Raw genomic sequence first — 57548 nt, forward strand, 5'->3', positions numbered from 1 at the left:
CAGCCGGCTGTTGTAGGCAAGCCCGGTCACGCCCAGGCTGACCGCGGCGGCCTTGTCCTTGATCAGGGCTTTTTCCGGCAACTGGGCCAGCGTCGGGTTGGGCTTGAGCGTGCTGCACAGGCCCATGCCGATGGCGCGGTACATGATGCCGTCGTCCAGCACCATCACGTGCACCGACGGCTTGCCCGGCGTGGCCTGGACCTTGGCCAGGATGTCCGCCGAGGTGCCGGGAACGATCACCACCTTGACCCCGTTGGCCTGCTCGAACCTGGGCAGGATGCTGTCGCTGAACAGCCGCTCCATGGTGCCGCCGTTCATGCCCAGATACAACGTGGGTTGGGCCATGGCGGGCAGGCAGGCGAACAGGCCGGGCACGGTGCTGAACAGGGCTAACAGACGTTGCTTGTGCGTCATGACAGGTGTTCCTTGTAGTGGTGGTTGGGCTGGAAACGCTGGATGGAAAAGGCCGCCAGGCTGATGGCCGGCGCGCCGAGCAGGATGCATTGCGCCAGTGCTTCGCCGGCCGCCGGGCCTATCTGGAAACCTGCGCCGGCAAAGCCGAAGCCGTGCAACAGGCCGGGCTGGCGCAAGCTGGGGCCGAGCACCGGTTCGTCATCGGGCAGGTAGCCTTCGGTGCCGCTCCAGGTGCGAATGGCCTGGGCACCGGCCAGCGCCGGGTACAGCTCGGTGGCGTTGCGCAGGATATCGAGCAGCGCCGCCTGGCCCGGGCGTGAGGTGGTCGGGGTCAAGGCAAAGCCGCGACCGCCGCCCAGCACACAGTTGCCCCGGGCCACCTGGCGCGCATAGATTCCGCCACCTTCGACCCCGGTGCTGGCGGTCATGAACAGTGGTAACGGCTCGGTGACCAGCATGGCCGGGTGGGCCGCGCTCAGCGGCACCGGTTCGCCGAACTGCTCGGCCAGGCGTGCCGACCAGGCACCGGCGCAGTTCAGCAGCCAGGGTGCCTTGAAGCCCTGGCCGGTGCTGGTGCGCACATGGAAGCGCTGGCCGTCGTGGTCCACCGCCAGCACCTCGCACTGCTCGTGCAACCGGGCGCCGCTGTCTCGGGCTGCCTGGGCGAAGGCCGGCGACACCAGGCGTGGGTTGGCATGGCCGTCCTCGGGGCAGTACGAGGCACCGACGGCGATGTCGCCCACCCAGGGGAAACGCCGACGCAGTTCCTGGCGTTCCATCAGTTGCAGGCGCAGGTCGAAGGCCTGGGTGCGCCGGGCATAGGCTTTCAAAGCATTGAAGTCGGTTTCGCTGCGCGCCAGTTTCAGGTGGCCGCTGCGGGTGTACTCGCCATCGATACCGATCCATTCGCGCAGGTGCGCCCAGATGGCGTGGGCGCGCATCGCCAAAGGCAGCTGGGCCAGCGAGCGGCCCTGGCGACGCACACCGCCGTAGTTCACCCCGCTGGAATGCGAACCGCAGAAGTCCCGTTCGAGCAACGCCACCCGCTGGCCACCACGGGCCAGGTTGAGTGCCGCGCTGCTGCCGACAATGCCGGCGCCGACGACGATGGCGTCCACTTCGATCAGCGTCATGGCTTTATCTCCAGGCCAAACGGCAGTGGCTTGACCGGCGCCTGGTCGCGCAAGCGCCCGATCTGGTCGAGCGGGCGGCCGCTTTCGCAGGCGATCAGTTCGGCCGCAGCGGCACCACACACACGGCCCTGGCAGCGACCCATGCCGACCCGGCACATGGCCTTGACCCGGTTGATGTCCCAATGCCCGGCGCGCACGCTGGCGCGGATTTCCCCGGCGCTGATCTGCTCGCAGCGGCACACGGTGAGCTGGTCCGGGGCCTGCCGGGCCCACTGCTCGGGGAATGGGAAGGCCTGCTCCAGGCCCTGGCGGAAGCGCTGCAAAGTGGCCAGGCGCTTTTCCAGCTGCTGCTGGCGTTGCGGGTTGCCGGGCTGGCCAAGGTCGGCCAGCAGGCTGAGGGCAGCCAGCTCACCGGATAGCTCGGCGCCGTCGGCACCGAGAATGCCGGCACCGTCGCCCGCCAGATAGACGCCGGGACGCGACGCCCGACCCTGGGCGTCGCGCACGGGTAGCCAGGCGCGATTGAGGGCGTTCCAGGCGAACTGGCAACCCAGCAGGTCGGCCAGCTGGGTTTCACTGCGCAGAGCGTGGGCGAATGCCACGGCGTCGCAAGGCAGTTGGTAGTGTTGGCCGTTGCGTGACCAACGCACGCCGCTGGCGCGTTGCTCGCCGTCGATGCCCAGCAGGGTCACGCCCTGATGCACCGGCACACCGTGGGCCGCTAGCCAGGCACGGTAATACAGGCCTTTGGCGAACGTGCCCGGCTGCAGCAACAGGCGTGGCAGGGCGCGCGCCTGGGCGCTGAATGGCGACGTATCGAGCACGGCGCTGACCGTGGCGCCGGCCTTGGCGTACTGGTAGGCCACCAGGTACAGCAGTGGCCCGCTGCCGGCCAGCACCACCTGGTCGCCGATGGCGCAGCCCTGGAACTTCAGGGCGATCTGCGCCGCGCCCAGGGTATAGACCCCGGGCAGGGTCCAGCCCGGTACCGGCAACACCCGGTCGGTGGCCCCGGTGGCGACGATCACCTGGTCGAATGCCAGGCGGTCGGCCAGTAGGCCCTGTTGCAGGGTGTCGAGCACCTGCCGTTCGGCATTCCACACCAGGGTTTCCGGGCGGTAGTCGATCTGTTCACGTAACTGCTCGAGTGTGCTGTGCAGGGCCTGGGCCTTGCCCGCCTCGAAGCCATACAAGGTTTTGCCCGGGCGCTGGAAGTTGGCCGGTTGCTGGCGGTAGATCTGCCCGCCGCCGCGGCTGGCTTCGTCGAGCAGCACCGGGCGCAGGCCATGCGCTACCAGGGTCTGGGCGGCGCGGATGCCCGCCGGGCCGGCACCGATGATCACGATCGCACTCATGCCTGGCGCCCCGGCTCGCGGGTCACGCACTGGCCAGGCTCGAGAAAGGTCGAGCAGGCCCGCACCCGGCGGCCATCCTGCAGGCGCACCCAGCAATCCTGGCAGGCCCCCATCAGGCAGAAGCCGGCGCGTGGCTCGGCGCTGAAGTCACTGCCGCGCAGGTGCCCGGCATTGGTCAGGATGGCGGTCAGCAGGGTATCGCCACGCAGGCCGCTGGCCGGTTGGCCGTCGAGCAGGAACGGCAGTGGCTCGCGGTCGTGTTCGGCCACGCGCTTGAACAGCGGCATAGGGGCACTCCTTGTCATTGCTTGCCCACCAGCACGCGGTCCAGGCCGTACACCCGGTCCAGGGCGACCATGGTCAGCGCGGTGACGGCGATGACCAGTGCCGAAACGGCGGCCATCATCGGGTCGATGGATTCGGTGGCGTACACATACATGCGCACTGGCAGGGTCTGGGTGGCGGGCGAGGTGACGAAGATCGACAGCGTGACTTCGTCGAAACTGTTGATGAATGCCAACAGCCAGCCGCCGGCCACGCCGGGCAGGATCATCGGCAGGGTGACCTTGCAGAACAGCGTGGCGCGACCGGCCCCCAGGCTTTGCGCGGCCTGTTCGGCACTGCGGTCGATACCGATGGCGGCGGCCAGTACCAGGCGCAGCACGTAGGGCGTGATCACTACCACATGGGCGAATACCAGCCAGGCGAAGCTGCCATTGACCCCCAGCAGGGCGAACAGCCGCAGCAGGGCCACACCCAGCACCAGGTGCGGGATGATGATCGGCGACAGCAGCAGGCCATTGAGCCAACCCTGGCCGGGGAAGCTGTAGCGGGTGAGCGCCAGGCCCGCCGGTACGGCGATAAGGGTGGCCAGCGAAGCCGCCAGCGCCGCCAGCTTCAGGCTGTTGTAGAACGCATCGAGGAAATCGGCACGTTCGAAAACGGCGCGGAACCAGCGCAGCGAAAAACCGGCTGTAGGCAGGCTCAGGGTGTTTTCCGGGGTGAAGGCCACCAGGCACACCACCACCAGCGGGGCCAGCATGAACAGCATCACCAAGGTGTGAAAGGACAGGGCCAGCGGGCCGTTGCGGGTCATGGCTTCAGACTCCAAGTGCACGTTTGTAGCGGCGTTCGACCAGCCGGTTCCAGCTGAGCATCACCAGCAGGTTTATCAGCAGCAGGGCCACGGCGAGGGTGGCCCCCATCGGCCAGTTCAGTTCGGCCAGGTACTGGTCGTAGATCATGGTCGCGACCATCTTCAGCCGGCGCCCGCCGAGCAGGCCGGGGATGGCAAACGAACTGGCGGCCAGGCCGAACACGATCAGCGTGCCCGACAGCACGCCGGGCATGATCTGTGGCAGCACGATGCGACGGAACACCGTCCACTGGCTGGCGCCCAGCGACAGCGCGGCTTGCTCGGCAGCCGGGTCGAGCTTCTGCAGCGAGGTCCACACCGGGATGATCATGAACGGCAGCATCACGTGGACCAGGCCGATGATCACCGCGAACGGGGTGTACAACAGCTTCACCGGCTGCCCGCCCAAGGCGCTGAGGCCCTGGTTGACCAGGCCATCGGCACCCAGCAGCAGGCTCCAGCCAAAGGCCCGCACCACGACCGAAATCAGCAGCGGCGTCAGCACCAGAATGAGGAAGATCGAGCGCCACGGCGGGCCCATGCGGCTGAGCACCAGCGCCTCGGGAATGCCGATCAGTACGCACAACAGGGTGACCAGGGCGCTGATCCACAACGTGCGGAAGAAGATCTGGTAGTAGTAGGTGTCAGTTACCAGGCTCAGGTAGTGGCCCAGGGTGTACTGGCCGGCCTGGATGCCGCTGGTGTAGTCGAAGGCATTGAACGACAGCAGTACGGTCAGCCCCAGTGGCACCACCAGCAAGGCCAGGAACAACAGCAGGGCCGGGCTGCTCAAGCCGTAGCCCCAGGCGCTGCTGCGCAGCTTGGCCGCGCTCATGCTGCCACCTCGTCGCAGTGCAGCACGCGCAGCAGGGCGTCGTTCCAGTCCAGGCCGACCTGGGTCCCTTCAGCCAGTGGCATGCTGCCATCGTTGGCACGCACCACGGCCAGGTTGCCCAGGGCGGTGTCGACGCGGTACAGCCACTGGCTGCCGAGGAAGTAGCGGCAACTGATGCAGCCGGCGAGCTTGCCGCTGCCGAGCAGGCCGAGGCTGATCTTTTCCGGGCGCAGGCTGAGGGTCAATGGGCCCTGGGCCTGCGCCTGCGGTTGCCCGCCAGGGCCGGTCACGCCACGCAGGCGGTTGGCCTTGCCGACAAAATCGGAGATGAATGGCGTGCCAGGGTGCTCGTAAAGGCGGTAAGGCTCGTCCACCTGGGTGATGCGCCCGGCCTCCATCACCACCACCCGGTCGCTGATCGACAAGGCCTCGGCCTGGTCGTGGGTGACCATCAAGGTGGTGATGCCGACCTCGTTCTGGATGCGGCAGATCTCGAACTGCATTTCTTCGCGCAGGTGCGCGTCCAGGTTGGACAGCGGTTCGTCCAGCAGCAGCACTGGCGGCTCGATCACCAATGCGCGGGCCAGGGCGACGCGCTGACGCTGGCCGCCAGAGAGTTCGCGTGGGTAACGCCCGGCCTGCTGCTGCAAGCGTACCAGCGCCAGGGCCTGGTCGACGCGACGGGCGATGTCGGCATTGGCCACCTTGCGCATGCGCAGGCCGAAGGCGACGTTGTCACGCACGGTCATGTGCGGGAACAGCGCGTAGCTCTGGAATACCACCCCGAGGCCGCGGCTGGCCGGCTTGGCATGGGTGATGTCGCGGCCATCGAGTACGATGCGGCCGCTGGTGACCTCGACGAAGCCGGCAATCATTTGCAGGGTGGTGGTCTTGCCGCAGCCTGAAGGGCCAAGCAGGGAAACGAACTCGCCTTTGTCGATGGCCAGTGACGAACTGGCCACTGCCTCCGTGGCGCCATAGCGCTTGCAAAGCTTGTCGATCAACAGAAAGGTCATGGCTGTGCTCCATCGCAAACGGAACCGGGGTCAACCGGCAGTTTCAGGGTGGGCAGAGCGCCAGCGGCGAAAAGCAAGGCTTTTACGGACGTTGGCGCTCGCGGCAGTGGCGGCGGCCGATGTTGTGATATCGCCCTATGGACCGGAGAGTAGGGCACTGATTAGGATGGCGACAAAGGGTAATTTCACTGAGTGACAGCTATTTTGAAATTATTCCACTGAATGAAATTGCCTAGGGGTTTAAGGGAAAATGGATTCCGATAAGCGAAATACGCAAGGCAAGGAAGTTGGCGTCAGTGCGGTCTCCCGTTTGTTCGCCGTGCTGCGCGCGCTGGGTGACTGTGGCGGCGAGGGCGAGAAGGTCAGCCAACTCGCGCAGCGGCTCGGCCTGGCACAGCCGACCACGCACCGCTTGCTGCGCAGCCTGATCGAAGAGGGCATGGTCGACCAGTGCGCAACCAGCAAGCGCTACCGTCTGAGCCTGGAATTCTTCGCCCTGGCGGCCAAGGCCGGGCAGGCCGGCAACCTGCGCGACGTAGTGCGCCCCAGCCTGTTGCGGCTGTCGGCCTCGCTGGGCGACTCGCTGTTCCTGCTGGCGCGTTCGGGGTTCGATGCGGTGTGCCTGGACCGCAGCGAGGGGCCGTACCCGATTCGGACTTTCACCGGGGATATCGGCGGCCGTGTGGCGTTAGGGGTGGGGCAGGGTAGCCTGGCGATCCTGGCCTTCCTGCCGGAGGAGGAGCGTGACGAGGTGATCCGTTACAACCTGCCGCGGCTGAAGGATTTCCACCATTACGACGAAGTCATGCTGCGTGCCGAAATCGACAACGTGCGCAGCCTTGGTTATGCCGGGCGCAATACCGGCGTACTGGATGGCATGGCCGGCCTGGCGGTGCCGATTCTCGACCGCAATGGCCATGCCGTGGCGGCCCTGAGCGTGGCGACCATCAGTGACCGCCTGGGCCCCAACCGCATGCCGACCGTGGTGGCACTGCTCAAGCGCGAGGCGGCAGCCATAGGCGAGCGGGTCAACCCGTTCGACCCGGTGCTGCGCCGGCCTTCGCATGTGTTTGGTTAGGCTGCGGTTCCAGCATAGGGTGCCATACAGCGCGTCGCCTGCTTCGCGGATAAATCCGCTCCTACAGGCGCCGTACCTTTAGGGGCGGCGCCACCGGCACAGCCGGTGCCATGTGCTATTCCACCGCCTCGGCCACGCCCTGGTCCTCGCCCAGGAACCCGCCGCTCTGGTGCTGCCACAACCGTGCATACGTGCCGTTCTTCGCCAGCAACTGCGCATGGGTACCTTGCTCGATGATGCGCCCTTCATCCATGACGATCAGCCGGTCCATGGCAGCAATGGTCGACAAGCGGTGGGCAATGGCAATGACGGTCTTGCCCTGCATCATTTCGTCCAGGCTTTCCTGGATGGCCACTTCCACTTCCGAGTCCAGCGCGCTGGTGGCTTCGTCCAGCAGCAGGATCGGCGCGTTCTTCAGCATCACCCGGGCAATTGCGATGCGCTGGCGCTGGCCGCCGGACAGCTTGATGCCGCGCTCGCCCACCAGCGTGTCGTAACCGCTGTTGCCCTGGCGGTCGCTGAGCTGGCTGATGAAACCATCGGCCTGCGCATTCACCGCGGCAGCGCGGATCTGCGCTTCGCTCGCATCGGGGCGGCCATAGGCGATGTTGTCGCGAATCGAGCGGTGCAGCAGCGAGGTGTCCTGGGTGACCATGCCGATGGCGCTGCGCAGGCTGTCCTGGGTGACCCGCGCGATGTTCTGCCCGTCGATGCGAATTTCGCCACTGTCCACGTCATAGAAGCGCAGCAGCAGGTTGATCAGCGTGGATTTGCCCGCGCCGGAGCGGCCGACCAGGCCGACCTTCTCACCCGGGTGGATGTGCAGGCTCAGGTCGTTGAGTACCTGGCGCTCGCCGTTGTAGTTGAAGCTGACCTTGTCGAAGGTCACCGCGCCGCCGCGGGTCACTAGCTCGCCGGCATCCGGCGCGTCCTGCACCTTGGGGCCGCGGGTCAGGGTGGCCATGCCGTCCTGCACGGTGCCGATGTTCTCGAACAGCGAGGTCATCTGCCACATGATCCAGTGCGACATGCCGTTGATGCGCAAGGCCATGGCGGTGATGGCCGCCACCGCGCCGGTGCCGACCTGGTCCTGGTGCCAGAGCCACAGGGCATAGCCGCCGGCCCCCAGGATCAGCCCCACCACCAGCGCCTGGTTGACGATTTCGAACTGGCTGACCAGGCGCATCTGGCGAAAGCCGGTGTGCTTGAAATCTTCCATGGCGGCACGCGCGAAGTGCGCTTCCCGTTTGGAATGCGAGAACAGCTTGACCGTGGTGATGTTGGTGTAGGCGTCCGACACCCGCCCGGTCATCGACGACCGCGCATGGGCCTGCTCCTGCCCGACCTTGCCCAGGCGCGGCACGAAATACAGCATGGCCAGCCCGAACAGCAGCACCCAGGCAATGAACGGCAGCATCAGCTTCAGGGCAAAGCCACCGGCCAGGGCGATGATCGCGATGAAGTACACGCCGATGCCGGGCAGGATCTCGATGACGGTAAACAGCACTTCACGCACCGCCAGCGCCGTCTGCATCACCTTGGTGGTGACCCGGCCGGAGAACTCGTCGGAAAAGAACGACAGGCTCTGGCGCAGCATCAGCCGGTGGAAATCCCAGCGCAGGCGCAACGGCAAGTTGATCGCCAGTACCTGGTGCTGGACCATTGTGCGCAGTGCCACCAGCCCGACGCTGGTCAGCAGGACGATGCCGATCCCCCACAATACGTGGCTTTCCTGCGGGCTTGCGGCATCGCCGGCCTGCCAGGCCGCAAGCAGGTCGACCACCTGGCCGAGGAAGGCGAACAGCCAGGCTTCGTAGATCGACACTGCGGCACTGAGCAAGGCAAGTGCCAGAATGTAGCCGCGCGCGCCGCGGGTGCAGGCCCACATGAAGCGCAGCAGGCCCACCGGTGGCGGTGGTACCTCGTCGGGGGGGAAGGGGTCGAGCCATCGCTCAAAAATACGCAGCATGCTTGTCTCCGGAAATCAGCTTTGCCCTGGCCGCTAACCATACAGAACACGTAGTGCTTCGGGGGTTCGAGTTGCCAGGCCGGCTCCTTGTGGCGCGGAGCCGGCGAACCTGCCGGTTGACAGAGCCAGCCTATCAGCCCCTAACAGTCACTCTATTAGATCTCTGTCCAGGCTCGGCTAGTCTTTTCTCTGGCTTGGCCAATTGCGCGAGCGGGCGCTGTGTCAGCACTTGCGTGCAAGACCGCCGGCGCTTGCCGTGGCAGTTTCGCAGGCCCTCGTACAGACCTGATGAGGGGTAGCACGGGCGCACGCGCTCGGCTGAACGAACACCTGGCACAGACCGGAATCTGGATAAACGACCCGAAGGTACACGCAGATGTCGAACGCATCGAAATGCCCGTTCCATCAAACCGCAGGTGGCGGCACCACCAACCGTGACTGGTGGCCTGACCAGCTCAACCTGAGAATTCTTCACCAGCATTCCTCCAAGTCCGACCCGATGGACCCGGGTTTCGATTATGCCAAGGCGTTCAAAAGCCTCGACTTCCAGGCCCTGAAGCAAGACCTGACCGCTCTGATGACCGATTCCCAGGACTGGTGGCCCGCCGACTTCGGCCATTATGGGCCGCTGTTCATCCGCATGGCCTGGCACAGCGCGGGTACCTACCGCATCGGCGATGGCCGGGGTGGTGCTGGTTCGGGTCAGCAGCGCTTCGCCCCGCTCAACAGCTGGCCGGACAACGTCAGCCTGGACAAGGCCCGGCGCCTGCTGTGGCCGATCAAGCAAAAGTACGGCAACAAGATTTCCTGGGCTGACCTGATCGTGCTCACCGGTAACGTCGCCCTTGAATCCATGGGCTTCAAGACCTTCGGCTTTTCCGGCGGCCGCGCTGATGTGTGGGAGCCGGACGAGGATGTGTACTGGGGTTCGGAAAAAGTCTGGCTGGGCGGCGACATTCGTTATGGTAATGAACAGGTCAAGGCCCAGGCGCCGGGCCAGGGTGACCTGGTCGCCGAGCCAGCGAAGCACCCGGAGGAGCAAAGCCGTGCGCTGGGTGGCGAACGCAACCTGGAAAACCCGTTGGCGGCGGTGCAGATGGGCCTGATCTACGTGAACCCGGAGGGCCCGGACGGTAACCCCGACCCGGTCGCCTCAGGCCGGGATATTCGCGAAACCTTCGGCCGCATGGCCATGAACGATGAAGAAACCGTGGCCCTGATCGCCGGCGGGCATGCCTTCGGCAAGACCCATGGCGCCGGCCCTGCCGACAATGTCGGTGCCGAGCCGGAAGCGGCCGGCCTGGAACTGCAAGGCCTGGGCTGGGCCAACCGCTTCGGTACGGGTAAAGGCGCAGATACCATCACCAGCGGTCTGGAAGTTACCTGGACCTCGACCCCCACCCGCTGGAGCAACGAGTACCTCAACAACCTGTTCAACTTCGAATGGGAACTGACCAAGAGCCCGGCAGGCGCACACCAGTGGCGGCCGAAAGACGGCAAAGGGGCAGGCACCGTTCCGGATGCCCACGACCCGGGCAAGCGCCACGCGCCGTCCATGCTCACCTCCGACCTGGCGCTGCGCTTCGACCCGATCTACGAGCCGATCGCCCGCCGCTTCAAGGACAACCCCGAACAGCTGGCGGACGCTTTCGCCCGCGCCTGGTACAAACTGATTCACCGCGACATGGGGCCGCTGGCGCGCTACCTGGGCCCGGAAATGCCCGACGAAGAGCTGCTGTGGCAAGACCCGATTCCCAAAGTCGACCAGCCGTTGGTGGGCGAGCAGGACATTGCGGCGCTCAAGACCCAGGTGCTGGCCGCCGGCCTGAGCGTTGGCGAGTTGGTGGCCACCGCCTGGGCGGCGGCGTCGACCTTCCGCGGCTCGGACAAGCGTGGCGGGGCCAACGGGGGGCGCCTGCGCCTGGCACCGCAGAAGGACTGGCCGGCGAACCAGGGCACGGGCAAGGTGCTGGCAGCGCTGGAAAAGATCCAGGCCGAGTTCAACGCCGGCGGCAAGCAAATCTCCCTGGCCGACCTGATCGTCCTCGCCGGCACGGCTGCAGTGGAAAAGGCTGCCAGGGATGCCGGGCATGACGTGAGCGTGGCCTTCCGCCCGGGACGTGCCGATGCCTCGCAAGCGCAGACCGACGTCGAGTCGTTCGCTGTGCTGGAGCCGCTGGCCGATGGCTTCCGTAACTTCACCAAGGCCCGCTACAGCGTCAAGGCCGAGAAGCTGCTGCTGGACAAGGCCCAGCTGCTGACCCTCACCGCCCCTGAACTGACCGTGCTGATCGGCGGCCTGCGTGTGCTCGGTGCCAACCATGGCGGCAACCAGCAGGGCGTATTCACCGACAAGGTCGGCACCCTGAGCAACGATTTCTTCCGCAACCTGCTCGACATGGGCGTGGAATGGAAGGCGACCTCGGCCGACAACGAGGCATTCGAAGGCCGTGACCGCAAGACCGGGCAGGTGAAATGGAGCGCCAGCCGTGTCGACCTGGTATTCGGCTCGCATGCTCAGTTGCGGGCTTTGAGCGAGGTGTATGGCAGCAGTGATGGCGGTGACAAGTTCGTCAGGGACTTTGTGGCAGCCTGGGAGAAGGTCATGGAGCTGGACCGGTTCGACCTGAAGTAACGGTGGTGCAGCGCAGGGGCGCCTGGCGCCCCTTTCGCGCAGCGCTGGACCATTGCGCCGTTCCTGTGCAAGCTGATGCATGACAGTGATTGCACAGAGAAGGTAACCGTCAGTGACCCCCGAAACCCTGTTGGCAGGTTTGCCAGGCTACGCCCTGGCGCCTGAGTCGATCCAGGTATTGGCCGATGCCAAGGCCTATCACGCTTGCCTGCTCGAGCAGATCCGCACCGCGACCCGACGCATCGTCATCGTCGCGCTGTACCTGCAGCAAGACGAGGCAGGCCAGGAAGTGCTGGATGCGTTGTACCAGGCCAAGGCGGCACGGCCAGGCCTGGATATCACCATCGTGGTCGACTGGTTCCGCGCCCGGCGCGGCCTGCTGGGGGCAGGCCGCCAGCCGGGTAACGCCGCCTGGTACCAGGCCCAGCGCCAGCAGCACGGGCTGGATATCGTGATCCATGGCGTGCCGGTGCAGACCCGCGAGCTGTTCGGGGTGCTGCACCTGAAGGGCAGCATCATCGACGACTGCGTGATCTACACCGGCGCCAGCCTGAACAACGTCTACCTGCACCGCTTCGACCGCTACCGCCTGGACCGCTACCACCTGTTCCACTCGCCAGCCCTGGCCGACGCCATGGTCGACCTGGTCCGGCGCCTGTTGCACCACACCGCCACGCCGCGCCTGGACCTGCCGGCCCAGCCTTCCACCCGCAGCCTGCGCAGCGATATCCGGCGCTTGCGCGCGCGGTTGCGGCGCATGGCTTATGCAGCACCGGCCAGTGTGCCGGGGCAAGGACTGCGCGTGATCCCGCTACTGGGCGTGGGCCGTGGCAACCCGCTGAACCGGGCAGTGTGTGCCTTGCTGGCAGCGGCGCGTACCCAGGTCATCATCAGCACGCCGTATTTCAACCCGCCTCGGGTCTTGATGCGTGAACTCGATCATGCGCTGGAGCGAGGCGTGCGGGTGGAACTGATCGTCGGCGACCGTACGGCCAACGACTTCTATATCGCCCCCGGTGAACCGTTCAGTGCCAGCGGTGCCTTGCCCTATCTCTATGAAGACAACCTGCGTGCCTTCGCCCGGCGTCGCCACGCCGCGATTGCCGGCGGCCAGTTGCAGGTGCGAGTGTGGAACGACCCCGGGCATACCTTCCATGCCAAGGGGGTGTGGGTCGACCAACGCTATTCGTTGTTGACCGGCAATAACCTCAACCCCCGCGGCTTCAACCTGGACCTGGAGAACGGCCTGCTCATCGATGACCCGCACGGCGAATGGCGGGAGTCCCGGGAGGCCGAGCTGGTCGCGCTGCGCCGGCATGCGCCGCGGATCGACCCAGCGCAAGCGCTGGGGAGCAAGGCCGAGCATCCGAAGGAAGTACGCAAGCTCTTGCGTCGGCTACGCTTCAGCCGGTTGGAGCCGTTGATCAAACGGGTCCTTTGAGGTTTCGTTCGTATCTGCTGACTTCCCGGAGAACTGGCGTCCGGTCGTCGACCGGATCGATCGGCAGCCAACTGCTGACAGTCCATTCTTTGGAACACGGTAAAAGGCGCCCACTGAATGGATGCAACCTTCGGCAGTAATTCGTCACGCAGTCAGGTGGTTCGGCAGTTGACGCTGGTCTTTTCCAGCCTGCTGTTGTTGATTTTGCTGCTGGGCCTGGTTTCCTTGTACCGCATCGCCGAGTCACTGGATGCGCGCGAACGAACGCAGAGCCGGTTTCACGCCGAGTCGGCACTGGCTCAATTGCAGAAGAACGAACGCAACTACCTGGTCTCCTATGCCGTGTGGCAAGCCGCATTCGATCACTTGGCTGGCCGCGTGGACCGGCACTGGGCCTACGACGAGGATAACCTGGGCGAGACGCTCTACAGCACTGACGGCTATGAAGGGGTGTTCATCCTGGGTGACGATGGCACCCACTACGCGATGCTGGACGGGCATCTCAGCGAACAACCCTTCGAACGCTACAGCGGCAGCCGCGCCCAGGTTCTGCAACGGGCCCGGCAGGCGACGACGCAGGCGCAACAGGCGGCCTCCGGCTACCTGGTGTTCGATGGCCAGCCGGCGCTGTTCACCGCAGCGGTCATCCGCCCGTCCTCGGCCGGGCAGCCGCTGCCGGCCTCCGGCGCAGTGCTGGTCTTCGTGCGGGTGCTCAGCCCGAAGGTGCTCGGTCAACTGGGGCGCTCTGCCGGGTTGGCCGGCTTTGCCGTGGTTGCCGCAAGCCAGGTGCAGGCAGACCAGGGGCGCGTGCCGCTGGAGGACAGTGGCTACGCCCTGACCTGGCATATCGAGCAGCCGGGGACGGACCTGCTCGAGACGGTCCTGTTGCCCCTGGCCCTGGCGTTGCTGATCATCGCCCTGGTCATGCTGCTGTTCGCCCGCTATGCCATGCGTGCCACCGCCAGCATGGACCGTAGCCACCACGCGCTGGCGGCCTCGAAAGCCGCCCTGGAGTCCAGTGAAGCGCGCTTCAAGGCAGTGGCCGAGGCCGCATCGGACTGGATCTGGGAAACCGATGCGCAGCAGCGCCTGACCTATCTTTCACCGCGCTTTACCGAGCTGACCGGGCATACCCTGGAGCGCTGGCTGCAACGCCCCATCAGCGACCTGTTCGATTGTGACACCGGCCAGGTCGAGACCTGGCTGCACAGCCTCGCCGGCAGCGATTCGACCGGCAGCCTGCGTTGCCAGTACCGGGATCATCAGGAGCAACGCCGGGAGTGCCGGATCGCTGCCAAGGCCATCATCGAACACAAGACCTGCCGGGGTTTCCGCGGTACCTGCACGGACATCACCGACGAAGTGGCGGCCCATGCGCAGGTCCAGCACCTGTCGCTGCACGATGCGCTCACCGGCCTGCCCAACCGCAACAAGCTGTTCCGCTTCCTGGATGATGCCAGGGGCGGGGAGCAGGCGTTGCTGATGCTCGACCTGGACAATTTCAAGCCGATCAACGACAGCCTCGGCCACCCGGCCGGGGACGCCGTGCTGATCGAAGTGGCCCGCAGGCTGGGCCAGGTGACCCGCGACACCGACCTGGTGGCTCGCCTGGGCGGCGACGAGTTCGTCATCGTGCTGGCCCGGCCGGGCAGACACGATGAAGTGGACCGCTTTTGCGCGCGGGTCATCGAAACCCTCAAGCGCCCGATCACCTTCGAGCAACACAAGGTCCAGGTCGGGGTCAGCCTCGGAGTGGTGTTGTCCGCAGAATATCCCGGCTCCGCCAGTGACCTGATCCGTTATGCCGATGTCGCCTTGTACAGCGCGAAGCAGGCCGGCAAGCATACCTGGCGCTACTTCTCGGCACAGTTGAACTCGGCATTGCTGGAAAAGCGCGAGCTGGAGCGTGAATTGCGCGAAGGCATCGCCCGGGGTGAACTGCGCTTGCATTTCCAGCCGCGCTACAAGGTGGACGGTGTGACGGTGGCGTCTGCCGAGGCGCTGGTGCGCTGGCAACACCCGCGGCTTGGTTTGCTGCGGCCTGATCGCTTCATTGCCCTGGCCGAAGAGTCCGACCTGATCGTGCAACTGGGCAACTGGGTGCTTCAGGAAGCTTGCACCCTGGCGCGTGGCTGGCCGCTGGAGATCCTGGTCTCGGTCAACATGTCGCCGGCACAGTTCAGCCGCAGCGACGTGGTGCGGGACGTGGCCGACGCACTGCGGCACACCGGCCTGCCTGCCCACCGCCTGGAGCTGGAGATTACCGAGAACGTCATGCTCAATGACATAGAGGGAGCCCTGCAGACCATGAACGCGTTGAAGGAGCTGGGGGTGCGTCTGAACATGGACGACTTCGGCACGGGCTATTCTTCCCTGGGCTATCTGCGCACCTACCCGTTCGACAGCATCAAGATCGACAAGCGTTTCGTCCAGTCGCTGGGCACCAGCAGCAGTGATCGCAGCGTGGTGCAGGCTATCATCAACCTGGGCAATGCGATGGGCATGACGGTCACCGCCGAAGGCGTGGAGACCGCAGAACAGCTGGCCTTGCTTTGCGATGACCAGTGCCATGAGGTGCAGGGTTACCTGCTTAGCCGGCCGGTGGAAAACCGCGCGTTGATGCAACTGATGGGTGCCGCCGAAGGGGTAGATCGTGGCGTGTCCTGACGGCTGCGCTCGGATGACCTGGCGTGCAGGTCAGCGTCGGTCAGTGTGATATATCCGTGCCATCATCTTTGTCGTACACTCCGGCCACCGCGTTCACAAGGAGTGTGCACCATGCGTCCTGCCATCTGCCTGGCCCTGGTCTTGGTTGTGTTGCAGTTGCCGCTGGCGGTTGCCAGTGAAGCAGCAGGCGACCCATTGCTGGACGCGCCATCCCGCAGCGATGCAGGCACCGGGCAGAATGCCCGCGGTGTGCTGCGCGCTCGCGATCACGCGGTCCTGGCCAGTGAACTGGCCGGGCGCATCGTCGAGATGCCCTATGCAGAAGGTGAAGACTTCAAGAAGGGCAGTACCCTGGCGCGCTTCGATTGCGCTGCTTACCAGGCCCAGCTCAACGCCGCCCAGGCGGCGGTACGCGCTTCCCGGGAGGAACTCGACCACAATCGGCAACTGGCCGCCCTCAAGTCGGTCGGCCGCTACGAGGTTTCCCTGGCCGAGGCCAGGCAGGCCCAAGCCCAGGCCGAAGCGCAGGTGTACCAGGTGCAGGTCAGGCGCTGCGTGGTCAATGCACCGTTCGATGGCCGTGTGGTGCAACGCCGTGCCCAGCCACACGAAAGCGTACCCAGCGGGGCGCCGCTGCTGGAAGTGGTGGACAACCGCTCGCTGGAGATTCAGCTGCTGGTACCATCGAACTGGCTCGCACGTCTCAAGCCTGGCCAACCTTTCCAGTTCACCCCGGATGAAACCGGCCGACCGCTGCAGGCGCAGGTCAAGCGCGTGGGGGCGCGGATCGATGAAGGCAGCCAGACCCTGCTGCTGATCGGCGAACTGCCGCGAGACGCCCAAGGGTTGTTGGCGGGCATGAGCGGTACGGCCATTTTCCCGGAACAACCATGACGGCCGCCGCCAACGGCATGGCTGAGCATGCCTTCGCCCGGTTTCTGGGGCTGGAACGGCAGGCTCGCCAAGCTGCCAGCAGCGAGCAGTTGGCCTATGCCATGGTCAACGATGGCCAGGCGCTGTTTGGCTTTCGCCATGCCGCGCTGTTGATCGAAGGCAAGGTCCAGGCCCTGACTGGTATCAGCGTGGTGGAAAGCAATGCGCCATTCGTGGCCTTTGTCGAGCGCGCCGCCAGGCAGTTGCAGGCCGCAGGTGCTGCTGATGCCGCCGCAGCGGTCAACCCGGCGATACTCGATGCGCAGGTGCGCGACGACTGGCAGGCTTTGTCTGCTGTGCAGGCTTTCTGGCTGCCGTTGCACAACCGTGAAGGGCAAACCTTCGGCGGCCTGTGGCTGGCACGCGATAACCCGTTCAACGCTGCCGAGCAAGCCCTGCTGGTGCACCTGGCAGAAGCCTATGGCCATGCCTGGCAGGCCTTGCGCCCGGCGCGCCCCTGGCGCCTGCGCTGGCCACGGCGGCGCCTGCTGGCGCTTGTGGCGCTGGCCGTGGTGGTGCTGTGCATACCGGTACGTCAGTCGGTGCTGGCGCCCGCCGAGGTGGTGCCGCGCGGTGGCCAGGTGGTGGCCGCGCCGCTGGACGGTGTCATTGCCGAGTTCCGGGTCAAACCCAACCAGACGGTCACCGCCGGTGAACTGTTGGTGCGTTTCGACGATACCTCGCTCAAGGCGCAGGCGGATGTTGCCGAGCGTACCTTGGGGGTTGCCGAGGCCGAGCTCAAAGCCAGCACCCAGCGCGCATTCTCCGATGCTGATTCCAGTGCGCGCCTCGACCTGCTGGCTGCACGGGTCGAGCAGAAGCGCGCCGAGCTCGACTACGCCCGCCAGTTGCTGGCACGCAGCGAAGTGCGCGCCGAGCGGGATGGCATTGCCGTGTTCGCCGACGCCCAGCGCTGGACGGGCAAGCCGGTGCAGACCGGCGAGCGCCTGCTGCAACTGGCCGATCCCGCCAAGGCCGAGCTGCGCATGGAGTTGCCGGTGGGTGACGCCATCGCCCTGCAACCGGGGGCCGAGGTGGCGCTGTTCCTGGACAGCGATCCGTTGCACCGGCACCCCGCGCAGCTCGAGCGTGCTGCCTACGAAGCCCAGGCCACGGCTGCCGGGCAGTTGGCCTATCGGCTGGACGCGGCGTTCGTCGAGGCGCCGCCACGCATCGGCCTGCGTGGCACCGCCAAGCTGTATGGCGAGCGTGCGCCGCTGGCCTATTACCTGCTGCGCCGCCCGCTGGCGGCCGCGCGCCAAGGGCTGGGCTGGTGATGCTGCCGGCCCTGCGAGCCGACTTGCAACTGTCGCCGGCGGCCGCGGCGCTGGACGGTTCAGTGCAATGGACCTTGGCCGACCCTCTGCGCGGCCGTTACTTCAAGCTCGGCGCAGCCGCGGTGCGCTTGTTGCACCACTGGGGCCTGGGCGATCCGCAGCAGGTACTGGCGGCGGCCAATGCCGAACCAGGCGCGCGACTGCAAGCCGACGAACTGGACGCCCTGCGAGCGTTCCTTGCTCAACATGACCTGCTGACCGCGCAGGATGCCGACCAGCGTCAGAGCTACGCCAGCAAAGCCGCGGCCACCCGGCAGAGCGTCTGGAAGAAGGCGCTGCACCAGTACTTGTTCTTCCGTATCCCGTTGTGGCGTCCGGACGCTTTCCTCAATCGCACTTGGCCGCTGCTCGAGCGCCATGCCGGCTGGCTGCTGCGCTTTGGTCTGCCCGCGTTGCTGCTACTCGGCGTATTCCTGATGGCTCGCGACTGGTCGCGTTTCATCGCTACCTTCCCGCACCTGTTCAGCCTGGGCGGCATGTTGGTCTTCGGCCTGGCCCTGGCCTTTGCCAAGCTTTGCCACGAGTTCGGCCATGCCTATATGGCCAAGCGGGCCGGCTGTCGGGTGCAGAGCATGGGGTTGGCCTTCATGGTGATGCTGCCGATGTTCTATACCGACGTCAGTGATGCCTGGCGGGTAAGTGATCGGCGTTCGCGGCTGCTGATCGATGCCGGGGGCATCTTCGCCGAACTGGTCCTGGCGGTGCTGGCCCTGCTGGCCTGGTCGCTGCTGCCCGATGGGCCGCTGCGCACGGCAGCGTTCATGCTCGCCAGCGCCACCTGGATCACTACCTTGCTGGTCAACCTCAACCCGTTCATGCGCTTCGACGGTTACTTCCTGGTCAGTGACCTGTGGGGCGTCGAGAACCTGCAGCAACGCGCCTTCGCCCTGTGCCGCTGGCGCCTGCGCGAGGCGCTGTTCGGCTACGGCGATGCCAAGCCCGAGCCTTGGCCCGAAGGCCTGCACAAGCGCCTGCTGGTGTGGGGTTATGGTGCCTGGTTGTGGCGTGCGGTGTTGTTCTTCGGTATTGCCCTGGCGGTGTACCACCTGTTTTTCAAGCTGCTGGGCATTTTCCTGATGCTGGTCGAACTGGCGTGGTTCATCGGCCTGCCAGTGTGCAAGGAAGTGCAGCAGTGGTGGCAGCGGCGCGGCCGGGCACAACCGCACAAGGCCCTGCGCAGTGGCCTTGGGTTGTTGCTGCTGCTGGCGCTGCTGGTCGTGCCGTGGCGCGGTGCGGTGGAAGTGCCGGCAATGCTCGAAGCGTCCCGCGTGAGTGCCTTGCACGCCCCGCTGGCGGCGCGCTTGAAGCGTTTGCTGGTACAGGATGGCCAGCAGGTCAGCCAGGGCCAATTGCTACTGGAGCTGGAATCGCCCGACCTGGATTCGCGCCAGGCGATCGTTCGCCGTGAAATTCAGACTCTCCAGTTGCTGCTGCGCCGGCAGTCCGGGCGCAGTGCCACCGCCGGCGACGCTGGCGTGCTCGAGCAGCAACTGGCCGAAGCGGTGGCGGAGTTCCGCGGCCTGGCCGCGCAGCGTCAACGGCTACTGCTGCGCGCCCCTTACGACGGGGTGGTGCGCGACCTGCCGGCTGGGCTGGCGGCAGGGCAATGGCTGAATACCGCCCAACCCCTGGGGCGTATCGTCGAGCCTGGGGTGCGCTTGCGTGGTTACCTGGCCGAGGCCGAGTTGTGGCGAGTGGCGGCGGGCATCGAAGGCCGTTTCATTGCTGATGACCCATTGCGTGCGGCAGTGCCAGTGCGCCTGGAACAGGTAGATGCCACCGGGGCGACTTACCTCGAACTGGAAGCCTTGGCTTCTGATCGCCACGGCCCGATTGCCGTGCGCCGCGACAGCCAGCAGCGCGCGCAACCGCTACACGCGCAGTACGGCGTATGGCTGAGCCCAATGATAGCAAGCGCCGACGTTGCTCAGCCGCTGCGCGGCGTGGTGGTGCTCGACGGTGCCCGCGAGTCGTTGCTGCAAGCAGCCTGGCGCCGGTTGGCAGCGCTGGGCGTGCGTGAGAGTGGTTTCTAGAACTGTCCGGTTGAAGGAGTGCCCATGCCCGAACTGCTGTTGCCACGCTGCGCTCGCCTCGACCTGGCCATCGACCTGCCGGCAGTGCTGACGGCACTCCAACGGGTAGCCTGCGATGCCTGGCAGCCGCACTTCAACAGCGGCTACCACCAGGGCGACTGGAGCGGCGTGGCCCTGGTGGCCGCCGAAGATGCCGTTGTGCCGCTTGCTCCCGGTCAGGGCGCTGCGCTGCGGTTGGCCTGGTGGCAGCGAGAAGCGGCCTGGGAGGCGCTGCTCGCGCCGTTTGCCAGCTCGCTACGCGCTGCCCGTCTGCTGCGCCTGGGGGCGGGCGCGCGCATCCATGAGCACCGTGACCCGGACTTGGGCCGGCCAGGCGGCTGCCTGCGCTTGCATGTGCCGTTGCTCAGCCCGGCCGGCGTGGAATTTCTGGTCGATGACTTGCAAGTGCCCATGCGTCCAGGCGAGTGCTGGTTCATCGACCTGTCACGACCACACCGGGTCGACAACCCAGGGCCAGGTGAGCGCATTCACCTGGTGCTCGATTGCCTGCCAGATCCGTGGCTGCTGACCCTGATCGAAAGTGGCCGTGCACAGACCCCAGGCTTGTGCCTGGGCAGGGCGGGGCAGGCGTTCGAAGATTTTCGCCAGCAGGTGGCGCGGGACCCGGCCCTGGCCGCTCGTCTGCAGGCCCATCAGCAAGCCCAGGCCTTCGTGGCCGAGGCCATCCGCCTTGGCGCAACCCTGGGGCTGGCATTTTCCGAGGCCGAAGTGCTCAGCGCCATGCGCCGGGGCCGGCAAGCATGGAGCGAGCAATGGCGAGCCTGAATTACGCGGCTGATTTCCACGGTTGGCTGCCCATCCGCCTGTGGCGCAAGGACGGCGACTGGCGGGTGGACTGGTGCTGGTTCGGTGAGCGTCACCTGAGCAAGCCGTTTTTCCGTGACGAGGTCGACCTGGCCCTGCGCCTGCCGTTCAACCAGGCGCTGCGCCGTGACAGCGATATCCAGGCGCTGCTTGACTGGCACGCATGCAGCCCGGGCCTGGCACCATCGGCCTTGCTGTTCCACGCCTCGCGTTGTGGCTCGACCTTGGTGGCGCAGTTGTTGGCCAGCCAGGTGCACAACATCGTGCTGTCCGAGCCACCGCCACTGGACAGCCTGTTACGCGCGCCGCTGCAGGATGCCGCTGCCGCAGCCTGGCAGGACGCAGCGCTGCAGGCGTTATTGTCCGCCTACGGCCAGCGCCGCCGGGGCGATGAGCGCCAGTTACTGGTCAAGCTCGATGCCTGGAACGTGTTCGACGCTCCCGTGCTGGCGGCGTTGTATCCGCAGGTGCCACGGCTGTTCCTGTACCGCGACCCGCTGGAGATTGTCGCCTCGCAGTTGCGTCAGGCGGGCATGCAACGGGTCCCGGGCCTGCTCGGGCCGTCGGCTTTCGATGTGCTGTTGCCGCAGGCCGGGGCCATGGGCGTGGTGGAATACACCTGCAGAATGGTCGGCGAAATCCTCAACGCAGGGCTGACGTTGTGCCGGCAGCATGGCGGTATTGCGGTCAACTACAACGAATTGCCCGATGCAACCTGGGGCCGGCTTGGCCTGCTGCTGGGGCTGGCACCCGGCGCTGAGCAAACCTTGCGCCAGGTGGCAGCCTTCGATGCCAAGCAACCGGCGATGAACTTCAGCGCCGACAGCCAGCGCAAACGCCAGGAAGCCAGCGAAGCGGTGCGCGAGGGTGTGCGGCAATGGGCCATGGAACCGTACAACGCCCTGGAAGGCCTGCGCTTGAGCCAGGCGCAGGCGCAGGCGGGGGGGAACCCTCGAACAACTGTTTGATAAAAGTGCATAGCGAGCCTGATGGAATGGTGGCGATTTGCCGCGGAGTTCGGCTACGCTGTTTCCGATATGCAGGGCATCCACAGGATGTGCGCCCCTTCCCAAGGGGCTGACTATTGCAAGGACGCGACACCATGGCCAGCTTCGACGTGCACCTGCGCCCCATCACCGACGCCGACCAAGCGTTCCTGCGCACCCTCTACGGCACCACCCGGGCTGACGAAGTCGCCATGCTGCCGTGGGACCAGGCTGTCATCGAGACGTTTCTCGAGCAACAGTTCAAGGCCCAGCACGCCCATTATCAGACGCATTTTGCCGACGCCGATTTCTCCCTCATCGAAATCGCCGGTGAAGCGATCGGCCGCGCCTACCTGCTGTGGGCCGACAGCCATCTGCAAATCATCGATACCGCCCTGATGCCTGCCTGGCGTGGCCGGGGCATCGGCAGCGGGCTGATCCGCCAGTGGTTGGCGCAGGCCGATCGACAAGGCCTCAGTGTCGGCCTGCACGTGACCTTGCACAATCCGGCGCTGCGCCTGTACCAGCGCAACGGTTTCGAAGTGGTTGGCGACAACGGCCTGTACCTGGAGATGCGCCGGCCGGCGCTCACGGTTTTTCACGTCGACAGGCCTGCCTGACGACGCGCGTCAAATTCCGCGGGGCTGTGTGGCCCGCTCTATAGCGTAGTCATAGGAGATCGGAAAATGAGTGAGCCATTCCTCGGTGAGATCAGGATGTTCGCCGGCAATTTCGCGCCGCGTGGCTGGGCGCAGTGCCAAGGGCAGCTGTTGAGCATCGCGCAGAACAGCGCGCTGTTCGCCATCCTCGGTACCACCTATGGCGGCAATGGCCAGACCACGTTCGGCCTGCCTGACCTGCGCGGCCGCATGCCCGTTGGCGTGGGTACCGGGCCGGGTCTGCCGACTGTGGACCAGGGGGAAATGGCCGGGGTCAACCAGGTGAGCCTGCTGCCGCAGAACCTGCCGCCCATCACCGTGGCGATCCCCGCCAGCAAAGCCAGTGTCGCCATCCCGGCGGTTGTCACCGATGCCAACCTCGGTGAGCCCACCACCGCCAGCGTGCTGGCCACACCTTACGACACCACCGGTTCGGGAGCGGCAGCGAGCATCTATTCCGATGCCGCCGCCAGCACCACCCTGAAGCCGTTCGATGCCAACATTCCGGCGGTGAACGTGGTGGCGGGCGGCAGCTCGATCCCTGTCCCGGTACAAGCGCCTTACCTGGGCATGAACTTCATCATTGCCCTGGAAGGCATCTTCCCGAGCCGCAACTGATCCAGGGCGGAACAGCATCGCGGGGCTGTTTGCTGCCCTGCGATGCCTGGGGGCCGATTACAAGCACGCCGCTGCACGGGCACAACGACAGGAACAACCAGCCGCAAGGCTGACTGAGGTCGACATGGCTTTCTGGAAACGCAACCGTTCGCACGCACAACCCACTGTTTCCGTGAACCGTCCGAGCCTCATCCAGGCGCTGGAACCGCGCATGATGTTTGACGCCTCGGTAGCCGTGGTCGCCGACCAGGGCGCCCAGGCCGTGGAAGCCGCAACGGCCAAGGACCCCAGCCTGGCCAGCGATGCGAGCAGCACGCCGGACACTGAAGCTGCGCACCAGGTCGCCCCCGCAACGGCGCCGGCCAGCACTGCTGCGGGCAGCCACGAAGTGGTGTTCATCGACTCCGCCGTCAGTGACTACCAGAAGCTGATTGCCGGCCTTCCCGCAGGGGTCGAGGTGGTGGTGCTGGAAAACGGCAAGGATGGTTTCAGGCAGATTGCCGATTACCTCGATGGCCGTAGCGACGTGACCAGCATCGATATCATCAGCCACGGTGACAGTGGCTACGTCTACCTGGCCGGCAATGCCGTGTGGACCAACCAGTTGGCCAGCCACGCCAGCGACCTGGCGCGCATCGGCGCCAGCCTGGCGGAGGGTGGCGACATTCGTTTCTTCGCCTGTAACACCGGCGCAGGCAGCGATGGCCAGCTATTCGTTGACCAGGTGGCGCGGCTCACCGGCGCCGATGTCGGCGCTTCGGCCAATGCCACCGGCAATCGCGCCGGCGAGGACTGGCAGCTGGAAACCGTCTCCGGGGTGCTGGCGACAGATACGGGCGTGCAGCGCGGTGACCTGTCGGCGTTCACCACCTCGCTGGCGACCATTACCGTTACCGACACCGATGCATCTTCCACGGCGCTCAACGGCAAGGTGTCGTTGGCCGAGGCCATCCAGGCGGCCAACACGGATGCTGCGGTGGATGGCTCCAGCGCCGGCAGCGGCAGCGATATCATTGTCTTCCACCAGACGCTGAAAGGGCACACCATCCGCTGGTCCACGGCTTCAGCGCTGTTGGTTGCCAGCAATATCACCATCAACGGCGACGTCGATGGTGACCGCCAGGGCGATATCATCCTCAGCGGCGATGTCAACAACAATGGTTTGCGCGATGCGGTCGAATCGTCGGGCCTGCAGAGTAACAGCGGCGGTGCGTTGACCGTACGCAACCTGGACTTCCGCTATTTCTCCGGTAACTTGACCGGCGGTGCAATCCGGGCCAACTCGGGCTCGATCACCGTCGAAGATTCGAACTTCCAGGACAACGCCGGTGCCGTGATCAACTCGGCGACCACGGTAGGCTCCACGGTGATCGTGCGCAACACCACCATTCACGACAACGATGGCAGTATCGTCAACGCTACGGCCATGTCGTCACTGGTCCGCCTGGGTGGGGCCAACAACCACGTGCTGGAAAACGTGGCGATCTACGACAACATCGGCGAATACGGTGCCACTGGCGTCGTCGCCGCCGGTGCAGTGATCGTGCTGAACAATACCGGCGGCTCGGTGAGCATCGTCAACAGCACCATTGCCAACAACATCTTCAGCACCAGCACCGGCACGATCAGCTCGGCCGGTCTTGGTTGGTCTTCGGGCAGCGCTGGCACGGTGACGGTGCAGAACAGCATCCTTACCGGCAACACCGTCAACGGCGTCGCGCTGGATGCCGCCACCAACAACGGCAGCGGTGGCGGCTATACCAGCACCACCAACCTGATCGGCGTTTCGGTCGACTTCGTCAACGCTGCAGGCGGTGACTACCGCCTGGCCTCGACCGCCAGCAATGCGATCGACCAGGGCACTGCTGCCGGTGCCACGCTCACCGACCTGCGCGGCTTTGTCCGGCCGCGTGGCGCCGGGGTGGACATCGGTGCCTACGAGGTGCTGTATGCCGCCCCGCCCGTGGTCGACCTGGACACCACCACCGGCGGTAACGACAGCACGGTGAACTTCGCCGGCACGCCGGTGGCGATCGTACCCAACCTCAGCCTCACCCAGACCGATGGCGACACCCAGGTCAGCGGCGCTACCCTGACCCTGAGCGGTGTGGTGGATGTCGGCAACGAAACCCTCTCACTGAGTGCCGGGCAGATTGCCAGCGCAGCCAGCTTCGGCATCACTGTCAGCGGGTCGGGCAGCACGGTGCTGACGCTGAGCGGTGTCGCCACCTTGGCGCAATACCGCGCGGTGCTCGCCGCGGTAACCTACGGCAACGCTGCCGTGGCCTACACCAGCGGTACCCGTAGCGTGGCGGTCAGCGTCAACGACGACATGGGCAGTACCAGCCGCACAGCCTCGGTGGTGGTGCAGCCGCTCAATAGTGTGCCGGTGATCGGCAACCTCAATGGTGACGGCGTCACCTTCACTCAGGGCAGCGGCGCGGTGCTGATCGACAGCGGTGGCAATGCCACGGTCAGCGACAGCGATTCCGCCGATTTCGCCGGTGGCAACCTGACCGTGGCGATCAGCGCCAATGGCGTGGCCAGCGAGGATGTGCTGGGGCTGCGCAACCAGGGCACTGGCGCCGGGCAGATCGGTGTCAGTGGCAGCACGGTGAGCTATGGCGGGGTCACCATCGGCAGCGTGACTGGAGGCAGCGGTGGGGCCAACCTGGTGGTTACGTTCAACGCCAATGCCAATGCGGCGGCAGTGCAGGCACTGGTGCGCAACCTCACCTACGAAAACAGCAATGCCGGCAACGCCATCGGCCAGGCCAGCCGCACCCTGAGCATCACCCTCAATGACGGTGACGGGGGCACATCCGCTGCAGCTGCGGTGCAGGTGGCGATCCAGGAAACCATTGCCCCGACTGCCACGATCAGCATCAGCGACACGGCCTTGAAAATTGGCGACACGGCCACCGTGACCATCACCTTCAGCGAGGCGGTGAGCGGCCTGACCCTCGCTGACCTGAGCGTGGCCAACGGTAGCCTGAGCGGCCTCGCCAGTTCTGACGGCGGTATCACCTGGACCGCGATCCTGACGCCGAGCAGCAATGTCAGTGATGCCAGCAACCTGATCACCCTGGACAACACCGGGGTCAGTGACCTTGCCGGCAATGCCGGCAGCGGCACCACCGATTCGAACAACTATGCCATCGATACCTTGCGCCCGACCGCCACCATCGTGGTAGCCGACAGCGCCTTGCGGGCCGGCGAGACATCGCTGGTCACCCTTACCTTCAGCGAGGCAGTAAGCGGTCTTGCCGTTGCCGACCTGAGCGTGGCCAACGGTAGCCTGAGCGGCCTCTCCAGCGCCGATGGTGGTATCACCTGGACCGCCACCCTGACCCCGGGCAGCAACGTCAGCGACACCAGCAACCTGATCACCCTGGATAACACCGGGGTGACCGACGTGGCTGGCAATAGTGGCAGCGGCACCACCAGCTCCAACAACTACGCCGTCGACACCCAGCGCCCGACCGCGACCATCGTGGTGGCTGACAGCGCCCTGCGCATCGGCGAGACCACCACGGTGACCATCACCTTCAGCGAGGCGGTAAGCGGTTTTACCCTTGCCGACCTCAGCGTCGCCAACGGCGCGTTGAGCGGGCTCGCCAGCGCGGACGGCGGCATCACCTGGACCGCGACCCTGACGCCGGACAGCAGCGTCAGCGATACCAGCAACCTGATCACCCTGGATAACTCCGGGGTGACCGACGTGGCTGGCAATAGCGGCAGCGGCACCACCAGTTCCAACAACTACGCCATCGACACCCAGCGCCCGACCGCGACCATCGTGGTGGCTGACAGCACCCTGCGCATCGGCGAGACCACCACGGTGATCATCACCTTCAGCGAGGCGGTAAGCGCTTTTACCCTTGCCGACCTGAGCGTGGCCAACGCTAGCCTGAGCGGTCTCGCCAGCGCCGACGGTGGCGTTACCTGGACCGCGACCCTGACCCCAAGCAGCAACGTCAGTGATGCCAGCAACCTCATCACGCTCGACAATACCGGGGTAATCGACGTGGCGGGCAATGGCGGCAGCGGCACGACAGACTCGAACAACTACGCCATCGACACCCAGCGCCCGACTGCTGTGATTACGGTCGCCGACACCACCCTCACGGTCGGCGAGACCACCACGGTCACCATCACTTTCAATGAAGCGGTGACCGGCTTGAGCACCGCCGACCTGACGGTGGCCAATGGCACCCTTGGCGGGCTGAGCAGCGTCGATGGCGGCGTCACCTGGACCGCCACCCTGACGCCTGCCAGCGGGATCAGCGACACCAGCAACCTCATCACCCTGGACAATACCGGTGTCGCCGACCTGGCCGGCAACGCGGGGCTTGGCAGCACTCAGTCAGCCAACTACATCGTCAACACCGTGGCCCCCACCGCCACTGTCGTAGTAGCCGACAATGCGCTGAGCGTGGGCGAGACCACGCTGGTCGTCATTACCTTCAGCGAAGCAGTGACTGGTTTCGACAACAGCGACCTCAGCGTGAGCAACGGCACCTTGAGTGCCGTGAGCAGCAGCGACGGCGGCATTACCTGGACGGCGACATTCACCCCGACCAGCAATGTCGAGGACGCGAGCAACCTCATCACCCTGGACAACAGCGGTGTGGTAGGCGCCAGCTCTGGCAATGCCGGGGTCGGCAGTACCGACTCCAACAACTTTGCCATCGACACCCAGCGCCCGACGGCCAGCATCGTGGTTGCCGATAGCCAGCTGGGCATCGGCCAGACCAGCCTGGTGACCATCAGCTTCAGCGAAGCGGTGAGCGGCTTCACGCTTGCTGACCTGACGGTGGCCAATGGCACCTTGAGTGGGCTGAGCAGCGTCGATGGTGGCGTGACCTGGACCGCGACCCTGACGCCGGCCAGCGGGATCACCGACACCAGCAACCTCATCACCCTGGACAACAGCGGCGTGTCCGACGCGGCGGGCAACGCCGGCAGCGGCAGTACCGCTTCGAACAACTACAGCATCGATAGCCAGCGCCCGACGGCGACCATCGTGCTGGCCGACAGTGCGTTGCGTGCCGGCGAGACGACCCAGGTCACCATCACCTTCAGCGAAGCGGTGAACGGCCTCGACCTGGCCGACCTCAGCGCGCAGAACGGCACCCTGGCCAACCTGGCCAGCAGCGACGGCGGCATCACCTGGACCGCGACCTTTACCCCGGCGCTGGCGGTGCAGGATGCCAGCAACGTCATCAGCCTGAACAACAGCGGCATCGCCGACCTGGCCGGCAACGTCGGCACCGGCACCACCCAGTCGGCCAATTACACGGTCAATACCGTGCTGCCCAGTGCCACCATCGTGGTCGCCGATAACGCGCTGCGTGCCGGTGAGTCGAGCCTGGTGACCATCACCTTCAGCGAGGCGGTGAGCGGCTTCGACAACAGCGACCTGAGCGTGAGCAACGGCAGCTTGAGTGCCGTGAGCAGCAGCGATGGCGGCGTGACCTGGACGGCGACGTTCACCCCGGCCGCCAACGTCGAGGACGCCAGCAACCTCATCAGCCTGGACAACAGCGGCGTGGTCGGCGCCTCCGGCAATGCCGGGGTCGGCACCACGGACTCCAACAACTATGCCATCGACACCCAGCGCCCAGCGGCCAGCATCGTGGTTGCCAACAGCAGCCTGGGCGCCGGCCAGACCAGCCTGGTGACCATCACGTTCAACGAGGCGGTTAGCGGCCTGTCCCTGGCCCAGCTCCAGGCCGATGACGGCGTGCTGAGCAGCCTGGCCAGCAGCGATGGCGGTATCACCTGGACGGCCATCTTGACCCCGAGCACCGGCAGCCAGAGCAACGGCAACCGGGTGCACCTGGACACCAGCGCGGTCACCGACGCCCAAGGCAACCACGGCGACAGCACGGCGCAGTCCAATGCCTATCTCGTCGATACCCGTGCGCCGAGCGTGACCAGCGTCGGCGGGCCGGTTGCTGGCGTGACCTACAATGTCGGCGATGCGTTGGTGTTCGTGGTCAATGCCAGCGAGGCAGTCGAGGTCAATGGCGCTCCGCGGCTGCTGCTGGACCTGGGCGGGCGCGCGGTCTACGCCGAGCTGGTGGCCGGTGCGGGCACGGCGACCCTGGTATTCCAGTACATCGTCCAGGCCGGCGACAACGACAGCGACGGTATCAGCGTGACGGGCCTGGCGGCCAACGGTGCGAGCTTGAACGATGCACTGGGCAATGCCATGAACCTTACCTTGAACAACATTGCCGATATGCGCCAGGTGCTGGTCGACACCCAGGCACCGACCGCGCTTGCCATCGTCACGCTCGACCCATCGCCAAGCAATGCACAGAGCGTGCGCTTCACCGTGACCTTCAGCGAACGCGTCAATGGCGTGGACCTGAGTGACTTCAGCCTGGCCAGCAGCGGTTCCGCCAGCGGTACGTTGAGCGGCCTGCGCCAGCTCGGCGAAGGTGTCTACGAAATCACCGTCAGTGGCGTGAGCGGCACCGGCACCTTGGGGCTGAACCTCAAGGCCAGCGGTACCGGCATCAGCGACGTCGCCGGCAACCTGCTCGGTGGCGGCCTGGTGGGCGCGGCCTACAGCATCGATCGCGACGCGCCCACGGTAAGCAGTGTCGGCGTGCCGGCCGGGGTCGCCTACAACGCGGGTGATGTCCTGACCTTCGTGGTCAATACCAGCGAAGCGGTCATCGTCGATGGCGTTCCACAGCTGGCGCTGGACATCGGCGGGCGTACGGTGTTTGCCGATTTCGTCGCCGGATCGGCGACCACCACGCTGGTGTTCCAGTACCGCATCCAGGCCGGCGACAACGATGCCGATGGCGTGCAGGTACTGGGCCTTTCGGCCAATGGTGCGACCCTGCACGACGCGCTCGGCAATGCGCTGAACCCGGGGCTCAATGCAGTGGGGGACAGCGCCGGAGTGACTGTCGACACGCGTCTGCCAAGCGTCGAGTCGATCGTCCCGGTTGCGCTTTCCACGCCCGGCAGCCAAGCGTTCACGGTCACCTTCAGCGAGGAGGTCAGGGGTGTCGACCTGGCTGATTTCCAACTGGTAGCGACCGGCAGTGCCACGGGCACCTTGCAATCGCTGGTGCGTATCGACGGCCATACCTGGCAGGTCAATGTCGCTGCAGTGGCGGGTAGCGGCACGCTGGCACTGGCGCTGAAAGCCGATGACACAGGCATCAGTGATATTGCCGGGAATGCCCTGGTGGGCGGTTTCAGCGGCCAGGGCCAGCCATTGCCGTCCAGCGATGGCGACCCAGAGTACCGTGCCTATCCGCCTGCCAAAGCGGGCCTTCCCGGCTCGACTGCAGCGGTGCTCGCGCCGCTTGCAGCGCCGCTGCCGCCGTTCCAGTCGCCGCTGGTGCCGCCGCCATTGTTCGAGGTGCCGAGCCCGGGCGGTGGCTTACCGACTGTTGGCGATATCTTCATTGGCAATGGCGCCTTGGCGCCAAGCTACCTGGCCCAGGTTTTCGTGGGCCAGCAGCATGCCCTCGGCGATGGTTCCGGCGCGGGCTTCCTCGGCTTCGGCGGCGGCGATGCCAATGTGTTCGGGGCCAGCAGCCTGGCCAATATCTTCGACAAGATGCTGCCGGATGACGGCGGCCAGTACGAGCTGAACGGGGGTAAACCATGGCGCCAAGGCGCCGAGGCCGGGGCAGGCAAGGGCCTGTCCGGGGCACCGACCCTCAGCCAGCAATTGCAGGCATACAGGGACAATGAGCAGCGCCAGGTCAGCAAGCTGGCCCAGGCGCTGGGACAGATCAAGGCAGCTATCCCTCAGGCGTGAGCGTCGGCCATGAGGGGCGACAAGACCAGAAAAACAAGCAATTTGCCGTGCCAAAGGGGGCGGAAGGGATGAGTAGAGCGTCAAGGATATTTGCGGTGAGCCTGTTGGCGTTGGCGGTGACCGGCTGTGCCGTCAAGACCCAGCCGATCGAGCGCAGCGTCAGCGAGCAACGGGCACGCCAGGACCTGGCCAGCATGTTCAAGGGCCAGGAGGCGTTGCAAGGCCCGCTGACACTGCACCAGGCGATGGCCCGGGCAGTCAAGTACAACCTGGAAGCTCGCCTGAAGGTGATGGAAGAAGCCCTGGCCCAGCGTCAGGTGGACCTGGCCACGTTCGACATGCTGCCCCGTATGGCAGCCTCCGCGGGCTATGCCGGGCGTAGCAACGTCAGCGCTTCCAGCAGCCGCAGCGTGCTGACCAATACCCAATCCCTGGAACCCTCGACTTCCCAGGACCGCGACCGGGACGTGGCCGACCTGACCATGGTCTGGAACGTGCTGGATTTCGGCGTCAGCTATGTCAGTGCCAAGCAACAGGGCGACCAGCGCCTGATCGTGCAGGAGCGCCGCCGCAAGGTGGTACAGACCATCATTCAGGACGTGCGTTCGGCGTACTGGCGGGCAGTGGCCGCCGAGCGCCTGCTCAAGCAGATCGACACCTTGATGGCGCGGGTCGAGCAGGCTCGCGACAACAGCCAGCGCATGGGCGACCAGCGTATTGGTGACCCGATCCAGGCGTTGACCTACCAGCGGTCGCTGATCGAGGCGACCCGCCAGCTGGAAGAGCAGCGACGGGCCTTGTCGCTGGCCAAGACCGAACTGGGCGCGTTGATCAACCTGCCGCCGGGCAGTGAACTGACCCTGGCGGAGAACACCGATTATGCCGTGCCCGAGTTGAAGGTGGGCCTGGACAGCCTGGAACAGCAGGCCTTGGCATCGCGCCCGGAACTGCGCGAGCAGGACTACCAGGCGCGCATCAGCGCCGCCGAGGTGCGCAAATCGATGCTGCGCATGTTGCCGGGGCTGGAGTTCTCCGCTGGTGGCCATTACGACAGCAACAGCTTCCTGACCAACCAGCACTGGGCCGACTATGGTGTGAAGATCACCTGGAACCTGTTCAATGTGCTGTCTGGCCCAGCCTCGATCGATGTGGCCAAGGCTGGCGAACAGGTGGTCGAGGCTCGCCGCCAGGCGATGTCGATGGCCATCCTCGCCCAGCTGTACGTGGCCAATGCCAACTTCAGCGAGGCCCGCCGGCAATTCGCCACGAGCCAGCAACTGGTTGTTCTCGACCAGCAGATCGTCGAGCAACTGCGCAACCGCCATCAGGCCGAAGGCATTGGCGAGCTGGAGCTGATCCAGGGCGAGCTGAACGCCTTGCAGGCGGATCTGCGCCGCGACCTGGCCTATGCCGAGTTACGTAACAGCTATGGCCAATTGTTCGCCAGTGCCGGGCTTGACCCGCTACCGGCGACCCTGCCGTCCGGCGAGCTCGCCGACATCGCCCAGGCCCTGAGCAGCAGCGAAGCGCGCTGGCAGCAAGGGGACCTCACGCCGGGGTCCTGAGCCCGGTCATCGAGCGGGCTGGGGTGACTGTTGCTCCAGCACCTGCTCGAGTGCCTGATGCAGGACATGCTCCTGTACATAGCGCAGCAACTGCTGCTGCGATACCTCGGCTGCAACACTGGCAGTGTCTACCACCAACTCGGCGTGCAGCGGCGTCTCGTAAGGTGCATCGATGCCGGTGAACCCCCGCAGCTCGCCGGCCCGTGCCCGTCGATACAGCCCCTTGGGGTCGCGTGCCTCGCAGGTTGCCAGGTCGGCGCTGACATGCACCTCATGGAACCCCGTTTTGCAGGCCTTGCGTGCGGCGGCACGATCGGCGCGATAGGGTGAAATGAGCGCGGCGATGCAGATCAGGCCGGCATCGGCGAACAGCGCGGCGACCTCGCCGGCACGGCGGATGTTTTCGTGCCGGTCGGTGGGGGTGAAACCAAGGTCGGCGTTCAGGCCGCTGCGCAGTGCATCGCCATCAAGCACATAGCTGACCTGTCCCAGCGCGTTCAAGCGGCAGGCCAGGGCCATGGCCAAGGTTGATTTGCCTGCACCGGACAGGCCGGTCAGCCAGATGACCGCTCCACGTCGGCTCGGCTGGCGCTCGCTTGCGGCAATGGGCACGTCGATCCCCTCCCTGATAGATAGGCCGAGTGTAGTGTGCCGCACGGCACGTGTCAGGCTACGCTTGCGGGGTAGGGCGTGGCTGGGACCGTTTTCGTGACGACGCGTGATTGGCTGCCCAGACGGGCAGCGAAACATTTGCACGTATGCGCTCTGTAGAATCACTGACAGCGCATACAATCGCGTCCTTCCTCGTTAACCAGACAGGCCAATCCGTCCATGGCGCTTGATCCACCCACGATGCTGACCATTTCGATCGCCTTGGCTGCTGCCGCGGCGTTGTACCTTGCGATCGAATGGCGCAGTGTCCGCGAGCCGTCGCTGCTGTTCTGGAGCGCAGGCTTTGCCACCATCACCGTCGGTTCGACCCTGGCCTTGCTGCGCGGCATCGGTCTGCTGCTGATCGGTATCTGGTTCGCCAACGGCTTGCTGGTGGTGGCGCACGGGCTGTTCCTGATGGGCGTATTGCGCTTCACCCAGGTGCGCCTGTCACGTCGCTGGTTGCTGGTAGTCCCGTTGTGGTTCGCCTTGCTGCTGTTACCCGTAGGGCCGCAGTGGTCGAACGTGATGCTGATGGCCAACTCGTTGCTGGTGGCACTGCTGACGCTCAAGGCCAGCCTGTTGTTGCGGCCGCACGGCCGGTCGCTGAGCGTTGGCGCGGTGCAGTTGCGCTATGTATTGCTGGTGCATGGGCTGTTCTACCTGGGCAAGGCGGTCATCGCCATCACCCCGGGTACGCTGATCGACCTGGCCACCTTCGGCGGGCTGATCATCCAGGTTTCCCTGGTGGAGGGGACGATGGCGATCATGCTCATCGCCTTGTCCATGACCGGCACTGTGCGCTACCGGCGCGAGGAGCGGATCGCCCGGCTGGCAGCGCGCGACCCGTTGACCGCGCTGTATAACCGGCGGGCCCTGGAGGTGCGCGCAGGGCCGTTCTTCAAGGACGTGAGCCCGGCGCAGCCCGGGGCCTTGCTGCTGATCGACATCGATAATTTCAAACTGGTCAACGACCTGCACGGGCATGTGGCAGGCGACCGCTTGCTGGTCGCCCTTGGCGAGATGATCCGCACGCTGCTGCCCGAGCGCTCGCTGGCAGCCCGCCTGGGTGGCGATGAGTTCGTCATTTTGCTGTGCGGCACAAGCAGCGAACGGGTGCTGGAACTGGGTGGGTTGCTGCGTGAGCAGTTCCAGCAGTATGCCGGCAACACGGCACCCACGCCGCAGCCCGTCACCTTGAGCATCGGTGCCAACCTGTTCGATCAGCCACCGGCAAGCCTGGCGGCGCTGATCGAGCAGGGCGATGTGGCGTTGTACCAGTCCAAGCGCAGTGGACGGGACAGTATCCGTTTTGTCGAAAGGCCGATGGCCGACCTCGGCTGAGGGCCTTATGCCGAGGGCGGATCAACGGTCCGGAGTAGCCGGGATCAGGTCACTACCTGGTAACACGGGACATACGCCGCGCCGCCAGGCAGTTTCATCCGGTGCTGGTCGACGAACGCCTGCAACAGCCGGCCCAGTGGGTCCAGCACGGCGCTGTCGCCACGGATCTGGTACGGCCCGTGTTCCTCGATCAGGCGGATGCCCTTGTCCTTGACGTTGCCTGCGACAATGCCGGAGAACGCCCGGCGCAGGTTGGCGGCCAGTTCATGGGCGGGCAGATCGCGCCGCAGTTCCAGGTCGGCCATGGCCTGGTGAGTGGGGTCGAACGGGCGCTGGAAGCTTTCTTCGATCTTCAGCAGCCAGTTGAAATGGAACGCATCGTTGCGCTCACGGCGGAACTGTTTGACCTCCTTGAGCCCCTCGACCATGTGCCGGGCCACTTCCGCCGGGTCGTCGATGATGATCTGGTACAGGCGATGCGCCGCTTCACCAAGCGTGGCGCCGACGAAGGCGTGCAATTGCTGCAGGTATGGCTCGGCGCTGCGCGGGCCGGTGAGCACCACCGGGAACGGCAGGCCCTGGTTGTCCGGGTGCATGAGGATGCCCAGCAGGTAGAGAAACTCCTCGGCCGTACCGGCACCGCCCGGGAAGATGATGATGCCGTGGCCGACACGGACGAAGGCTTCCAGGCGCTTCTCGATGTCCGGCAGGATCACCAGTTCGTTGACGATCGGGTTGGGAGCTTCGGCGGCGATGATCCCTGGCTCGGTAAGGCCCAGGTAGCGGCTGCCGTGCATGCGCTGCTTGGCGTGGGCGATGGTTGCGCCTTTCATCGGGCCCTTCATCACGCCCGGGCCGCAGCCGGTGCACACGTCCAGTTTGCGCAGGCCCAGTTCGTGGCCGACCTTCTTGGTGTACTGGTATTCCTCGCTGCTGATCGAATGGCCACCCCAGCACACCACCATCTTCGGCTCCACGCCCGGGCGCAGGGTGCGGGCGTTGCGCAGCAGGTGGAACACGTAGTCGGTGATGCCCTGGGAGCTTTCCAGGTCGATGCGCTGGCTGGCCAGCTCGCTTTCGGTGTAGACGATGTCGCGCAGGGCGCTGAACAGCATTTCACGGGTGCTGGCGATCATCTCGCCATCGACGAAGGCGTCGGCTGGGGCATTCAGCAACTCCAGGCGCACGCCACGGTCCTGTTGGTGGATACGTACCTCGAAGTCCTGGTAGGCCTCGAGGATGGTCTTGGCATTGTCGACATGGGCGCCGGTGTTGAGAATGGCCAGGGCGCACTGGCGGAACAAGGTGTAAAGGCTACCGGTACCGACTTCACTCAGTTGCTGCACTTCACGTTGTGACAGCGTCTCCAGGCTGCCTTTGGGGCTGACGGATGCATTGATGACATGGCGTTGTGGCATCTAAGTCTTTCCTGTGCGGGTAAAACATCCTTCTTTGACAAACACCATACCGAGAAATGTGAGCGGCAACGAGGGGGATGCTGAAAAAGCTTGAGACCCGTTTGCCATCTTCGCGGGTAAACCCGCTTCCACAAGGATCGCGCTGGAGCTGTGGGAGCGGGTTCACCCGCAAACAAGCCAACCAGGTTCCACCTCATCCCAGCAGCTTCTGCACGCCGAGGGTTATCGCCAGCCCGCCGCCGATCAGCCACAGGTTCAGGATCGCCCCGGTGGCCAGCGCCCGCGGCCCGGCCTGGCGAATCTGACTGAAGCGCGTTTCCATTCCCAACGCTGTCATGGCCATGGTCAGGGCGAAGGTATCCAGGCTGTTGACCGCCTGCGTCACGCTGCCCGGCAGCACCTGCAGCGAATTCACCAGTACCAGCGCCAGGAAGCCGAGGGCGAACCAGGGCATGGCGATGCGCCCGTTGCCTTGTGCCTGGCCCGGCTGGCGTGCACGGCTGATCCACCACCCGGCCAACAGCAGCACTGGCACCAACAGCATGACCCGGGTCATCTTGACGATCGTGGCGATATGCGTGGCATCGGCGCTGACGTTGCTGGCCGCGCCGACCACTTGCGCCACTTCGTGAAGGGTGCCACCGAGGAACAGGCCAGCGCCCAGGGTGTCCAGTTGCAGCCAGCCGGCGTTGATCGCCAGCGGGTAGAGGAACATCGACAGGGTGCCGAACAGCACCACGCTACCGACCGCCATGGCGCTCTTGTGCGGGGCGCTGCGCAGGGCAGACTCGAATGCCAGTACCGCAGCGGCGCCGCAGATCGCGCTGCCGGCAGCGGTCAGCAAGGCTGTATCGCGGTCCAGCTTGAACACCTTCATGCCGCACCACAAGCCAATCAGCAGGGTGCTGCCCACCACCAGCACGGACACGATGAGCCCCGCCCAGCCGACTTCGGCGATTTCCTGCAGGCTGACCCGCAGGCCGAAGAAGGCAACGGCAATGCGCAACAGGCCGCGCGCGGAGAAGTTGATGCCTGCAGCCCAGCTTGCGGGTACCGCGTCGCGCAGCGCGTTGGCGTACAGCGCACCGGCGACGATACCGACAATCAGCGGGCTGATACCGAGGCTGGCGATGGCAGGCAGGGCGGCCAGCTGGGTGACCGCAAGCGCGAACAGCGCGACGAACAGAATGCCATTGAGCCGCCCGCGAGCGGAGAGGGTGGGTGCAATAGCGGGGATGGACGGTACCGTGGCCATGTGTGTCCTCCGGGTAGGTGTTTCGACATGGCTTACGTTAATCCGGTTATAAGCTTATAAAAAATCGTAATTTGGAATGGCAAGTATCCGCAAAGCTGATATTTTAAATTCATGACCCCGGAACAACTGATAACATTCGCCACCGTTGCCGAGCATGGCAACATCAGCCATGCGGCCCAGGCCCTGCACCTGTCGCAACCGGCGGTGTCAGGCCAGCTCAAACTGCTGCAGGAGACTTTTGGCGAGCCCCTCTACCAACGCGCCGGCCGCGGCGTGCGGCTGACCGCAGCCGGTGAACAGTTGCTGGCCCATGCCGAGCGGCTGCGCGAAACCTTCCGCCAGGCCCAGGCGCTGCGCGAGGCCATGCGCGGGCTGGAGCGTGGGACCCTGCGCATCGGCGCCAGTACCACGCCGGCCAGCTACCTGTTGCCCTACCTGATTGCCGATTTCCACGCCCGCTACCCGGAGGTGCAGGTCAGCACCTCCCATGGCAACACGGCGGAAGTCGTCGCTGCGCTGGACAGCGTTGATATCGCCCTGATCGAAGGCCCCCCTGGGCAGGAGTTGCCATTGGGCACGGCAGTGACGGCGTGGCGGCAAGACGAAATCGTAGCCATCGTGCCGCGTGGACATCCGCTGGCCGACAGCGACCAGCAAACGCTGGCCGCGCTGGGGGCTTACCCGCTGGTGTTGCGCGAAAGCGGCTCGGGAGTGCGACAGATCGTCGAGCGGGCCTTTGCCCGCAGTGGCGTGGCGATGCGCGTGGCGCTGGAAATTGCCGGGGTGGAAGGGGTGAAGGAGGCGGTGCGGGCCGGGATGGGCATCGGTTTCGTGTCGGCGATGTCGATCCGCCACGAAGACGGTGCGCTGCGCCGGTTGAAGGTTGCGCCGCAAGCGCTGGTGCGGCGGTTTTCCATCCTGGTGCCGCATGCAGCGACGCCGTCGCGGGCGGCGGCGCGCTTTCTGGAGTTGTGTGTAGGGCAGTCAGAGGAGCATTGGCAACACGGGCCTCAGTTCACCTGAAAGACATGCTTCAGATAAGCCACGAAGTTCTCATCGCGGCACTGGGTCTTGCCCGGGCTGTCGGAAATCTTGGCTACCGGCGCGCCGTTGCAGGCGGTCATCTTGATCACGATATTCATCGGTTCCACATCTGGAATGTCGCACGTCAGCCGAGTACCAATGCCAAAGCTCACGTTGATCCGCTCATGCAGCGCCCGGTACAACCCCAGCGCCTTGGCAAAATCCAGCCCGTCGGAAAAGATCAGCGTCTTGCTCTTCGGGTCGATCCCCAGTCGCTCATAGTGCGCAATGGCTTTTTCCGCCCAAGCCAACGGGTCGCCCGAGTCGTGCCGCAGGCCGTCGAACAGCTTGGCGAAGTACAGGTCGAAGTCGCCGAGGAACGCGTCCATGGTAATGCAATCGGTCAGGGCGATGCCGAGTAACCCGCGGTATTCCCGCACCCAGCATTCCAGCGCGGCAGCCTGACTGTCGACCAGCCGCGGGCCGAGCTGCTGGTGGGCCATGAACCATTCGTGGGCCATGGTGCCGATCGGTTTGAGCTGGTATTCCCGGGCCAGGTGCACATTGCTGGTACCGACAAAGCGGCCCGGGAAGTCACGCTTGAGGATGTGTACCACCTCTTCCTGCACCCGGTAGGAAAAGCGCCGCCGGGTACCGAAATCGGCCAGTTGGAAGCCGGCCAGTTCTTCGTTGCTGGCCTCGGCCTTGAGCCCGTCGAGTTTCTGGTACAGACGCTCTCGAACCTGCTCGATCACCACCTCGCGATAGCGGTAACGGTTGCGCACCTCGCTGATGATCGCCAGCAGCGGGATTTCGTAGAGGATCACATGCAGCCATGGCCCGCGCACGCGGATCGCCAGTTGCCCGGCATCATCCAGGTACACCTGCACATAGCGCAGGTTGAAGCGGAACAGGTTGAGAAAACGGATGAAATCCGCCTTGATGAAGGGGATTTTCTCCAGGTAGGCGAGCTGGTCGTGGGTGACGCTGACCTCGGCCAGTTGTTCCACCTGGTAGCGGATCTCTGCCAGGTACGGGGCGAGGTTCTCGTTGTTGCGGCAGCGGAACTCCCACTCCACCTCGGCGTTGGGGTAGTTGTGCAGTACTGCCTGCATCATGGTGATCTTGTAGAAGTCGGTATCCAGCAGGTTCTGGATGATACGCGGGCCGAAAACGCTATCGCTCATGGGCGGTCTTCCTTGATTCGGGCAAGCTGGTGGTCGAGTGCCGCTTCGTCGCCGCAGAGGATCACGCCCTCGGCGGCCAGCGCGCCACACGCCTCGATCGCGCCCGCCTGGGTGAGGGCGCGGCAGGCGGGCAGGTACAGCAGCACCTGGAAGCCGGCCTGGCGCAGTTGCCGGGCGGTGGTCCTGACACAGTAGTCCAGGGCCAGGCCGCCAACGATCACCGTGCCCACCTGGTGTACCTTGAGGTATTCGATCACCCCGGTGGAGCGGCGCTCGGCCAGGTCGTGGTAACAGGCACCGTAGGGGTGCAGGTCGGGCTCGACGCCTTTCCAGACGAAGTAATCATAATCGATGGGCGCGGGCAGGCCGGGCAGCAGTTCGAAACCCGCGGTGCCGGGTACGCAGTGGCTGACCCAGGTCAGGTCGGCATCGGCCAGCTGTAGCGGCTGCAACATGTCGGCGTGGTCGGCGACCACCCAGGCGGCATTGGCTGGATGAGCGTCCTTGCTGCCCAGGCGCAGGTCGGCGCGCAGCGCCATGGCATTCAGATCCGCCACGATTTCATCACCTTCGGGCACGGGTAGCTCTTGCGGGGCGTTGGCGGTGAAGCCATTTTGCGCGTCGACATCGAAGCTGGCGATCTTCATGGCGGTTCTCCTTGCTGGGATGGCCATATAGTTCACCTGGTGTATTAAGTGTGTCAAGCGCTTTTTATCTCAGGTTTTCTGCTTGTACTACTTAGCATCTCTGGTGGAATATAGGCGAATTCCCGAGCGGAGCCATCCCGTGAGTAGCACCGAAGTCCTGGCCAGCGTCGATATCGTCGCCCTGCGCATGGCCCCTGAAGCGCAGCATCTGCAAGTGTTGTTGCACCGTCGTGAGCGAGAACCGCATGCCGGCCAGTGGGCCTTGCCCGGGGTCATCGTCAATGGCCGAACCCCTGATACCAGCCTGGAAGGCGCTGCCGACCGGGCCCTGCGCGAAAAGGCCCGGGTATCGCCGCGTTATCTGGAGCAGGTGGGTACCGAAGGCAATGCCTTCCGTGACCCCAGGGGCTGGTCGTTGAGCACCTTCTACCTGGCGCTGCTCGACCCGCAACAGCAGGTCGAGGGCGAGCAGCTGGCGTTCTTCGATCTGGACAGCGTGCTGGAGCGCAAGGTGCTGCTGCCGTTCGACCATAACCTGCTGGTCGGCCGCGCCCGCGAGCGCCTTGCCGCAAAAACGGTGTACAGCAGCTTGCCGCTGTACCTGCTGGCAGAGAAGTTCACCGTGCTGGATGCGCTGGGGGCTGTGCAGGCTTGCCTGGGGCAGGCGGTGAACAACACCTCGCTGCGCAAGCGGCTGGAGCGCTTGCGCGAGCTGGGGTGGGTGAGGGATACCGGGGAGAAGAACCAGCCGCGGCTGGGGCGGCCGCAGCAATTGTATGCCTATACGCCTCAGGGTGAGCGGGCGTACATGTTCGACCGTAGCCTGTTACCCGAGGGCGCCTGACTGGCTTGCCGCTCACCCTGTGATGCCGGATCGAGCGCAGAGGAGGTCAATGCCCCATGGCAACCTTGGCACCGGCCTGGCGACGACGGTAGGCGCTGTCGCGGCTGGCTAGCCACCAGTAAAGCGGCGAAGTGACCGCCAGCCCCACCAGCCACGACAAGTCTGCGCCGTTGATGTGCTCGGCAATCGGCCCGACATACAACGGCGTGTTCATGAACGGGATCTGTACCACGATGCCGACGGCGTAGGCGACCAGCGCCTGCGGGTTGTAACGCCCATAGATGCCACCATCGACCTGGAAGATCGACTGGATGTCGTAGTCCCCCTTGTGAATGGCATAGAAGTCGATCAGGTTGATCGCGGTCCACGGCACCAATACCACCAGCAGCACCAGCACCATGTCGACGAAATGGCCGATGAAGTCTGCCGAGGCGAACACCGCCACCACGCAGCAGGCGCTCAGCACCACCAGTGACAGCACCGCACGGCTGTTGGCGGTGGGGATCCAGCGGTAGGCAAAGGTTTGCACCAGGGTGATGATCGACAGCACCGCACCATAAAGGTTGAGCGCGTTGTGGCTGATCACGCTGAGCAGGAACAGTACCAGCATGATCGGCCCCAGGGTCCCGGTGGCCAGCTTGACGGCGTCCATGGTGTCCATGCCGGCCGGGAGCGCCAGTACCGCCACGGCGCCGAAGATGAACGACAGGCTCGAACCCAGCGCTGAACCCAGGTAGGTGGTCCAGAACGTCGCACTGACCTTGACGTCGGCCGGCAGGTAGCGCGAATAGTCCGACACGTACGGGGCGAAGGCGATCTGCCACAGCGCCGCCAGCGACACGGTGGCCAGCCAGCCGGCCAGGTTGAAGCCGCCGCGGGTGAGGAAGTCGTCACTTTGCACATGGCTGAAAATGTAGCCGAAGCCGACCACGATGCCGATGCCCAGCACCCAGGTGCCGATGCGGTTGAGCACATGGATGAAGCGGTAGCCGATGATGCCGATGATGCCCGAGCCCAGCGCACCGATGACGATGCCCACCGGCACGGGCACAGCGTCGACCACACCGTGCAGCGACTTGCCGGCAAGGACGATGTTGGAGGCAAAGAAGCCGATGTACATGACCCCGGCGATCACCACCACTAGCAACGCGCCGAGCGAGCCGAACTGCGCACGGCTCTGGATCATCTGCGGGATGCCCATCTGCGGGCCCTGGGCCGAGTGCAGCGCCATCAGTACTCCGCCAAGCAAATGGCCGACCAGGATGGCGACGACGCCCCACAGCAGGTTCAGGTGGAACAGCTGCACGCCCAATGCGCCGGTAACGATGGGCAGCGGCGCGATGTTGCCGCCGAACCACAGGGTGAACAGATCCCTTACCTTTCCATGGCGGTCTTGCGGGGGTACATAGCCGATCGTGTGTTTTTCTATCAAGGGTGCCGAATTGGCTGCACTGGTCATGACTGACTCCAAGGCAAGGTAGGGCATCGGGAACTGCCCGGGGGCGTGCCGACGAAGGGCGACGCGTTCTTGTTGGAGTGATGATGCGGGGCGCGGGGATAACGAGAAATTAGTAAATATGTGCCCATAAACCTTAAAAAACCTAAGGCTGACAAAAGCTTAAGCGGGTGACGGTAGCAAGAAGGGTGCCACTGGCCGGGACGGCCTGGAGTAGACGGGGTGGGCGGCTGGCGGGCGGTTTGCGCTGGGCTGTGGTGGTGCGCTGTGCGCCTTTGCGGGGCAGCTGAAAAGGTGGTGAAGGGAAGCCAGCAGCAGAAGCCAACCGCTACATCGGCAACAAGCGATCCTGAATCACCTCTTTCATCACCAAGGTCGAACTCAACCGCTTCACATTCGGAATGCTGGTCAGCTGCTCGTCGTACAGCTTCTGGAATGCCGGCAAGTCCCTTGCCACCACATGCAGCAGGTAATCCGGGTCGCCAAACAGCCGCTGTGCTTCGACGATCTGCGGGATCTCGGCCAAGGCCGCTTCAAAGTCCGCCACTGGCTGGCGGGTGACTTCACGCAGGGTAACGAATACCAGGGCCGCAAAGTTCAGGCCCAGCGCACTGGGCGCCAACCGGGCGTGATAGCCAAGAATCGCGCCGTTTTCCTCCAGTGCCTTCAAACGCCGATGGCAAGGCGACAGGCTGAGCCCGACGCGGTCGGCCAGTTCGGTCACCGATAGCCGGCCATCTTTTTGCAGCTCGGCAAGGATTTTTCGATCGATCCTGTCCATTGAGAAGAATCTTCCAGTAACTGAAGGCATGGAGGGAATATACGAAAGAAAATGCCGCAGCGGAATACGTAATCTTTTGCTCATCCCAAAGCAGTGGAAGAAGGAAGATTCAAGTGGCTCTCAGTGTTCTGGCGGCGTTCTGGGCCGTGTCGATGCTGTTTGTGATAACCCCTGGCGCGGACTGGGCCTATGCCATTTCGGCGGGCATGCGCGGGCGCTGGGTGATGCCTGCGGTAGCGGGGATGTTGTCGGGGCATTTCCTGGCGACCCTGGTGGTGGCGGCCGGCGTAGGCAGCCTGCTGGCGGGCCACCCGCTGGCGCTCACCCTGCTGACCCTGGCAGGGTGCAGCTACTTGCTGTGGCTGGGTGGCAACCTGCTGCTGAGCCCGGCATTGCCGGCGGCCGGGCAGGGCGGCGCGGGGGATTCGGGGTCGCGCTGGGCGTTCAAGGGGTTTTGTGTCAGTGGCCTCAACCCGAAAGTGTTCCTGCTGTTCCTGGCCCTGCTGCCGCAATTCACCGACCCGCAGTCGAGTTGGCCGGTGCCGGTGCAGATACTGCTGCTGGGGCTGGTGCACCTGTGCAGTTCGCTGGTGATCTATTCGTTGGTCGGCTATGGCGCCAAAGCCGTGCTCAGCACCCGACCGCAGGCGGCGAAGCTGGTCGGGCGGCTTTCCGGCGTGGCGATGATCACGGTGGCCGTGGGCTTGATCGCCGCGCAATTGGGGTGAGGCTGGAGCAGACGACAGGCACGGCCTCGGATAAACTCGCAACACTTCAACGCACAACCAGGACGTGCCCATGCCAGATACCGCGCAACTGCTCACCTTCGCCCTGATCTGCCTCGGCATGGTCCTGACCCCGGGGCCGAACATGATCTACCTGATTTCCCGCTCGATCTGCCAGGGCCGCAAGGCCGGGTTGATCTCGCTGGGCGGTGTAGCCCTGGGCTTCGTCATCTACATGGTCTGCGCCGCACTCGGTATCACCGCCCTGGTGATGGCGGTGCCGTTTGCCTACGACGCGCTGCGTATCGGCGGCGCGCTGTACCTGTTGTACCTGGCCTGGCAGGCGCTGCGCCCTGGCGGGCGTTCGCCATTCCAGGTTCGCGAGCTGCCGGCCGACAGCCCGCGGCGGCTGTTCAGCATGGGCTTTGCCACCAGCCTGCTCAACCCCAAGATCGCCGTCATGTACCTGTCGCTGATGCCGCAGTTCATCGAGCCGGGCCATGGCAGCGTGCTGTTGCAGTCGCTGGTGCTGGGTTCGACGCAGATCACCATCAGCGTCACGGTGAATGCCCTGATCGCGATCATGGCCGGGTCGATTGCGGTGTTCCTGGCCGGGCGCCCATCGTGGCAGCAGCTACAACGCTGGCTGATGGGCACGGTGCTGGCGGGCCTGGCCGTGCGCATGCTGGCCGAGGGGCGGCGCTGAAGGTGACGCCTGCGGATGGCCGCGGATGAGAGCCCGGCACAGGCTAGCGAATGAAGTGCACCTTGCCGGTGTCGTCATTGCCCATGTAGATGCCATACACCCCAGCCTGCCGCTCGAGAATGTAGCGCTCCAGAATCTGCCGGATCGCCGGGTAGTAGATGTCGTCCCAGGGCACCTCATCCGGCTCGAAGAACTTGCAGGCCAGTGTTTCCGCCCCGTATTGCCCGGTTTCCTCGGTAGCGATGGCGCGAAAGATGATGTACACCTCGCTGATCTTCGGCACGCTGAAGATCGAGTACGGCGAGACGATCTCGGCGCGCACGCCGGTTTCTTCCCAGACTTCGCGCAAGGCTGCCTGTTCGGTGGTCTCGCCGGCTTCCATGAAACCGGCGGGCAAGGTCCAGGTGCCCGGGCGCGGTGGGATTGCACGCTGGCATAGCAAGTACTTGCCATCGCGCTCGATGATGCAGCCGGCGATGATCTTCGGGTTGATGTAGTGGATGTAGCCGCAGCCGGTGCAGTGCAGGCGTTCGTGAGTGTCGCCTGTGGGAACGCCCCGGGCCAGTTCCGTGGTGCAGTGCGGGCAGTAGCGCGGGGCGTTGGGCATGGTCAGCGGCCTATGCGGGGTTGTATACGTGGCTCCTTGAGGGCCAGGGGCTCGACCATGTCGCGCACCTTGGTGTTGTCGTCCTGCTTCTGGCGCAGGTAGTCCAGGGCCACCTTGGCTGCGGCGCGGACGTGATCGACCGAGGCCTGGTGGGCCAGCAGCGGGTCGCCGCTCTTGATCGCCTCGACGATCTTTTCCATTTCCCGGTTACTGGCGCCGCGGCGGTTTTCCTGTGAAACCGAGGTGGCGCGCAGGTAGCTGATGCGCGCCTGCAACTGGCGCAGCTGCTGCGCTGCCACCTGGTTGCCGGAGCCCTCCAGCAGCACATCGTAGAAGCCTTGTACCGAATCCAGCACCTGTTGCAGCTCGCCTTCTTCGAGGGCTTCGCGGTTGACTTCCAGGGCGCGCTCCAGGGCGCGGATGTCCTTGGCCTTGGCGTTCAGGGTGAACAGTTGCACGATCAGGCCTTCGAGCACGCAGCGCAGTTCATAGATGTCGCGGGCGTCTTCGAGGGTGATGATGGCCACCCGCGGGCCCTTGGCGTCGGCGAACTCCACCAGGCCTTCCGACTCCAGGTGACGCAGGGCCTCACGTACCGAGGTGCGGCTGACGCCGAGGCGGTCGCAGAGGTCGCGCTCGACCAGGCGGTCGCCTGGCAGCAGGTGGAAGTTCATGATTGCGGCGCGCAGCTTGTCGAGCACGATTTCGCGCAGGGTAACGGGGTTGCGGTTGACCTTGAAGCTGTCGTCGAGTGGCTGGCGTTTCATCGAGTGCGCTCTGAAAGAGGCTGCCCGACCGCAACTGCAGCAGCACCACGAACCTCGGGTGCTCCTTGCATGGGTTCGAACAGCCCGGTGTTAACGGGTTGACTCCGCATCGGCTTCAGCGAACGCTTCGCGGGCCAGGCGGAAGCTGTCCACCGCCGCGGGCACGCCGCAATAAATGCCGACCTGGAGCAGGATCTCGCGAATCTGTTCACGGCTCAGGCCGTTACGCAAGGCGCCGCGAATGTGCAGCTTGAGCTCGTGGGGCCGGTTGAGCGCGGAAATCATGGCCAAGTTTATCATGCTGCGCTCTTTCAGCGACAAGCCTTCACGGCCCCAGACGTGGCCCCAGCAGTACTCGGTGACCAGCTCCTGCAGTGGCTGGGTGAACGCGTCGGCGTTCTGGATTGAGCGATTGACGTATTCCTCGCCCAGTACCTGGGTGCGGATCTGCAGGCCTTTCTCGTACTTTTCAGTGCTCATGGGCAGTGCTCCGGAAAAATAGGGGCATCGGTGTGGGCTTCTTCGCGGGCTTGCCGGCTCCCACAGGGAGCGCATAGATACTGAAACCTGTGCAGGACCTGTGGCAGCGGGCGAGCCCGCGAAGAAGCCAATGAGGTGTCTCAGCCCAATGGCGGCAGCGCGCCCAGCTTGCCCTTGTGGTAGACCATCGGTGTCACCGGCTCGGCCGGCAGCACCAGGTTCTTCACCGCGCCGACGATGATCGCGTGGTCGCCGCCATCGTATTCGCGCCACAGTTCGCATTCGATGATCGCCGTGGCCTTGGTCAGCAGTGGATTGCCCAGCTCGCTCAGGTGCCACTCGATGCCTTTGGCCTTGTCCTTGCCCTTGCCGGCGAACGCGTAGGCCTCGGCGGTCTGCTCGGCAGACAGCAGGTGAATGGCGAACTGCTTGCTGTCACGCAGGATCGGGTAGGTGTCGGAGGCGTAGTTGGGGCAGAACAGCACCAGTGCCGGGTCGATCGACAACGCGCTGAACGCGCTGGCGGTGATGCCGACGATGCCGCCGTCGGCGTCCAGGGTGGTGACCACCGTGACGCCGGACGGGAAGGAGCCCATCACGTCTTTGTAGATGCCGGGTTCGATCATGGACGCAGTTCTCCTAGCGCATGACAAAGGGGTCGGGCATGGGCGCGGTGGACAGGTTGATCCACACCGTCTTTAGCTCGGTATAGGCCAGCACCGAATCGATGCCGCTCTCACGGCCGTAGCCGCTGTTCTTGAAGCCGCCGATCGGCGCCATGGCCGAGACGGCGCGGTAGGTATTGACCCAGATGATTCCCGAACGCACGTCGCGGGCCAGGCGGTGGGCACGGCCCAGGTCGCGGGTCCAGATGCCGGCCGCCAGGCCGAACTGCGAGTCGTTGGCGATGGCCAGGGCTTCTTCTTCGGTCTTGAAGCGGATCACCGCAGCAACCGGGCCGAACACTTCTTCCTGCATGATGGTCATCGAGTTGCTGTCGCACTCGAACAGGGTCGGCTCGTAGAACCAGCCGTCACCCTCGACCTCGGCCCGCTTGCCGCCCATGTGCAGCTTGGCGCCCTCAGCCTTGGCCGCCGCTACCAGGCCTTCGACCACGGCCAACTGTTGTGCAGTGGCCATCGGGCCCATTTCGCTGGCGTCGTCCTGCGGGTTGCCGATACGGATGCGCTTGGCGCGGGCGATCAGGCGGGCGACGAACTCGTCGAAGATCTCGTCCTGCACCAGCAGGCGCGAGCCGGCCACGCAGCTTTGCCCGGAGGCGGCATAGATGCCGGCCACGGCGCCGTTGATGGCGCTGTCCAGGTCGGCGTCGGCGAAGATGATGTTCGGCGACTTGCCGCCCAGCTCCAGCGACAGCTTGGCGAAGTTCTCGGCACTGCTGCGCACCACGTGGCGGGCGGTGGCGGCACCGCCGGTGAAGGCGATCTTGCGTACCAGCGGGTGGCGGGTCAGCGCCGCGCCGGTGCTCGGGCCGTAGCCGGTGACCACGTTGACCACGCCAGGCGGGAAGCCAGCTTCCAGGGCCAGGCGGGCCAGTTCGAGGATGGTCGCCGAGGCGTGCTCGGACGGTTTGAGCACGATGGTGTTGCCGGCGGCCAAGGCCGGTGCCAACTTGATCGCGGTGAGGTACAGCGGGCTGTTCCACGGGATGATCCCGGCCACCACGCCGATCGGCTCGTGCACGGTGTAGGCGAACAGGTCCGGCTTGTCCAGCGGCAGGGTGCCGCCTTCAAGCTTGTCGGCCAGGCCTGCGGTGTAGTGGAAGAACTCCGGCAGGTAGCCGACCTGGCCGCGGGTTTCGCGGATCAGCTTGCCGTTGTCACGGCTTTCCAGCTGCGCCAGGTGTTCCTTGTTCTCGGCAATCAGGTCGCCCAGGCGGCGCAGCAGCTTGCCGCGCGCGGTGGCGCTGATGCTGCGCCATTGCTGGCTGTCGAAGGCCCGCTGGGCGGCCTGCACGGCCAGCTCCACATCGGCTTCGTCGGCGTCGGGCAACTGCGCCCAGGCCTGGGCGGTGGCCGGGTTGAGGCTGTCGAAGGTCTTGCCGCTCTGGGCATCGCGCCATTGGCCGTCGATGCACATCTGGAAACGAACGAGGGTCATGCAACAATCCCCTTGGCGGATTCGGTGAGGGTGCGGGCTTGCGCGAGGAAGTCCAGCAGCATCTTGTTGACTTCGCGCGGTGCTTCCACCGGCATCATATGCCGTTGCTCGGCGAGGACCACGCAGTGCGCACCCGGAATGCTGGCAGCGAGCTGGCGGGCCATGGCCGGGGTGGAGCCCGAGTCGAGTTCGCCGGTGGCGATCAGCGTCGGCACCTGGATGCTGCCCAGGTCGCCGGCGCGGTACATGTCCTGGGTGGCGAACAGCGAATACGTGGTGTGGTAGCCCTGCGGGTCGTTGCTCGCCAGGACCTGGCGAATGGCAGCGACCTGCGCCGGGTTGGCGGCCTTGTATTCACGGCTGAACCAGCGGTCGAGCGCGGCGTCGACATTGGCGTCGGGGCCTTGCTCGGCCGCCTGGGCGGCGCGGGCGATAACCCCGGCACTCTGTTCGGGGGTGCGGTTGAACACACTGTTGAGTATCACCAGCGCTGCCAGGCGCTGCGGGTGATGCAGGGCGAACGCGCGGGCGACCAGGCCACCCATGGAGAAGCCAATCACGGTGGCCTGGGTGATCTGCAGGTGGTCGAGCAGCTCGGCAAGCTGGGCGGCATAACCTTCCAGGCCGATGTCGGCGGCCGGCAGGGCGCTGTGGCCGTGGCCGAGCATGTCGTAGGCGATGACGCGGTAGTCGTTGGCCAGGCCAACGAACTGACCGCCCCACATTTCCTTGTTCAGGCCCACGCCATGGATCAGTACCACGGGTTGGCCCTGGCCAACAGACAGGTAGCTGGTGCCGGCGGGGGTGCGTTCAGCAACAGGCTGAATCATGGAGGGCGCTCCTTCAGGGGCGGGCGCGGCGGCTAGCTAGGTTACGCCCCGGCCCGTCCTGGTTGTTGTTATTGAGCGTTGGCTTTTTCGGCAGCCAGTTCTTCCAGGTCGATGTAGCGGTTGCCGATGCGTGGATGCAGGCGGCCACCGTCGGAAGCGCCCAGGACCACGACGATTTCATCGGCGCGCGGGGCGTCCTCGATCTGCATTTCCAGGGTGATGTAATGCGAACGCAAGCCTTCGTCGTCCTTCTGCATCATCGGGATCTGGATCGACGTGCCCGGGCCGCCGCGCTTGTTGGTGAAGCTCAGGTAGCTCTTGGCCTGCACCGCTTCGCGGTAGTGGTTGCCGAAGCGCAGGGTGTGGATCACCGCCGAGGCGTGTTCGATTTCACCATCGGCGCCGACCACGGCTGCTTTGCCATAGGCTTCGATCTTGTCGGCACCACCGATGGCGGCGGTCAGGCGCTCGACCATCAGGGCCCCCAGGTCCGAGCAGTTGGCGCGGATTTCCGGCTTCAGATCTTCAACGAAACCGCGACCGGCCCATGGGTTCTTGATCACCACGGCCAGGCCGACCATGGTCACCGGCTTGTCGGTGGCCTTGCCGCCTTCGATGCGGGTCTCTTCGGAGTAGGTGACGATCTTACGGATTTCGAAACTCATGGATGGCTCCTGGTGAGGGTTATCAGGTCTTGTTGTCTGATGGTATACCATAATACTCGTTGTGCAAGAGGTGGTTGAAAATTTCTCTCTTGCGAGGGGACGAAAGGTGGCCTGATGCCTTGAATTCTCTACTGTCTGTACTGGCCTTTTCGCGGGTAGCGCTAGCGGAGCACCTGTGGGAGCGGGTTTACCCGCGAAGAGGCCCGTTCAGGCAACCCCGGAAATACCCATAAAAAAGCCCGCTCCTGCGGGCCACGATGGCCCACGAGAGCGGGCGCGTCCCGCAATGGTTCAGGCAATGGGAATTCAGGCGAACGCCGGCACCACTTCCTTGATGAACAGCTCAAGCGATTTCTTCTTCTCGGCATGCGGCAGGCTGTTGTCACACCAGAAACTGAACTCGTCGACGCCAAGCGCCTGGTAGTACTTGATGCGGGCGATGATCTCTTCCGGGGTGCCGATCATGGTGTTCTTGCGGATGTTCTCCAGTTCGAACGCCGGCACTTCGGCAAACTTCGACTCCGGGCTAGGTTCAAGGAAACCGTTGACCGGGGTGGTCTTGTTGCCGAACCAGGCATCGAAGGTGCGATAGAAGCGCGAGATGGCCTGGGCCCCGACCTTCCAGCCATCCGGCTCGGCCGGGCTGTGCACATGGGTGTGGCGCAGCACCATCAGTTGTGGGCGCGGCACGCCCGGGTTGTTGTCGAGGGCTGCCTGGAACTTGTTCTTCAGGTCCAGCACCTCTTCGTCGCCCTTCATCAACGGCGTCACCATGACGTTGCAGCCGTTGGCCACGGCGAAGTTGTGCGAGTCCGGGTCGCGGGCGGCGATCCACATCGGCGGGACGGCGTTGTAAGGCTTCGGCACGCTGGTGGAGGTGGGGAACTTGTACACCTCGCCGTCATGGGCGTAGTCGCCTTCCCACAGCTTGCGCACCACCGGCACCATTTCCCGCAGGGCCTTGCCGCCGTCGGTGGCCGGCATGCCACCGGCCATGCGGTCGAACTCGAACTGGTAGGCACCTCGGGCCAGGCCCACTTCCATGCGGCCCTTGCTGATCACGTCGAGCAGGGCGCACTCGCCGGCAACCCGGATCGGGTTCCAGAACGGCGCGATGATGGTGCCGGCGCCCAGGCGGATCTTTTCGGTGCGTGCGGCCAGGTAGGCCAGCAATGGCATCGGGCTTGGCGAGATGGTGTATTCCATGGCGTGGTGTTCGCCGATCCACACGGTGCTGAAACCGCCGTTCTCGGCCATCAGGGTCAGTTCGGTGAGGTCTTCGAAGAGTTGGCGGTGGCTGACCTGTTCATCCCAACGTTCCATGTGCACGAACAACGAAAATTTCATGGGGCTTTCCTCAACGCTTGTTGTTTTCGCCCGTCAATGCAGCGGGCTTCAATGTGGGAGCGGGCCTGCGTCTGGCTGCCAGGCTCAGGCAAAGGCGGGCAGGCTGGCCATCTTGCCGCGGCAGTACACCATTGGCCGTGGCGCCTCTGCCGGGACGATCAGGTTGTGCACCTTGCCGACCATGATGGCGTGGTCGCCACCTTCATATTCACGCCACAGTTCGCACTCGATGACCGCGGTGGCGCCGGCCAGGATCGGGTTGCCCAGTTCACTCAGGGTCCATTCGATGCCGCTGGCCTTGTCCTTGCCTTTCTTGGCGAACGCATAGGCTTCGGCTTGCTGTTCTCCGGAGAGCAGGTGGATGGCGAAGCGCTTCTGGCGGATCAGTACAGGGTAGGAGTCGGAGCTGTAGTTTGGGCAGAACAGCACCAGCGGCGGGTCCATCGACAGCGAGGAGAACGCGCTGGCGGTCAGGCCGACGACCGAGCCGTCGTCGTCCAGGGTGGTGATGACGGTAACGCCGGACGGGAAGGAGCCCAGGACGTGCTTGTAGACGGTTGCGTCGATCATCGGGGTGTACCTCTGAAGGGCTGCGGTGGGCCGCGGTTTTTATCATTGATGTGTCTGATGGTATACCGTAATACCTATTTTGCAAGCGGAATTTTCACGCTTACGGTTATCACGATGAGCGGCGCAAGGCCACGGATGCCGCGGGTTTGGCTGCGAAGTCGGTTCGCTGGCAAGGCTTTTCAAACGGATCAGTGGGCAGTTTTTCCTGCGGATCAGTGTTGTCAAAAGTTTGGAATACCATAATATGGTCCGCAGCTGAGAGGCCGCCTTGATGCGGTTTCCTTACAAAGATAAAAACGACCTTTCGAGCTGAAATCCTATGTCCCAACCGTCGTCGCAACACCCGTTTGTCGAGAACCACACGGTCGATTACGTTCCACCTGCCGAGCGCCACGGGAAGGCGCGCGACCTGTTCACCCTCTGGTTCAGTACCAACATCGCGCCATTGCCCATCGTCACTGGCGCCATGGTGGTCCAGGTGTTCCACCTGAACCTGCTGTGGGGGCTGGTCGCCATCGTGCTGGGCCATCTTGCCGGGGGCGTGGTGATCGCCCTGGCCTCTGCGCAGGGACCGCAGCTGGGCATTCCGCAGATGGTGCAGAGCCGTGGCCAGTTCGGCCGCTACGGCGCGCTGCTGATCGTGTTCTTCACGGCGCTGATCTACGTCGGCTTTTTCATTTCCAACATCGTCCTGGCGGGCAAGACCATCCATGGCATCGCCCCGAGCGTACCGATGCCGGGCGCGATCGTGATCGGTGCGTTGAGCGCCACCGCCATCGGCGTGATCGGCTATCGCTTCATCCACGTTCTCAACCGCATCGGTACCTGGGTGATGGGCTCGGCGCTGCTGGCCGGCTTCATCATGATGTTCGCCCAGGCGCTGCCGGCCGATTTCTTCAGCCGTGGCGCATTCAACCTGTCGGGTTTCATCGCCACGGTGTCGCTGGGCACCATCTGGCAGATCAGCTTCTCGCCATACACCTCCGACTACTCACGCTACCTGCCGCGTGAAGTAGGGATTGCCAGACCGTTCTGGGCCACCTACTTCGGCGCCACCCTGGGCACCATCCTGTGCTTCAGCTTCGGTGCCGTGGCGGTGCTGTGCGTGCCCGAAGGCACCGACGCGATGGATGCGGTCAAGCAGGCCACCGGTTGGCTGGGCCCGATCCTGATGGTGCTGTTCCTGTTCAACATCATCAGCCACAACGCCCTCAACCTGTATGGCGCGGTGCTGTCGATCGTTACTGCGATCCAGACCTTCGCCGCAGCGTGGACACCGAGCATCAAGGTGCGGGTAATGCTGGCTTCGGTGATCCTGGTGGGCTGCGGCCTGGTGGCGCTGAATGCTTCGGCAGGCTTCATCGGCCAGTTCATCGGCCTGATCCTGGCCCTGTTGCTGGTGCTGGTGCCGTGGGCTTCGATCAACCTGATCGACTTCTACCTGATCAAGAAAGGCCAGTACGATATCGCCTCGATCTTCCGTGCCGACGGCGGCATCTATGGCCGCTTCAATCACCACGCAATCATTGCCTATGCCTGCGGCATCCTGGTGCAATTGCCGTTTGCCAATACGTCGCTGTACGTGGGGCCATACTCGAACATTGTCGAAGGGGCGGACCTGTCCTGGCTGTTCGGCTTGCTGGTGACGGTACCGCTGTACTACTGCCTGGCGACTCGTGGCAAAGCTGCTGAGAAGGCGGGGCGGGTCGTGAGTGTCAACGACTGAGAAGACCCTGCTGGGGCCGCGCCGCGGCCCTTCGCGGGCGTGCCCGCGAAGCGGCCGGTCGAGGCGTGCCGTGTTCAGCGCCCTTCATGCTGCCGGCGATACGCCCCCGGCTGTATCCCCACCGCCTTGGCGAACGCCCGGGTAAACGCCGCAACCGACTGATACCCCACCTGTGCGCCCACCTGTTCCACGGTGTGCCCGGCCTGCAGCAACTGGCTGGCATGGCGCATGCGCAACGCCAGCAGCACCTGCCCCGGGGACTGCCCGGCCAGTTCATTGAAACGCTTGAAAAATGCCGAACGTGACAGCCCGGTGCAGGCTGCCATGCTTTCCAGGGTCCAGGCCTGCCCCGGGTGCTCGATCAATTGCGCCAGCAGCCCGGCATAAGCCGGCTGGCGGGCGAGGGCGACCAGCCCGCCCAGTGGCTGCCCGGCATGTACCTGCTGGCGTAGCACATAGAGGAACAGCAGGTGCGTCAAGCGCTCCAGCAACGTTTGCGACGGGCCGGCGGCGCGCCGGCATTCCTCCAGTATCAACTCGAACAACGCCCGCGCCGCATGCCCGGCCGGTTCGTTGGCGCGCAGCAATATCCAGTCGGCCAGGCCCTCGACGATCAGCGCTGACAAACCCGGCTTGAAGTGGAAGAAGCCACACACCAGCCCTACGCCATCGACCGCTTCGGCATCCAGCGGCTGCATGGCCTGACGTGGCTGGGCACAGGCACCGGCCAGGTCGGGTTCGCTGGCCAGGCGATAGCCAAGGTCGCGCAACAGGAACACTGCATCCCCGGCTGCCAGGCGTATGGCATCGGGCTGGCCGTCGATGTGCAGCCAGCAATGCCCCTGTACCACCAGGTGGAAGCTGGCGCGGCCCATGCCCTGGGTGCTGGCGTGCCAGCCGCCGCAGTAGCGGCCGACGTGAAACAGGCTGGCATCGAGTTCCAGGCCCTCTAATAACCAATCGACAAGGTGGCTGGACGAAATCATCTAATGCAAAGACTCAAGAGCAAGGAAAGGCGACTGATGAATATGGAGGGTAATTCTTATAACCAACAGACTGTAGTGACACCTATCAAAGGAGACCACTGCATGTCGTCGCGCATTACTTTACACACCCTGCAGAGCGCCCCGGAAGCGGCCCGCCCGTTCCTCGAGAGCGCGCAGAAGAATTCCGGCTTCATCCCCAATCTGCTCGGCATCCTGGCCAACGCCCCGGCGGCGCTGGAAACCTATGTCACCGTCTCGGCCCTCAACGGCAAGGCCGAGCTGACCCTCGCCGAGCGCGAAGTGGTGCAGCTGATTGCCGCCACCCAGCATGGCTGTGACTTCTGCGTGGCCGGCCATACGGCGGTGGCGCTGAACAAGGCCAAGCTGCCGGCGGAGGTGGTCGATGCCCTGCGTGCCCGTGGCGAACTGCCGGACGCGCGTTACGAAACCCTGGCCGCTTTCGCCCGCGAAGTGATCGCCACCCGTGGCAACGTCAGCGAGGCGACCTACCAGGCCTTCCGCGCGGCCGGTTTCAGCGAAGGTAACGCGCTGGAGGTGATTCTGGGGGTGAGCCTCGCAACCCTGTGCAACTTTGCTAATGTGTTCGCCCAGACGCCGCTCAACGACGAGCTGAGCAAGTACCGCTGGCAGCCAACCGCGTAATCGCGCGCCTGGCGCTGGTGGCGCCTGCGATATCAAAAGGAGTAGGGACATGCTTGATGCTGCATTTCGTCAATGGCTGGATGCCAATGCCGAGGCAATCGACCAGGGGCAGTGCGACCCGCAACTGGTGCTGGCGCACATCGCCGAATCGCAGCTGCTGCGCATTGGCGTCGACCCCGCATTGGGCGGCAACGGTGGCGCGGTCACCGATGCGGTCGAGGCCATCGCCGCCATCGCCAGCCGCTCACTGGCCGCAGCCTTTGTCTGCTGGGGCCAGCGGGCGTTCATCGAATACCTGCTGCAAAGCCCCAACCAGGCCCTGCGTGAACGTTTGCTGCCCAGCCTGCTGACCGGCGAGCTGGCGGGGGCCACCGGCTTGTCCAACGCCATGAAATTCCTCTCCGGGATCGAGGCGCTGCAGGTGCGTGGCCGCCCCGGGGCGGCGGGCTGGACACTGGAAGGCCGGCTGCACTGGGTGACCAACCTGCGCAAGAGCGGGTTCGTGGTGGCGGCAGCCATCGAGGACGATGCTGGCGGTTCGCCGTTCGTGCTGGCCATCCCCTCCGACAGCCAGGGGCTGGAGCGTTCTGACGACCTGGAGCTGATGGGCCTTCAATCGAGCAATACCGCAGCGCTGGCGTTCCACCAGGTGGAGCTTGGCCGTGACTGGCTGCTGCACGACAATGCCCGCGAGTTCCTGCCCAAGGTGCGCCCGGCGTTTCTTGCCTTGCAGTGCGGCATGGCCATCGGCCTGGCGCGGCGTTCGCTGCACGAGGTGCACGATCACCTCCATGGGCGGCTGTCGTTCCTCGAAGAGCATCGCCAGGTCCTCGACGAGCGCCTGGAAAACACCGTGGCCGAGCTCAAGCAGGGTTTGCTCGAAGGGCGCTTCCAGAGCCAGCCGGCGGCGCTGTTCAAGTTGCGCATCATCCTCGCTGAGTGTGCTGCCGATGCCGTGCAGCTGGAGCTGCAAGCCAGCGGCGGCAAGGCGTACCTCGATGAGTTCGGTGCCGGTTTCGCCCGCCGCTGGCGCGAGTCGGCGTTCGTGCCCATCGTTACCCCAAGCCTGGTGCAGCTGCGTGCCGAGCTGCATCGTCAGGCTGCCAGCGCATGAGCCAGGCATTGCTCGAGGCCCGCGAAATCAGCCTGGGCTACCCGCGCGACGGCGGCTGGCAGCCAGTGCTGGCGCGCTTCGACCTGCAACTGGCGCCAGGGGAGGTGGTGAGCATCCTCGGCCCCAGTGGGGTGGGCAAGTCCAGCCTGCTGCGGGTGCTGGCCGGCCTGCAGCAGCCGCATGGCGGCAGCGTGGCCCTGCACGGTGAACCGCTGCAAGGCCCCCACCCGCGCCTGGCGGTGGCCTTCCAGGACCCGAGCCTGCTGCCCTGGCTGAGCCTGGAAAAGAACGTCGCCTTTGGCCTGGATTTCGCCCGCCAGCCCAAGCTGGCCGCAGCCGAGCGCCATGCCCGCATCGACCATGCGATCGGCGCGGTAGGCCTGGCCCATGCCCGCAGCCAGTACCCGGCGCAGCTGTCCGGCGGCATGGCCCAGCGCACCGCACTGGCACGCTGCCTGGCGCGCCAGCCTGAGGTGCTGCTGCTTGACGAGCCGTTCGGTGCGCTCGACGAAGTGACCCGTGCCGACATGCAGCAATTGCTGCTGCAGCTGATTGCTACCCATAACACCGCAGCCGTACTGATTACCCACGATATCGACGAAGCCCTGTTGTTGTCCGACCGGGTGCTACTGCTGGGCGATCACCCGGCGCACATCCTCGGCCAATGGCACATCGACCTGCCACAACCGCGTGCGCAGCGGGTCGAGGAACTGGGCGCACTGCGCATCGAGATCCTCAAGACCCTTCGACGGGCCAGCCGCACCGCTGCACCTTCCTCTACCTCCTTGCCTTCGGAGCCTGCACATGTGCATGGATGACTGCTGTTCCTCCACCTCGCGTCGTGATTTCCTCAAGCTCAGTGCCATGCTGACTGCTGCCGGGGCCGTGCCGCTGCTGTCCAGCCTGCAGGCCCGGGCTGCTGCCGAGCCCGACGCGCCGGTGCGCATCGGCTACCTGCCGATCACCGATGCCACGCCGTTGCTGGTAGCGCACAACAACGGCCTGTTCGAGGCCGAAGGCATCAAGGCCGAGCGCCCGGTGCTGTTGCGCAGCTGGGCGCAAGTGATCGAGGCGTTCATCTCGGGCCAGGTCAACGTCATCCACCTGCTGTCGCCGATGACTGTGTGGGCGCGTTATGCCAGCAAAGTGCCGGCCAAGGTGGTGGCC

The 57548-nt window shown here is 65.0% G+C and carries 48 protein-coding genes (2 of these 48 running past the window's edge); 23 read left to right on the plus strand and 25 right to left on the minus strand.

What is annotated here, in order from left to right; genetic code table 11:
• The 7 genes in view from QSV36_RS13410 to QSV36_RS13440 are tightly spaced (at most 14 nt apart) and all read right to left on the minus strand, a layout consistent with a single transcriptional unit that may run on beyond the window.
• A protein-coding gene (locus QSV36_RS13410) for an ABC transporter substrate-binding protein (protein WP_289132250.1) crosses the window boundary here: on the minus strand, window positions 1-414 show its start. The gene continues 630 nt to the left of window position 1, outside the view; only the first 414 of its 1044 coding nucleotides appear in the window; the start codon lies at window positions 412-414; its stop codon lies off the left edge, out of view.
• Complete coding sequence (locus QSV36_RS13415) at window positions 411-1547, minus strand: NAD(P)/FAD-dependent oxidoreductase (protein ID WP_289132252.1); 1137 nt, start codon at window positions 1545-1547, stop codon at window positions 411-413. The genes QSV36_RS13410 and QSV36_RS13415 overlap by 4 nt, the downstream gene beginning before the upstream one ends.
• Entirely contained in the window at window positions 1544-2902 is a 1359-nt protein-coding gene (locus QSV36_RS13420) for an FAD/NAD(P)-dependent oxidoreductase (protein ID WP_289132254.1), read from the minus strand. Before QSV36_RS13420 ends, QSV36_RS13415 begins: the two co-directional genes overlap by 4 nt.
• Window positions 2899-3189 (minus strand): (2Fe-2S)-binding protein, encoded by a 291-nt coding sequence (locus QSV36_RS13425; RefSeq protein WP_289132257.1) that lies wholly within the window; start codon window positions 3187-3189, stop codon window positions 2899-2901. The genes QSV36_RS13420 and QSV36_RS13425 overlap by 4 nt, the downstream gene beginning before the upstream one ends.
• Window positions 3190-3203: 14 nt before the next feature.
• Complete coding sequence (locus tag QSV36_RS13430; protein WP_289132260.1) at window positions 3204-3998, minus strand: ABC transporter permease; 795 nt, start codon at window positions 3996-3998, stop codon at window positions 3204-3206.
• A gap of 4 nt (window positions 3999-4002) precedes the next feature.
• The gene (locus QSV36_RS13435; protein ID WP_289132263.1) at window positions 4003-4872 is read right to left on the minus strand and encodes an ABC transporter permease; all 870 of its coding nucleotides are present in this window, start codon (window positions 4870-4872) and stop codon (window positions 4003-4005) included.
• On the minus strand, window positions 4869-5888 hold the full coding sequence (locus QSV36_RS13440) for an ABC transporter ATP-binding protein (protein ID WP_289132266.1): 1020 nt from the start codon (window positions 5886-5888) through the stop codon (window positions 4869-4871). Before QSV36_RS13440 ends, QSV36_RS13435 begins: the two co-directional genes overlap by 4 nt.
• 250 nt (window positions 5889-6138) lie before the next feature.
• On the opposite strand from QSV36_RS13440, the gene QSV36_RS13445 reads away from it, so the two are divergent.
• Window positions 6139-6966 carry an IclR family transcriptional regulator gene (locus tag QSV36_RS13445; RefSeq protein WP_289132268.1) on the plus strand — a complete coding sequence of 276 codons (828 nt, stop codon included), beginning with the start codon at window positions 6139-6141 and terminating at the stop codon, window positions 6964-6966.
• A 115-nt stretch (window positions 6967-7081) separates the two neighbouring features.
• On the opposite strand, the gene QSV36_RS13450 is transcribed toward QSV36_RS13445, so the two are convergent.
• Window positions 7082-8935: an ABC transporter ATP-binding protein gene (locus tag QSV36_RS13450; protein WP_289132269.1), complete on the minus strand. Its 1854-nt coding sequence runs from the start codon at window positions 8933-8935 to the stop codon at window positions 7082-7084.
• A gap of 376 nt (window positions 8936-9311) precedes the next feature.
• Here QSV36_RS13450 and katG point away from each other — a divergent pair, with 376 nt between their 5' ends.
• From katG to QSV36_RS13510, 12 genes are all read left to right on the plus strand, one after another.
• Window positions 9312-11570, plus strand: a complete 2259-nt coding sequence (gene katG, locus QSV36_RS13455; RefSeq protein WP_289132271.1) for a catalase/peroxidase HPI — start codon at window positions 9312-9314, stop codon at window positions 11568-11570.
• Between the two features lie 112 nt (window positions 11571-11682).
• Complete coding sequence (gene pssA, locus QSV36_RS13460; protein ID WP_289132273.1) at window positions 11683-13011, plus strand: CDP-diacylglycerol--serine O-phosphatidyltransferase; 1329 nt, start codon at window positions 11683-11685, stop codon at window positions 13009-13011.
• A gap of 117 nt (window positions 13012-13128) precedes the next feature.
• Complete coding sequence (locus tag QSV36_RS13465; protein WP_289132276.1) at window positions 13129-15678, plus strand: bifunctional diguanylate cyclase/phosphodiesterase; 2550 nt, start codon at window positions 13129-13131, stop codon at window positions 15676-15678.
• 111 nt (window positions 15679-15789) lie between these two features.
• On the plus strand, window positions 15790-16572 hold the full coding sequence (locus tag QSV36_RS13470; RefSeq protein ID WP_289132277.1) for an efflux RND transporter periplasmic adaptor subunit: 783 nt from the start codon (window positions 15790-15792) through the stop codon (window positions 16570-16572).
• Window positions 16569-17888 (plus strand): efflux RND transporter periplasmic adaptor subunit, encoded by a 1320-nt coding sequence (locus QSV36_RS13475; RefSeq protein ID WP_289132278.1) that lies wholly within the window; start codon window positions 16569-16571, stop codon window positions 17886-17888. The genes QSV36_RS13470 and QSV36_RS13475 overlap by 4 nt, the downstream gene beginning before the upstream one ends.
• The gene (locus QSV36_RS13480; RefSeq protein WP_289132279.1) at window positions 17885-19981 is read left to right on the plus strand and encodes a site-2 protease family protein; all 2097 of its coding nucleotides are present in this window, start codon (window positions 17885-17887) and stop codon (window positions 19979-19981) included. Before QSV36_RS13475 ends, QSV36_RS13480 begins: the two co-directional genes overlap by 4 nt.
• Before the next feature lie 24 nt (window positions 19982-20005).
• A complete protein-coding gene (locus QSV36_RS13485; protein ID WP_289132280.1) occupies window positions 20006-20806 on the plus strand; it encodes an aspartyl/asparaginyl beta-hydroxylase domain-containing protein in 801 nt (266 codons plus the stop codon).
• Window positions 20794-21813 (plus strand): sulfotransferase family protein, encoded by a 1020-nt coding sequence (locus QSV36_RS13490; RefSeq protein WP_289132282.1) that lies wholly within the window; start codon window positions 20794-20796, stop codon window positions 21811-21813. The genes QSV36_RS13485 and QSV36_RS13490 overlap by 13 nt, the downstream gene beginning before the upstream one ends.
• A 134-nt stretch (window positions 21814-21947) precedes the next feature.
• Complete coding sequence (locus QSV36_RS13495; protein WP_289132284.1) at window positions 21948-22451, plus strand: GNAT family N-acetyltransferase; 504 nt, start codon at window positions 21948-21950, stop codon at window positions 22449-22451.
• Between the two features lie 66 nt (window positions 22452-22517).
• Window positions 22518-23108 carry a phage tail protein gene (locus QSV36_RS13500; protein WP_289132286.1) on the plus strand — a complete coding sequence of 197 codons (591 nt, stop codon included), beginning with the start codon at window positions 22518-22520 and terminating at the stop codon, window positions 23106-23108.
• Between the two features lie 211 nt (window positions 23109-23319).
• The gene (locus QSV36_RS13505; RefSeq protein WP_289132287.1) at window positions 23320-30903 is read left to right on the plus strand and encodes an Ig-like domain-containing protein; all 7584 of its coding nucleotides are present in this window, start codon (window positions 23320-23322) and stop codon (window positions 30901-30903) included.
• A 68-nt stretch (window positions 30904-30971) separates the two neighbouring features.
• Complete coding sequence (locus QSV36_RS13510) at window positions 30972-32468, plus strand: TolC family protein (RefSeq protein WP_289132288.1); 1497 nt, start codon at window positions 30972-30974, stop codon at window positions 32466-32468.
• 6 nt (window positions 32469-32474) lie between these two features.
• Here the strand turns inward: QSV36_RS13510 and cysC are convergent, their stop codons facing one another.
• On the minus strand, window positions 32475-33080 hold the full coding sequence (gene cysC, locus QSV36_RS13515; protein WP_289132290.1) for an adenylyl-sulfate kinase: 606 nt from the start codon (window positions 33078-33080) through the stop codon (window positions 32475-32477).
• 219 nt (window positions 33081-33299) lie between these two features.
• On the opposite strand from cysC, the gene QSV36_RS13520 reads away from it, so the two are divergent.
• The gene (locus QSV36_RS13520) at window positions 33300-34463 is read left to right on the plus strand and encodes a GGDEF domain-containing protein (protein WP_289132291.1); all 1164 of its coding nucleotides are present in this window, start codon (window positions 33300-33302) and stop codon (window positions 34461-34463) included.
• 44 nt (window positions 34464-34507) lie between these two features.
• Here QSV36_RS13520 and ppnN read toward each other — a convergent pair whose 3' ends face one another.
• Entirely contained in the window at window positions 34508-35881 is a 1374-nt protein-coding gene (gene ppnN / locus QSV36_RS13525) for a nucleotide 5'-monophosphate nucleosidase PpnN (protein ID WP_225777432.1), read from the minus strand.
• Window positions 35882-36074: 193 nt separating this feature from the next.
• Complete coding sequence (locus QSV36_RS13530; RefSeq protein WP_289132294.1) at window positions 36075-37136, minus strand: YeiH family protein; 1062 nt, start codon at window positions 37134-37136, stop codon at window positions 36075-36077.
• Between the two features lie 111 nt (window positions 37137-37247).
• Here QSV36_RS13530 and QSV36_RS13535 point away from each other — a divergent pair, with 111 nt between their 5' ends.
• Window positions 37248-38159 (plus strand): LysR family transcriptional regulator, encoded by a 912-nt coding sequence (locus tag QSV36_RS13535; protein ID WP_289132296.1) that lies wholly within the window; start codon window positions 37248-37250, stop codon window positions 38157-38159.
• Here QSV36_RS13535 and pncB read toward each other — a convergent pair.
• Both pncB and QSV36_RS13545 read right to left on the minus strand, forming a co-directional pair.
• On the minus strand, window positions 38147-39346 hold the full coding sequence (gene pncB / locus QSV36_RS13540) for a nicotinate phosphoribosyltransferase (protein WP_289132298.1): 1200 nt from the start codon (window positions 39344-39346) through the stop codon (window positions 38147-38149). The two genes, QSV36_RS13535 and pncB, sit on opposite strands and share 13 nt — an antisense overlap.
• The gene (locus tag QSV36_RS13545; protein WP_289132300.1) at window positions 39343-39993 is read right to left on the minus strand and encodes an isochorismatase family protein; all 651 of its coding nucleotides are present in this window, start codon (window positions 39991-39993) and stop codon (window positions 39343-39345) included. The genes pncB and QSV36_RS13545 overlap by 4 nt, the downstream gene beginning before the upstream one ends.
• A 139-nt stretch (window positions 39994-40132) precedes the next feature.
• Here QSV36_RS13545 and QSV36_RS13550 point away from each other — a divergent pair, with 139 nt between their 5' ends.
• A complete protein-coding gene (locus QSV36_RS13550; protein WP_289132302.1) occupies window positions 40133-40837 on the plus strand; it encodes an NrtR DNA-binding winged helix domain-containing protein in 705 nt (234 codons plus the stop codon).
• A gap of 46 nt (window positions 40838-40883) precedes the next feature.
• On the opposite strand, the gene QSV36_RS13555 is transcribed toward QSV36_RS13550, so the two are convergent.
• Together QSV36_RS13555 and QSV36_RS13560 are read right to left on the minus strand one after the other, a co-directional pair.
• On the minus strand, window positions 40884-42296 hold the full coding sequence (locus QSV36_RS13555) for a purine-cytosine permease family protein (protein WP_289132304.1): 1413 nt from the start codon (window positions 42294-42296) through the stop codon (window positions 40884-40886).
• A 325-nt stretch (window positions 42297-42621) separates the two neighbouring features.
• On the minus strand, window positions 42622-43074 hold the full coding sequence (locus QSV36_RS13560; protein ID WP_170030296.1) for an Lrp/AsnC family transcriptional regulator: 453 nt from the start codon (window positions 43072-43074) through the stop codon (window positions 42622-42624).
• 113 nt (window positions 43075-43187) lie between these two features.
• On the opposite strand from QSV36_RS13560, the gene QSV36_RS13565 reads away from it, so the two are divergent.
• Window positions 43188-43802, plus strand: coding sequence for a LysE family translocator (locus QSV36_RS13565; protein ID WP_289132310.1), 615 nt, complete (start codon window positions 43188-43190; stop codon window positions 43800-43802).
• A gap of 70 nt (window positions 43803-43872) precedes the next feature.
• The gene (locus QSV36_RS13570) at window positions 43873-44505 is read left to right on the plus strand and encodes a LysE family translocator (RefSeq protein ID WP_289132313.1); all 633 of its coding nucleotides are present in this window, start codon (window positions 43873-43875) and stop codon (window positions 44503-44505) included.
• A 43-nt stretch (window positions 44506-44548) separates the two neighbouring features.
• Here the strand turns inward: QSV36_RS13570 and QSV36_RS13575 are convergent, their stop codons facing one another.
• The 9 genes from QSV36_RS13575 to QSV36_RS13615 form a co-directional block, all read right to left on the minus strand.
• Entirely contained in the window at window positions 44549-45112 is a 564-nt protein-coding gene (locus tag QSV36_RS13575) for an NUDIX hydrolase (protein ID WP_225777441.1), read from the minus strand.
• Between the two features lie 2 nt (window positions 45113-45114).
• The gene (locus QSV36_RS13580; protein WP_289132316.1) at window positions 45115-45879 is read right to left on the minus strand and encodes a GntR family transcriptional regulator; all 765 of its coding nucleotides are present in this window, start codon (window positions 45877-45879) and stop codon (window positions 45115-45117) included.
• A gap of 90 nt (window positions 45880-45969) precedes the next feature.
• Window positions 45970-46359, minus strand: coding sequence for a carboxymuconolactone decarboxylase family protein (locus QSV36_RS13585; protein ID WP_170030291.1), 390 nt, complete (start codon window positions 46357-46359; stop codon window positions 45970-45972).
• A 140-nt stretch (window positions 46360-46499) separates the two neighbouring features.
• Complete coding sequence (locus tag QSV36_RS13590; RefSeq protein ID WP_225777444.1) at window positions 46500-46985, minus strand: flavin reductase family protein; 486 nt, start codon at window positions 46983-46985, stop codon at window positions 46500-46502.
• Between the two features lie 13 nt (window positions 46986-46998).
• Complete coding sequence (locus tag QSV36_RS13595; protein WP_289132317.1) at window positions 46999-48480, minus strand: aldehyde dehydrogenase; 1482 nt, start codon at window positions 48478-48480, stop codon at window positions 46999-47001.
• Window positions 48477-49310 (minus strand): alpha/beta fold hydrolase, encoded by an 834-nt coding sequence (locus QSV36_RS13600; RefSeq protein ID WP_289132319.1) that lies wholly within the window; start codon window positions 49308-49310, stop codon window positions 48477-48479. The genes QSV36_RS13595 and QSV36_RS13600 overlap by 4 nt, the downstream gene beginning before the upstream one ends.
• 68 nt (window positions 49311-49378) lie before the next feature.
• Window positions 49379-49975 carry an amino acid synthesis family protein gene (locus QSV36_RS13605; protein WP_003258678.1) on the minus strand — a complete coding sequence of 199 codons (597 nt, stop codon included), beginning with the start codon at window positions 49973-49975 and terminating at the stop codon, window positions 49379-49381.
• A gap of 306 nt (window positions 49976-50281) precedes the next feature.
• A complete protein-coding gene (locus QSV36_RS13610) occupies window positions 50282-51322 on the minus strand; it encodes an LLM class flavin-dependent oxidoreductase (RefSeq protein WP_289132322.1) in 1041 nt (346 codons plus the stop codon).
• 84 nt (window positions 51323-51406) lie between these two features.
• Window positions 51407-51892 (minus strand): flavin reductase family protein, encoded by a 486-nt coding sequence (locus QSV36_RS13615; protein WP_289132323.1) that lies wholly within the window; start codon window positions 51890-51892, stop codon window positions 51407-51409.
• 319 nt (window positions 51893-52211) lie between these two features.
• Between QSV36_RS13615 and QSV36_RS13620 the strand changes: the two genes are divergently transcribed.
• The gene (locus QSV36_RS13620) at window positions 52212-53618 is read left to right on the plus strand and encodes a purine-cytosine permease family protein (protein ID WP_289132324.1); all 1407 of its coding nucleotides are present in this window, start codon (window positions 52212-52214) and stop codon (window positions 53616-53618) included.
• A 74-nt stretch (window positions 53619-53692) separates the two neighbouring features.
• Here QSV36_RS13620 and QSV36_RS13625 read toward each other — a convergent pair whose 3' ends face one another.
• A complete protein-coding gene (locus tag QSV36_RS13625; RefSeq protein ID WP_289132326.1) occupies window positions 53693-54604 on the minus strand; it encodes an AraC family transcriptional regulator in 912 nt (303 codons plus the stop codon).
• Between the two features lie 102 nt (window positions 54605-54706).
• Between QSV36_RS13625 and QSV36_RS13630 the strand changes: the two genes are divergently transcribed.
• The 4 genes in view from QSV36_RS13630 to QSV36_RS13645 are tightly spaced (at most 49 nt apart) and all read left to right on the plus strand, a layout consistent with a single transcriptional unit that may run on beyond the window.
• Window positions 54707-55267: a carboxymuconolactone decarboxylase family protein gene (locus QSV36_RS13630; protein ID WP_289132328.1), complete on the plus strand. Its 561-nt coding sequence runs from the start codon at window positions 54707-54709 to the stop codon at window positions 55265-55267.
• Between the two features lie 49 nt (window positions 55268-55316).
• Entirely contained in the window at window positions 55317-56381 is a 1065-nt protein-coding gene (locus QSV36_RS13635) for an acyl-CoA dehydrogenase family protein (RefSeq protein WP_289132330.1), read from the plus strand.
• Complete coding sequence (locus QSV36_RS13640) at window positions 56378-57199, plus strand: ABC transporter ATP-binding protein (RefSeq protein WP_289132332.1); 822 nt, start codon at window positions 56378-56380, stop codon at window positions 57197-57199. The genes QSV36_RS13635 and QSV36_RS13640 overlap by 4 nt, the downstream gene beginning before the upstream one ends.
• On the plus strand, window positions 57186-57548 hold the beginning of the coding sequence (locus tag QSV36_RS13645; RefSeq protein WP_289132334.1) for an ABC transporter substrate-binding protein. Its footprint extends 843 nt past the window's final position; only the first 363 of its 1206 coding nucleotides appear in the window; the start codon lies at window positions 57186-57188; the stop codon falls past the right edge of the window. Before QSV36_RS13640 ends, QSV36_RS13645 begins: the two co-directional genes overlap by 14 nt.

It is taken from the genome of Pseudomonas sp. BCRC 81390, from assembly GCF_030341915.1.
Classification (GTDB): domain Bacteria; phylum Pseudomonadota; class Gammaproteobacteria; order Pseudomonadales; family Pseudomonadaceae; genus Aquipseudomonas.

Excerpts from the sequence above, each read along its gene's own strand:
- QSV36_RS13520 (WP_289132291.1), top strand. The coding sequence starts at position 33,300 with ATGGCGCTTGATCCACCCACGATGCTGACCATTTCGATCGCCTTGGCT.
- ppnN (WP_225777432.1), bottom strand. The coding sequence starts at position 35,881 with ATGCCACAACGCCATGTCATCAATGCATCCGTCAGCCCCAAAGGCAGC.
- QSV36_RS13440 (WP_289132266.1), bottom strand. The coding sequence starts at position 5,888 with ATGACCTTTCTGTTGATCGACAAGCTTTGCAAGCGCTATGGCGCCACG.
- QSV36_RS13505 (WP_289132287.1), top strand. The coding sequence starts at position 23,320 with ATGATGTTTGACGCCTCGGTAGCCGTGGTCGCCGACCAGGGCGCCCAG.
- QSV36_RS13610 (WP_289132322.1), bottom strand. The coding sequence starts at position 51,322 with ATGAAATTTTCGTTGTTCGTGCACATGGAACGTTGGGATGAACAGGTC.
- QSV36_RS13430 (WP_289132260.1), bottom strand. The coding sequence starts at position 3,998 with ATGACCCGCAACGGCCCGCTGGCCCTGTCCTTTCACACCTTGGTGATG.
- QSV36_RS13625 (WP_289132326.1), bottom strand. The coding sequence starts at position 54,604 with ATGATTTCGTCCAGCCACCTTGTCGATTGGTTATTAGAGGGCCTGGAA.
- QSV36_RS13585 (WP_170030291.1), bottom strand. The coding sequence starts at position 46,359 with ATGAGCACTGAAAAGTACGAGAAAGGCCTGCAGATCCGCACCCAGGTA.
- QSV36_RS13435 (WP_289132263.1), bottom strand. The coding sequence starts at position 4,872 with ATGAGCGCGGCCAAGCTGCGCAGCAGCGCCTGGGGCTACGGCTTGAGC.
- QSV36_RS13570 (WP_289132313.1), top strand. The coding sequence starts at position 43,873 with ATGCCAGATACCGCGCAACTGCTCACCTTCGCCCTGATCTGCCTCGGC.
- QSV36_RS13605 (WP_003258678.1), bottom strand. The coding sequence starts at position 49,975 with ATGAGTTTCGAAATCCGTAAGATCGTCACCTACTCCGAAGAGACCCGC.
- QSV36_RS13490 (WP_289132282.1), top strand. The coding sequence starts at position 20,794 with ATGGCGAGCCTGAATTACGCGGCTGATTTCCACGGTTGGCTGCCCATC.
- QSV36_RS13530 (WP_289132294.1), bottom strand. The coding sequence starts at position 37,136 with ATGGCCACGGTACCGTCCATCCCCGCTATTGCACCCACCCTCTCCGCT.
- QSV36_RS13475 (WP_289132278.1), top strand. The coding sequence starts at position 16,569 with ATGACGGCCGCCGCCAACGGCATGGCTGAGCATGCCTTCGCCCGGTTT.
- QSV36_RS13465 (WP_289132276.1), top strand. The coding sequence starts at position 13,129 with ATGGATGCAACCTTCGGCAGTAATTCGTCACGCAGTCAGGTGGTTCGG.
- QSV36_RS13640 (WP_289132332.1), top strand. The coding sequence starts at position 56,378 with ATGAGCCAGGCATTGCTCGAGGCCCGCGAAATCAGCCTGGGCTACCCG.
- QSV36_RS13420 (WP_289132254.1), bottom strand. The coding sequence starts at position 2,902 with ATGAGTGCGATCGTGATCATCGGTGCCGGCCCGGCGGGCATCCGCGCC.
- QSV36_RS13615 (WP_289132323.1), bottom strand. The coding sequence starts at position 51,892 with ATGATCGACGCAACCGTCTACAAGCACGTCCTGGGCTCCTTCCCGTCC.
- QSV36_RS13575 (WP_225777441.1), bottom strand. The coding sequence starts at position 45,112 with ATGCCCAACGCCCCGCGCTACTGCCCGCACTGCACCACGGAACTGGCC.
- QSV36_RS13545 (WP_289132300.1), bottom strand. The coding sequence starts at position 39,993 with ATGAAGATCGCCAGCTTCGATGTCGACGCGCAAAATGGCTTCACCGCC.
- pncB (WP_289132298.1), bottom strand. The coding sequence starts at position 39,346 with ATGAGCGATAGCGTTTTCGGCCCGCGTATCATCCAGAACCTGCTGGAT.
- QSV36_RS13560 (WP_170030296.1), bottom strand. The coding sequence starts at position 43,074 with ATGGACAGGATCGATCGAAAAATCCTTGCCGAGCTGCAAAAAGATGGC.
- QSV36_RS13555 (WP_289132304.1), bottom strand. The coding sequence starts at position 42,296 with ATGACCAGTGCAGCCAATTCGGCACCCTTGATAGAAAAACACACGATC.
- QSV36_RS13450 (WP_289132269.1), bottom strand. The coding sequence starts at position 8,935 with ATGCTGCGTATTTTTGAGCGATGGCTCGACCCCTTCCCCCCCGACGAG.
- QSV36_RS13620 (WP_289132324.1), top strand. The coding sequence starts at position 52,212 with ATGTCCCAACCGTCGTCGCAACACCCGTTTGTCGAGAACCACACGGTC.
- QSV36_RS13595 (WP_289132317.1), bottom strand. The coding sequence starts at position 48,480 with ATGACCCTCGTTCGTTTCCAGATGTGCATCGACGGCCAATGGCGCGAT.
- QSV36_RS13630 (WP_289132328.1), top strand. The coding sequence starts at position 54,707 with ATGTCGTCGCGCATTACTTTACACACCCTGCAGAGCGCCCCGGAAGCG.
- QSV36_RS13415 (WP_289132252.1), bottom strand. The coding sequence starts at position 1,547 with ATGACGCTGATCGAAGTGGACGCCATCGTCGTCGGCGCCGGCATTGTC.
- QSV36_RS13600 (WP_289132319.1), bottom strand. The coding sequence starts at position 49,310 with ATGATTCAGCCTGTTGCTGAACGCACCCCCGCCGGCACCAGCTACCTG.
- QSV36_RS13470 (WP_289132277.1), top strand. The coding sequence starts at position 15,790 with ATGCGTCCTGCCATCTGCCTGGCCCTGGTCTTGGTTGTGTTGCAGTTG.
- QSV36_RS13510 (WP_289132288.1), top strand. The coding sequence starts at position 30,972 with ATGAGTAGAGCGTCAAGGATATTTGCGGTGAGCCTGTTGGCGTTGGCG.
- QSV36_RS13590 (WP_225777444.1), bottom strand. The coding sequence starts at position 46,985 with ATGATCGAACCCGGCATCTACAAAGACGTGATGGGCTCCTTCCCGTCC.
- QSV36_RS13635 (WP_289132330.1), top strand. The coding sequence starts at position 55,317 with ATGCTTGATGCTGCATTTCGTCAATGGCTGGATGCCAATGCCGAGGCA.
- QSV36_RS13495 (WP_289132284.1), top strand. The coding sequence starts at position 21,948 with ATGGCCAGCTTCGACGTGCACCTGCGCCCCATCACCGACGCCGACCAA.
- QSV36_RS13535 (WP_289132296.1), top strand. The coding sequence starts at position 37,248 with ATGACCCCGGAACAACTGATAACATTCGCCACCGTTGCCGAGCATGGC.
- QSV36_RS13580 (WP_289132316.1), bottom strand. The coding sequence starts at position 45,879 with ATGAAACGCCAGCCACTCGACGACAGCTTCAAGGTCAACCGCAACCCC.
- QSV36_RS13425 (WP_289132257.1), bottom strand. The coding sequence starts at position 3,189 with ATGCCGCTGTTCAAGCGCGTGGCCGAACACGACCGCGAGCCACTGCCG.
- QSV36_RS13500 (WP_289132286.1), top strand. The coding sequence starts at position 22,518 with ATGAGTGAGCCATTCCTCGGTGAGATCAGGATGTTCGCCGGCAATTTC.
- katG (WP_289132271.1), top strand. The coding sequence starts at position 9,312 with ATGTCGAACGCATCGAAATGCCCGTTCCATCAAACCGCAGGTGGCGGC.
- QSV36_RS13485 (WP_289132280.1), top strand. The coding sequence starts at position 20,006 with ATGCCCGAACTGCTGTTGCCACGCTGCGCTCGCCTCGACCTGGCCATC.
- QSV36_RS13445 (WP_289132268.1), top strand. The coding sequence starts at position 6,139 with ATGGATTCCGATAAGCGAAATACGCAAGGCAAGGAAGTTGGCGTCAGT.